At 54.5% G+C, this 56,416-nt stretch carries 54 protein-coding genes (2 of these 54 cut by a window edge); 9 read left to right on the top strand and 45 right to left on the bottom strand.

Going from position 1 to position 56,416, the window contains the following annotated elements; all coding sequences use genetic code 11:
- From YERSI8AC_RS12020 to YERSI8AC_RS12010, 3 genes are all read right to left on the bottom strand, one after another.
- A protein-coding gene (locus YERSI8AC_RS12020) for a DUF2069 domain-containing protein (RefSeq protein ID WP_027959438.1) crosses the window boundary here: on the bottom strand, positions 1-247 show its 5' portion. 158 nt of this gene lie to the left of the window's left edge; 247 of the gene's 405 nt are visible here — the first part of the coding sequence; the start codon lies at positions 245-247; the stop codon falls past the left edge of the window.
- On the bottom strand, positions 244-867 hold the full coding sequence (gene wrbA / locus YERSI8AC_RS12015; protein WP_039859893.1) for an NAD(P)H:quinone oxidoreductase: 624 nt from the start codon (positions 865-867) through the stop codon (positions 244-246). The genes YERSI8AC_RS12020 and wrbA overlap by 4 nt, the downstream gene beginning before the upstream one ends.
- A gap of 85 nt (positions 868-952) precedes the next feature.
- Positions 953-1,423 (bottom strand): gamma-glutamylcyclotransferase family protein, encoded by a 471-nt coding sequence (locus tag YERSI8AC_RS12010; protein WP_159177929.1) that lies wholly within the window; start codon positions 1,421-1,423, stop codon positions 953-955.
- Positions 1,424-1,640: 217 nt separating this feature from the next.
- On the opposite strand from YERSI8AC_RS12010, the gene smrA reads away from it, so the two are divergent.
- On the top strand, positions 1,641-2,231 hold the full coding sequence (gene smrA / locus YERSI8AC_RS12005; RefSeq protein WP_027959436.1) for a DNA endonuclease SmrA: 591 nt from the start codon (positions 1,641-1,643) through the stop codon (positions 2,229-2,231).
- Between the two features lie 81 nt (positions 2,232-2,312).
- Here smrA and YERSI8AC_RS12000 read toward each other — a convergent pair whose 3' ends face one another.
- The 4 genes from YERSI8AC_RS12000 to metH all read right to left on the bottom strand — a co-directional run bounded on the left by YERSI8AC_RS12000 (position 2,313) and on the right by metH (position 9,688).
- The gene (locus YERSI8AC_RS12000) at positions 2,313-2,861 is read right to left on the bottom strand and encodes a DUF934 domain-containing protein (protein ID WP_041158467.1); all 549 of its coding nucleotides are present in this window, start codon (positions 2,859-2,861) and stop codon (positions 2,313-2,315) included.
- Positions 2,854-4,506, bottom strand: a complete 1,653-nt coding sequence (locus YERSI8AC_RS11995) for a nitrite/sulfite reductase (protein WP_159176795.1) — start codon at positions 4,504-4,506, stop codon at positions 2,854-2,856. Before YERSI8AC_RS11995 ends, YERSI8AC_RS12000 begins: the two co-directional genes overlap by 8 nt.
- Positions 4,507-4,663: 157 nt before the next feature.
- Positions 4,664-5,989, bottom strand: coding sequence for an MATE family efflux transporter (locus YERSI8AC_RS11990; RefSeq protein WP_159176794.1), 1,326 nt, complete (start codon positions 5,987-5,989; stop codon positions 4,664-4,666).
- A gap of 3 nt (positions 5,990-5,992) precedes the next feature.
- The gene (gene metH, locus YERSI8AC_RS11985) at positions 5,993-9,688 is read right to left on the bottom strand and encodes a methionine synthase (RefSeq protein ID WP_159176793.1); all 3,696 of its coding nucleotides are present in this window, start codon (positions 9,686-9,688) and stop codon (positions 5,993-5,995) included.
- 292 nt (positions 9,689-9,980) lie between these two features.
- Between metH and nfuA the strand changes: the two genes are divergently transcribed.
- The gene (gene nfuA / locus YERSI8AC_RS11980) at positions 9,981-10,604 is read left to right on the top strand and encodes a Fe-S biogenesis protein NfuA (RefSeq protein ID WP_027959432.1); all 624 of its coding nucleotides are present in this window, start codon (positions 9,981-9,983) and stop codon (positions 10,602-10,604) included.
- 69 nt (positions 10,605-10,673) lie between these two features.
- Here the strand turns inward: nfuA and YERSI8AC_RS11975 are convergent, their stop codons facing one another.
- Positions 10,674-11,714, bottom strand: a complete 1,041-nt coding sequence (locus YERSI8AC_RS11975; protein ID WP_159176792.1) for a DNA-binding protein — start codon at positions 11,712-11,714, stop codon at positions 10,674-10,676.
- A 230-nt stretch (positions 11,715-11,944) separates the two neighbouring features.
- Here YERSI8AC_RS11975 and YERSI8AC_RS11970 point away from each other — a divergent pair, with 230 nt between their 5' ends.
- Complete coding sequence (locus YERSI8AC_RS11970) at positions 11,945-13,108, top strand: tyrosine-type recombinase/integrase (protein ID WP_422822538.1); 1,164 nt, start codon at positions 11,945-11,947, stop codon at positions 13,106-13,108.
- A gap of 61 nt (positions 13,109-13,169) precedes the next feature.
- Complete coding sequence (locus YERSI8AC_RS11965) at positions 13,170-13,586, top strand: SufE family protein (protein ID WP_039858498.1); 417 nt, start codon at positions 13,170-13,172, stop codon at positions 13,584-13,586.
- A gap of 8 nt (positions 13,587-13,594) precedes the next feature.
- Here YERSI8AC_RS11965 and yidD read toward each other — a convergent pair whose 3' ends face one another.
- The 10 genes from yidD to gorA all read right to left on the bottom strand — a co-directional run bounded on the left by yidD (position 13,595) and on the right by gorA (position 22,593).
- Positions 13,595-13,927 carry a membrane protein insertion efficiency factor YidD gene (gene yidD / locus YERSI8AC_RS11960; RefSeq protein ID WP_138801059.1) on the bottom strand — a complete coding sequence of 111 codons (333 nt, stop codon included), beginning with the start codon at positions 13,925-13,927 and terminating at the stop codon, positions 13,595-13,597.
- A gap of 17 nt (positions 13,928-13,944) precedes the next feature.
- A complete protein-coding gene (hisI, locus tag YERSI8AC_RS11955; protein ID WP_138801046.1) occupies positions 13,945-14,415 on the bottom strand; it encodes a phosphoribosyl-AMP cyclohydrolase in 471 nt (156 codons plus the stop codon).
- Between the two features lie 4 nt (positions 14,416-14,419).
- Entirely contained in the window at positions 14,420-14,866 is a 447-nt protein-coding gene (locus YERSI8AC_RS11950; RefSeq protein ID WP_027959426.1) for a transcriptional repressor, read from the bottom strand.
- A 44-nt stretch (positions 14,867-14,910) separates the two neighbouring features.
- On the bottom strand, positions 14,911-15,924 hold the full coding sequence (locus YERSI8AC_RS11945; protein WP_009286711.1) for an alpha-L-glutamate ligase-like protein: 1,014 nt from the start codon (positions 15,922-15,924) through the stop codon (positions 14,911-14,913).
- Complete coding sequence (locus tag YERSI8AC_RS11940; RefSeq protein WP_009286710.1) at positions 15,921-17,444, bottom strand: inactive transglutaminase family protein; 1,524 nt, start codon at positions 17,442-17,444, stop codon at positions 15,921-15,923. The genes YERSI8AC_RS11945 and YERSI8AC_RS11940 overlap by 4 nt, the downstream gene beginning before the upstream one ends.
- Positions 17,445-17,477: 33 nt before the next feature.
- Positions 17,478-18,314, bottom strand: a complete 837-nt coding sequence (locus YERSI8AC_RS11935; RefSeq protein WP_022523469.1) for an ATP-dependent zinc protease family protein — start codon at positions 18,312-18,314, stop codon at positions 17,478-17,480.
- Positions 18,315-18,551: 237 nt separating this feature from the next.
- Entirely contained in the window at positions 18,552-18,944 is a 393-nt protein-coding gene (locus YERSI8AC_RS11930) for an ectoine synthase (RefSeq protein WP_022523470.1), read from the bottom strand.
- Between the two features lie 104 nt (positions 18,945-19,048).
- The gene (gene ectB, locus YERSI8AC_RS11925; RefSeq protein ID WP_022523471.1) at positions 19,049-20,317 is read right to left on the bottom strand and encodes a diaminobutyrate--2-oxoglutarate transaminase; all 1,269 of its coding nucleotides are present in this window, start codon (positions 20,315-20,317) and stop codon (positions 19,049-19,051) included.
- A 106-nt stretch (positions 20,318-20,423) separates the two neighbouring features.
- Positions 20,424-21,002, bottom strand: coding sequence for a diaminobutyrate acetyltransferase (ectA, locus tag YERSI8AC_RS11920; protein WP_009286706.1), 579 nt, complete (start codon positions 21,000-21,002; stop codon positions 20,424-20,426).
- Between the two features lie 208 nt (positions 21,003-21,210).
- Complete coding sequence (gene gorA, locus YERSI8AC_RS11915; RefSeq protein WP_159176790.1) at positions 21,211-22,593, bottom strand: glutathione-disulfide reductase; 1,383 nt, start codon at positions 22,591-22,593, stop codon at positions 21,211-21,213.
- Positions 22,594-22,810: 217 nt separating this feature from the next.
- On the opposite strand from gorA, the gene can reads away from it, so the two are divergent.
- A complete protein-coding gene (gene can / locus YERSI8AC_RS11910) occupies positions 22,811-23,458 on the top strand; it encodes a carbonate dehydratase (protein WP_022523472.1) in 648 nt (215 codons plus the stop codon).
- Positions 23,459-23,485: 27 nt separating this feature from the next.
- Here can and YERSI8AC_RS11905 read toward each other — a convergent pair whose 3' ends face one another.
- From YERSI8AC_RS11905 to galU, 7 genes are all read right to left on the bottom strand, one after another.
- Positions 23,486-24,013, bottom strand: a complete 528-nt coding sequence (locus YERSI8AC_RS11905; protein ID WP_009286703.1) for a cytochrome c — start codon at positions 24,011-24,013, stop codon at positions 23,486-23,488.
- Between the two features lie 49 nt (positions 24,014-24,062).
- Complete coding sequence (msrA, locus tag YERSI8AC_RS11900) at positions 24,063-24,695, bottom strand: peptide-methionine (S)-S-oxide reductase MsrA (protein WP_141441103.1); 633 nt, start codon at positions 24,693-24,695, stop codon at positions 24,063-24,065.
- An 11-nt stretch (positions 24,696-24,706) separates the two neighbouring features.
- Positions 24,707-28,759 (bottom strand): autotransporter assembly complex protein TamB, encoded by a 4,053-nt coding sequence (gene tamB / locus YERSI8AC_RS11895; RefSeq protein WP_159176789.1) that lies wholly within the window; start codon positions 28,757-28,759, stop codon positions 24,707-24,709.
- Positions 28,760-28,768: 9 nt separating this feature from the next.
- On the bottom strand, positions 28,769-30,622 hold the full coding sequence (gene tamA, locus YERSI8AC_RS11890; protein WP_159176788.1) for an autotransporter assembly complex protein TamA: 1,854 nt from the start codon (positions 30,620-30,622) through the stop codon (positions 28,769-28,771).
- A gap of 104 nt (positions 30,623-30,726) precedes the next feature.
- Positions 30,727-31,548, bottom strand: a complete 822-nt coding sequence (locus tag YERSI8AC_RS11885; protein ID WP_159176787.1) for a hypothetical protein — start codon at positions 31,546-31,548, stop codon at positions 30,727-30,729.
- 9 nt (positions 31,549-31,557) lie between these two features.
- On the bottom strand, positions 31,558-32,850 hold the full coding sequence (locus YERSI8AC_RS11880) for a nucleotide sugar dehydrogenase (RefSeq protein WP_022523479.1): 1,293 nt from the start codon (positions 32,848-32,850) through the stop codon (positions 31,558-31,560).
- 3 nt (positions 32,851-32,853) lie between these two features.
- Entirely contained in the window at positions 32,854-33,744 is an 891-nt protein-coding gene (gene galU, locus YERSI8AC_RS11875) for a UTP--glucose-1-phosphate uridylyltransferase GalU (protein ID WP_022523480.1), read from the bottom strand.
- A 171-nt stretch (positions 33,745-33,915) separates the two neighbouring features.
- On the opposite strand from galU, the gene ubiG reads away from it, so the two are divergent.
- Both ubiG and YERSI8AC_RS11865 read left to right on the top strand, forming a co-directional pair.
- Complete coding sequence (gene ubiG / locus YERSI8AC_RS11870; protein ID WP_159176786.1) at positions 33,916-34,659, top strand: bifunctional 2-polyprenyl-6-hydroxyphenol methylase/3-demethylubiquinol 3-O-methyltransferase UbiG; 744 nt, start codon at positions 33,916-33,918, stop codon at positions 34,657-34,659.
- On the top strand, positions 34,660-35,328 hold the full coding sequence (locus YERSI8AC_RS11865; RefSeq protein ID WP_022523482.1) for an HAD-IA family hydrolase: 669 nt from the start codon (positions 34,660-34,662) through the stop codon (positions 35,326-35,328). It abuts the gene before it with no gap.
- A 64-nt stretch (positions 35,329-35,392) separates the two neighbouring features.
- Here the strand turns inward: YERSI8AC_RS11865 and YERSI8AC_RS11860 are convergent, their stop codons facing one another.
- The 13 genes from YERSI8AC_RS11860 to YERSI8AC_RS11800 form a co-directional block, all read right to left on the bottom strand.
- Entirely contained in the window at positions 35,393-36,154 is a 762-nt protein-coding gene (locus YERSI8AC_RS11860) for a YciK family oxidoreductase (protein ID WP_022523483.1), read from the bottom strand.
- Positions 36,155-36,178: 24 nt separating this feature from the next.
- Complete coding sequence (ybgF, locus tag YERSI8AC_RS11855; RefSeq protein ID WP_159176785.1) at positions 36,179-36,973, bottom strand: tol-pal system protein YbgF; 795 nt, start codon at positions 36,971-36,973, stop codon at positions 36,179-36,181.
- An 80-nt stretch (positions 36,974-37,053) separates the two neighbouring features.
- Positions 37,054-37,593: a peptidoglycan-associated lipoprotein Pal gene (pal, locus tag YERSI8AC_RS11850; RefSeq protein ID WP_009286695.1), complete on the bottom strand. Its 540-nt coding sequence runs from the start codon at positions 37,591-37,593 to the stop codon at positions 37,054-37,056.
- 40 nt (positions 37,594-37,633) lie between these two features.
- A complete protein-coding gene (gene tolB / locus YERSI8AC_RS11845) occupies positions 37,634-38,926 on the bottom strand; it encodes a Tol-Pal system beta propeller repeat protein TolB (RefSeq protein ID WP_022523486.1) in 1,293 nt (430 codons plus the stop codon).
- Positions 38,926-40,095, bottom strand: coding sequence for a cell envelope integrity protein TolA (gene tolA / locus YERSI8AC_RS11840; RefSeq protein ID WP_230805427.1), 1,170 nt, complete (start codon positions 40,093-40,095; stop codon positions 38,926-38,928). The genes tolB and tolA overlap by 1 nt, the downstream gene beginning before the upstream one ends.
- Positions 40,096-40,111: 16 nt before the next feature.
- Positions 40,112-40,549, bottom strand: a complete 438-nt coding sequence (tolR, locus tag YERSI8AC_RS11835) for a protein TolR (RefSeq protein WP_022523488.1) — start codon at positions 40,547-40,549, stop codon at positions 40,112-40,114.
- 11 nt (positions 40,550-40,560) lie between these two features.
- A complete protein-coding gene (gene tolQ / locus YERSI8AC_RS11830) occupies positions 40,561-41,241 on the bottom strand; it encodes a protein TolQ (protein WP_202606291.1) in 681 nt (226 codons plus the stop codon).
- Between the two features lie 73 nt (positions 41,242-41,314).
- A complete protein-coding gene (gene ybgC, locus YERSI8AC_RS11825) occupies positions 41,315-41,728 on the bottom strand; it encodes a tol-pal system-associated acyl-CoA thioesterase (protein WP_009286692.1) in 414 nt (137 codons plus the stop codon).
- A complete protein-coding gene (gene ruvB, locus YERSI8AC_RS11820) occupies positions 41,725-42,762 on the bottom strand; it encodes a Holliday junction branch migration DNA helicase RuvB (protein WP_022523489.1) in 1,038 nt (345 codons plus the stop codon). The genes ybgC and ruvB overlap by 4 nt, the downstream gene beginning before the upstream one ends.
- Positions 42,763-42,848: 86 nt before the next feature.
- Positions 42,849-43,457: a Holliday junction branch migration protein RuvA gene (gene ruvA / locus YERSI8AC_RS11815; RefSeq protein ID WP_159176784.1), complete on the bottom strand. Its 609-nt coding sequence runs from the start codon at positions 43,455-43,457 to the stop codon at positions 42,849-42,851.
- A 105-nt stretch (positions 43,458-43,562) separates the two neighbouring features.
- A complete protein-coding gene (gene ruvC / locus YERSI8AC_RS11810; protein WP_027959417.1) occupies positions 43,563-44,126 on the bottom strand; it encodes a crossover junction endodeoxyribonuclease RuvC in 564 nt (187 codons plus the stop codon).
- A 79-nt stretch (positions 44,127-44,205) separates the two neighbouring features.
- Positions 44,206-45,987: an aspartate--tRNA ligase gene (gene aspS, locus YERSI8AC_RS11805; RefSeq protein ID WP_159176783.1), complete on the bottom strand. Its 1,782-nt coding sequence runs from the start codon at positions 45,985-45,987 to the stop codon at positions 44,206-44,208.
- Positions 45,988-46,052: 65 nt separating this feature from the next.
- The gene (locus tag YERSI8AC_RS11800; protein ID WP_133732523.1) at positions 46,053-46,352 is read right to left on the bottom strand and encodes an FmdB family zinc ribbon protein; all 300 of its coding nucleotides are present in this window, start codon (positions 46,350-46,352) and stop codon (positions 46,053-46,055) included.
- Between the two features lie 296 nt (positions 46,353-46,648).
- Here YERSI8AC_RS11800 and YERSI8AC_RS11795 point away from each other — a divergent pair, with 296 nt between their 5' ends.
- Complete coding sequence (locus YERSI8AC_RS11795; RefSeq protein WP_159176782.1) at positions 46,649-47,590, top strand: D-2-hydroxyacid dehydrogenase; 942 nt, start codon at positions 46,649-46,651, stop codon at positions 47,588-47,590.
- A gap of 35 nt (positions 47,591-47,625) precedes the next feature.
- Here the strand turns inward: YERSI8AC_RS11795 and YERSI8AC_RS11790 are convergent, their stop codons facing one another.
- Entirely contained in the window at positions 47,626-47,901 is a 276-nt protein-coding gene (locus YERSI8AC_RS11790; protein ID WP_022523494.1) for an acylphosphatase, read from the bottom strand.
- 36 nt (positions 47,902-47,937) lie between these two features.
- Positions 47,938-48,837: a YihY/virulence factor BrkB family protein gene (locus YERSI8AC_RS11785; RefSeq protein ID WP_022523495.1), complete on the bottom strand. Its 900-nt coding sequence runs from the start codon at positions 48,835-48,837 to the stop codon at positions 47,938-47,940.
- 143 nt (positions 48,838-48,980) lie between these two features.
- Between YERSI8AC_RS11785 and YERSI8AC_RS11780 the strand changes: the two genes are divergently transcribed.
- Positions 48,981-50,075, top strand: coding sequence for a bifunctional nicotinamide-nucleotide adenylyltransferase/Nudix hydroxylase (locus YERSI8AC_RS11780; protein WP_022523496.1), 1,095 nt, complete (start codon positions 48,981-48,983; stop codon positions 50,073-50,075).
- 13 nt (positions 50,076-50,088) lie between these two features.
- On the opposite strand, the gene YERSI8AC_RS11775 is transcribed toward YERSI8AC_RS11780, so the two are convergent.
- From YERSI8AC_RS11775 to uvrB, 5 genes are all read right to left on the bottom strand, one after another.
- Positions 50,089-51,006, bottom strand: coding sequence for a LysR substrate-binding domain-containing protein (locus YERSI8AC_RS11775; protein WP_009286686.1), 918 nt, complete (start codon positions 51,004-51,006; stop codon positions 50,089-50,091).
- Between the two features lie 62 nt (positions 51,007-51,068).
- Positions 51,069-52,490, bottom strand: a complete 1,422-nt coding sequence (gene cls, locus YERSI8AC_RS11770) for a cardiolipin synthase (protein WP_022523497.1) — start codon at positions 52,488-52,490, stop codon at positions 51,069-51,071.
- A 92-nt stretch (positions 52,491-52,582) separates the two neighbouring features.
- Positions 52,583-54,088, bottom strand: a complete 1,506-nt coding sequence (locus tag YERSI8AC_RS11765) for a fumarate hydratase (RefSeq protein ID WP_159176781.1) — start codon at positions 54,086-54,088, stop codon at positions 52,583-52,585.
- A gap of 190 nt (positions 54,089-54,278) precedes the next feature.
- Positions 54,279-55,100, bottom strand: coding sequence for an endonuclease VIII (gene nei / locus YERSI8AC_RS11760; RefSeq protein ID WP_138801034.1), 822 nt, complete (start codon positions 55,098-55,100; stop codon positions 54,279-54,281).
- A gap of 4 nt (positions 55,101-55,104) precedes the next feature.
- A protein-coding gene (gene uvrB / locus YERSI8AC_RS11755) for an excinuclease ABC subunit UvrB (RefSeq protein WP_138801033.1) crosses the window boundary here: on the bottom strand, positions 55,105-56,416 show its 3' portion. It continues 713 nt past the right edge of the window; the window shows 1,312 of its 2,025 coding nt (coding positions 714-2,025); its start codon lies off the right edge, out of view; its stop codon occupies positions 55,105-55,107.

The raw sequence follows: 56,416 nt of genomic DNA, 5'->3' as shown, positions 1-56,416 counted from the left end.
GGCTAACAAAAGCGAGCCATGCGTGCCCGCGTGCGCGTTTACCAATGATAGAGGGTAAAAACAGCACCAGGGGAAGCACGAACGCGACCACGGGGCGCCAATTAAATTCGTCGCCTTGAAGTACAAGTCCACGGTAAACAACCAGTAGCAGCAGTATGGCAAAGCTGGCTAATACCACCTGTCGGCTTCGAAGGGTCAGTTTATCAAGCCCATGGCGTGCTTCTACATCCTCCAGCCACTGCCTCATAATGCCTCCTGACGCATGGCGTGCAGCGCTAGAGCGAGTCGTGCCAGTCGTTTGCCCTGAGCAACACACAGCGCGCGTTCGTGCTCATCGACAGAACGGTCACTACGCGTTCCTGCTAAGTGGCTTGCACCATAGGGCGTGCCACCTGTACGCGTTTCCAGCAAGGTGGTTTCACTGTAAGGAACCCCTGCGTAGACCATGCCATGATGCAGTAGTGGCACCAGCATAGTGAGCAGGGTGCTCTCTTGCCCACCGTGGAGGCTGGAGGTCGAAGTGAAGGCACTGGCGGGTTTGTCGATCAAGGCACCGTTCATCCACAAGCTGCTGGTGGAGTCGATAAAATACTTAAGCGGAGCGGCCATGTTGCCAAACCGAGTGGGGCTACCCAGTGCTAACGCGCTGCAGTTGCGCAGGTCGTCTAGCTCAACGTACACCGCGCCCTCTGCAGGAATTTCTGGCTCTACGGCTTCACAGGTCGTTGAAACCGGCGCCACTGTGCGTAAACGCGCTTGAATACCTGGCACGCTTTCTACACCAGCCGCAACCTGCTGCGCCATGGTGGCGGTCGCGCCAGAGCGCGAGTAGTACAGAACCAAAACGTACGGTGTCATTTCACTCATCACTATTCCTGAATGGGTTCATAAAAGCTGTCCTGGCAATGGGGTTTTGCATGAGGGTTTTGCAAAATAGGGCACAGCGTGGTGTCTATGGTATCAGAGCGAACGGGAAGTCCGCGTGCTGCACAAACGTATTTTGTTGCTCAGGTAAACGCAGGTAGACCCAGGCCCGGGTACCATCGTCGAGGGTTATTGTCCTGCGCTCGTAACGAACCCCCAGGCGTTCGTAGCGATCAAGGCGAGACAGCTCGTCGGCATCCACTCGTAACAGTAGGCCCTTAACGTTGCTCCCTGGATGAGGTGAAAGGTCGAGGCCGTTGCGTTGGTACCCCTCTAGCACCGCATCTTTAGGGGCGCCGAAACTTCCCATGACCACTAAGCGAACGGGGGCATAGCGTAGCGTGCCATAAACAAAAACCTGATGGGTGCGCTGTTCGATAGTAGGAAGATCGTCAGGTCGGTCATAAAACCACGGGCTCAGCATGGTTAACCAGAGCCACCCGGCTAGGCTAAGCAGCCCCACACCACTTAAAATCAAAAGGCGTTTTAGCCAAACCATTTTAATCACACCAGGGCGCCTCGCAATGTAGGATGAGAATATGAATGGGGCGATAAAAAAACGGACGTTTAGCTTGTCGCTACAGGCAGAGGATGACAAGTTCTATGTTATCGACTGTATGAATCTGCTTAAGCAAACTACCCAGGTTTGCTAGGCTATGTTGGTAAAGCCTGCATGTAAAATAGGTGCTCATTAGAACCTGCCGTAGGAGCCTGCAATGAATCAGCCGCTTCGTGATGATCTGGATTTTCGTGCTCTTGTAGGTGATGTGAAACCTTTGCCACCGAGAAATCGTGCTGACCCAGGCGCTAATCGCAAAAGCCCCTCAGAATCCCAGTTGGCTCGGCGGGAGTGGGCAGAGGAAGAGATGGGGGCACGCAACTTTCTGTCCGACGACTTTGTCGATCTGCTGCCCCCCTTTGATCCCATGGAGTATCGCCGCGAGGGCATTCAGCAGGGTGTAGTCGATAAATTAAAGCACGGGGGCTATAGCGTTCAGTCGCAGCTCCACTTGCTTCGGCGCCCATTAACAGAGTGTCGCCGTATGCTGTTTCCCTTTATTCAAGAAGCCTACGCCCACGATTTACGCTCCGTTATGATCGTGCATGGCCGCGGGCGAGAGATTGATAGCCCCGCCAACGTACTGCGTTCATACCTGGCCAAGTGGCTATGCCAGTTTGAGGAAGTGCAGGCGTACGTCTCCGCACAGCCTTCGGAAGGTGGGTTGGGCGCGACCTGGGTAATGCTACGTAAAAGCGATCGCGCCAAAGCCAATAACCGTGAGCGCCAGCAGAAACGGCGGGGGTGACGGTTTAATAATAGAGCCAGTCACAAATAAAGAGGGCAGCCGAAGCTGCCCTTTTGGGTTTATAACATTCACGCCCTGCGTCTACTTAGTATCGGCTAAACGGCGCTCAAACAGCGCCTGTCGCTCTTCAACATCGGGTTGGTAGCGAACGCTGATAAAACTTAGCGCGCGCAGGGCATCCTCGGGATGCTGGTCATCGCGCAGCGCCATGGCAGTAAAACCACAACGGCGCATATACTCCAGCTGATCGACCAGGACATCACCCACCGCGCGCACTTCGCCGCTATAGCCGTAGCGCTCGCGCAGCAGGCGGGCGATGCTGTAGCCACGGCCATCGGTGAAGGCAGGGAAGTCAATAGCGATGGCTACGGCATTACCAAGCTGTTTGCCTAATTCGGCCGTCAGCTCGGTATCGCTGGTGAGTAGTGGTGCCAGCTCAGCGTCTTCCTGATTGGCCTGCCACAACGCCAGCGGCACAAACGCTGGGCGCTGTTCGGGCAGGGTGTCTGCATCGTAGGAAACACACCAAGCGTTTTCCGCCGCAAGCTCGCCATTGAAAATCAAGTGATCGACATGAACCGGTGTCTGTTCAACCGCTTCAGCTTGCGTCTCAGCTGTTTTATTAGGCATAGACACGCTCCTTAAAGGGTTTTAGGCCAATACGGCGGTAAGTATCCAAGAAGCGTTCGTCCTCATGGCGCTGCGACACATAGACTTCCAATACTTTTTCAACCACATCCGGCACGTCTGAGCGGAAAAAGGATGGGCCTAAAATCTTACCAAGCGAGGCATCGTCGGTGGAGTTGCCGCCAATCGATATCTGATAGAACTCTTCGCCTTTTTTATCCACGCCCAGGATGCCGATATGACCCACATGGTGGTGGCCACAAGCATTCATGCAGCCGGAGATATTCAGATCCAGCGGGCCAAGGTCATACAAGAAGTCGAGGTCTTCAAAACGTTCCTGCAGCGCCTGGGCAATGGGAATGGAGACCGCATTAGCCAAGCTGCAGTAGTCGCCTCCAGGGCAGCAGATAATGTCGTTGAGCGTGCCCACGGTGGGGTTCGCCATACCCAACGCTTCAAGCTCTTCCCACAGCGCTTCCAGTTCATCGACCGGTACGTCAGAAAGCACCAGGTTCTGTTCGTGGGTAACACGCACTTCACCAAAGCTGTAGCGATCGGCTAAGTCTGCGACCGCTTCCATTTGGTCAGCTGTAACATCCCCAGGCGCGTGCTCGCGGCGCTTCAGCGATAGCGTCACAGCTTTATACCCAGGCACCTTATGATCGGTTACGTTGTTAGTGACAAATCGTGCAAAGCTGCGATTTTCTGCACGCAGGCGGTCAAATTCTTCGTTAGCGTTTGCTGCCACCGGGCGACGAGCAGGCTCGGGGAAGTGAACTTTAGCCGCATCAACCGCTGCTTGGTTAAGCGTCTGCGGGCCGTCTTTCAGGTGCGCCCACTCTTCATCCACCCGACGACGGAACTCTTCAATACCCAGCGCTTTGACCAGAATTTTAATCCGCGCCTTGAACTTGTTATCCCGGCGACCAAACTGGTTGTAAACCCGTACGCAGGCTTCCAGGTAGGTCAACAAATGCTGCCAGGGCAGATCTTCACGAACCACGTCCGCAATCATCGGGGTACGGCCCAGGCCGCCACCGGCCAACACTTTTATACGTAGCTCGCCGTCGGCGTTGTACCAAAAACGCAGGCCAATATCGTGAACCTGGATCGCGGCCCGGTCTTGGGCCGCACCGCTGACCGCGATTTTGAACTTGCGGGGCAGATAGGCGAATTCCGGGTGCAAGGTTGACCACTGGCGGATTAACTCACACCAGGGACGTGGATCTTCCACTTCATCGTTGGCGATGCCGGCAAACTGGTCGCTGGTGGTGTTACGAATGCAGTTACCACTGGTTTGAATGGCGTGCATCTGCACCTTGGCGAGATCGGCCAAAATATCCGGCACGTCTTCAAGGGCAGGCCAGTTCAACTGCAAATTTTGCCGCGTAGTAAAGTGGCCGTAGCCGCGGTCGTAACGGCGAGTGATCTCAGCCAGGGCACGCAGTTGGCTACCCGCCAGCATGCCGTAAGGAATCGCAATACGCAGCATAGGCGCATGGCGTTGAATATAGAGGCCGTTCTGCAACCGTAAAGGGCGAAACTCCTCTTCTCCCAAACGCCCAGCGCGGTAGCGTTCCATTTGGTCGCGGAACTGAGCGACACGCTCGTCAACCAGGGTTTGGTCGTGAATATCATAACGGTACATGTGGCACGATCCTGCTAAAAAGCGAAATGGTCACGTTGAGACGGACGTTAATGTAGCGTCACCTTAACGCGGGCGTCATATTCTTCAAAAGAATATATAATTATCTTTTTATCTCTAAAAGCTATTTAGAATATCTATTATGAGTCAGGCAGCCGGCTTATAAAGCAGGGGCCAGCCAGCGTCGTCGTTGCCATACCCATAAAAAGCCGGCTGAGTTTATCAACCGGTAGAGCAGTTGCATAAGCCAGATACCTAATAAGCCCTGGTCTAAACCAATCCCGACCCACCAGGCCAGGGGTAAAAAAAGTAGCCACTGCATCCCCAGAGTCAACATCATCACCGTGCGTTGAGCGCCCGCGCCCATTAAGGCCTGGGCGAGCACTAAAGCTGCGGCATCCAGCACAATCATCACACCGGTTATCTGCAATGGGAGTTTACCCAGCACTACTAGCTCGCCACTGCTGAAAAATATCCCAAGTACCTGTTCGGGTATCACTAACATCGGCAGCGCCAGCACAAGTAAAAGTAACCATGCGACCCGCAGCGCATCCAGACCCCAGCGGTGGGCTTCGTTCTGAGCATCTCGGCCTAATGCCTCACCCACCAAGCTCATCGCCGCAACGCCAATCCCCACCCCCGGCAAAATTAGCAGCAGTGAAAGATTAATCAACACATGGCCAACCGCGACACTGGCCGTGCCTAGCTGGCTAAGTAACCAAATGAGTACCGCATAACCCGCTGCAAATAAAAACTGCTGCAAAGAGTGAGGAGCGGCAAGTACCAAGGTCGTACGCAGGGTGGCTAAGCAAGGCATGCGTGTCAAAAAATGCTGGACAAATGGGCTTTTTATGCTCACCCAGCACCAAACAATCAAGCCAATAAACAGCGATAGTGTTGTGCCAGCACCCGCACCACTCGCCCCCATTTTGGGTAGCCCGGCGAATCCATAGATCAACCCCGCACTGGCCGTCACATTAATCAAGTGAACCGCCACGATGATACGCAAGTAGAGATGCGTTTGCTGGCGACCGTTCCAGTAGCCACGAAAGCAGAGCGTTAGCGCAATGGCCATTAGTGACACCACCCGCCAACGAAAATAGTCAACGGCGACGCTTTGCACATCATCGGCTTGGCTAATCAAACCAATCAGCAGCGGTGCTTGCCACCAAGCCCAGACGGACAGCGGCAGGCCAACCACAAGCCCAATCACCAGCCCCGAGTTAAGCGGATGGGCAATATCCGCATGGGCAGCCCCCTCGCGCTGAGCGGTTTGTGACTGCACGCTGGAGGAGAGGCCAAACACAAGAGCGCTGAGCATAAACATGGCGTAACCGCCCACGCCAACACCCGCAAGCGCTACCTCGCCTAAATGCCCCACCAGTACGGCATCTATCAAGTTAAGCATGCTCTGGGAGAGCATGCCCAACATGATCGGAAAAGCTAAGCGCATGACCTTGCCATGGCGGCCAGGAACAAACAGCATTAATTAGCTCGGGTCGTAGGAGAGTACTGGTGAGAGCCAGCGCTCCATCTCCTCAAGGGGCATCTGTTTGCGCTCGGCAATGGCCTCGACCTGATCCCGGGTAATCTTACCGGTGGAGAAGTACTTCGACTGGGGATGGGCAAAGTACCAGCCGGAAACCGCTGCCGCAGGCCACATGGCGAAGTTTTCGGTCAACGCCAAACCGGTATTTTCGGTGGCATCGAGCAGCCGGAATAGCGTGGCTTTTTCGGTATGATCCGGGCAGGCAGGGTAGCCGGGGGCAGGGCGGATGCCCTGATACTTCTCAGCGATCAGGGCATCGTTGTCCAGCGTTTCTTCCGGTACATAGCCCCAAAACTCTTTACGCACCCGTTCATGCATGCGCTCGGCAAAGGCCTCCGCAAGGCGATCCGTCAACGCCTGCACCATAATCGCATTGTAGTCATCGCCTGCCGCCTCATAAGCTTTGGAGAGCTCATCAACACCGTGCCCGGTGGTGACAGCAAAGCCGCCAATCCAATCGGCTTTGCCGCTCTCTTTGGGGGCAATAAAATCGGCCAGGCTGTAGCAGATACCGTCGCGGCCTTTGGTGGTCTGCTGACGGATATGGAAGAGACGTTCGACGACTTCGCTGCGTGACTCATCGGCGTACACCTCGATGACATCATCATCAACACTATTGGCGGGCCACAGGCCGATAACACCACGGGCCTGAACGCGCTTTTCATCGACCAGCTTGCGTAGCATCACTTTGGCGTCTTCAAACAGGTTGCTAGCGGCTTCCCCGACGACCTTATCGTCGAGAATCTTGGGATACTTGCCCGCTAGCTGCCAGCTCATAAAGAAGGGCGTCCAGTCGATGCGTTCGATCAGTTCTTTCAGGTCGTAATCATCGAAGGTTTTTAACCCCAACATATTGGGCTCGGCGGGGGTGTGGTTGTTCCAGTCGGTGCGAAAACGCCGCTTGCGCGCCTGAGTGTAGTCAAGATCCGCTGCTTTGGGGCGGCGCTTGGCGTTACGCTCGCGAACCTTTTCGTACTCTTCACGGATTTCGGCGACGTAAGGTGTTTTTAAAGCAGGCGTCAATAATTTGCCCGCTACGCCAACGGCCCGGGAGGCGTCGGTCACATAAATCACCGGATGCTCATACTGCGGTTCGATTTTGACCGCGGTATGCGCTTTAGAGGTGGTGGCACCACCAATCAGCAGCGGTAGATCCATACCGCGTCGCTGCATCTCTTTGGCAACGTGCACCATTTCATCCAGAGAGGGGGTAATCAAACCCGAAAGACCGATAATATCGGCGTTATGCTCCTTGGCTGCCTGAAGGATTTTGTCGGCAGGCACCATGACGCCAAGGTCAATCACCTCATAGTTATTACACTGCAAGACCACGCCGACGATATTTTTACCGATATCGTGGACATCGCCTTTGACCGTGGCCATGACGATCTTGCCTTTGGCTTTGGTCTCTTCGCTCTTTTCGGCTTCGATATAGGGAATCAAGTAGGCGACGGCCTGCTTCATCACCCGCGCAGACTTAACCACCTGGGGCAGGAACATTTTTCCGTCGCCAAACAAATCGCCGACCACGTTCATACCGTCCATCAGCGGGCCTTCGATCACCTCAATAGGGCGTTCGGCCTCGGCGCGGGCCTGTTCGGTGTCATCCTCGATATACACCGTAATACCTTTAACCAGCGCGTGTTCGATACGCTTATTGACTGGCCAGCTGCGCCACTCAAGATCCTCTTTCTTAGCCGCGCCGCTGCCGTCGCCTTTATACTTATCGGCGATATCCAGCAGTCGCTCGGTGCCATCGCTACGCCGGTTAAGCACCACGTCTTCAACCGCATCGCGCAGCTCGGCGGGGAGGTCGTCGTAAACAGCGAGCTGGCCTGCGTTGACGATGCCCATGGTGAGGCCCGCACGGATGGCGTGATAGAGGAACGCCGAGTGAATCGCTTCGCGCACCGGGTTGTTGCCACGGAACGAGAAAGAGACGTTAGACACCCCGCCAGAAATCATCGCGTGGGGCAGGTTTTCGCGAATCCACTGGGTCGCTTCGATAAAATCGACCGCGTAGTTATTGTGCTCCTCGATGCCGGTGGCGATGGCAAAGATATTTGGGTCAAAGATGATATCTTCGGCGGGAAAGCCGATTTCATCGACCAGTAGGCGATAGGCGCGCTGACAAATTTCGGTTTTGCGGGCAAAGGTGTCTGCCTGGCCTTCTTCGTCAAAGGCCATGACGACAATGGCAGCGCCAAAGCGGCGGCATTTGGTCGCCTGTTCGCGGAAGGCGGCTTCGCCCTCTTTAAGCGAGATGGAGTTCACCACCGCCTTGCCCTGGACGCACTTGAGGCCCGCTTCGATAATCTCCCACTTGGAGGAGTCGATCATAATCGGCACACGGGCGATATCTGGCTCGCCGGCGATCAAGTTAAGGAAGCGCTCCATGGCTTCCTTGGACTCGAGCATGCCCTCGTCCATATTGATATCGATGACCTGGGCGCCGTTTTCGACCTGCTCCAGGGCGACTTCCAAGGCGGTGGTGAAGTCCTCTTCCACAATCAAGCGCTTAAAGCGCGCAGAGCCGGTGACGTTGGTGCGCTCGCCGACGTTGACGAACAGCGAGTCAGCCTCAATGTTGAACGGCTCTAGGCCTGATAGACGGCAGGCGCGGCTGCGCTCAGGAATTACCCGCGGCGTCATATCGCGAACCGAATCAGCAATGGCGCGAATGTGCTCGGGCGTGGAGCCACAGCAGCCACCGATAATATTCACCAACCCGCTGGCAGCAAACTCGCTGACAATCTCCGACATCTCTTCCGGCGTTTGATCGTACTCACCAAACTCGTTGGGCAACCCCGCGTTGGGGTGAGCGGAGACAAAGGTGTCTGCCTTGGTAGAGAGCTCTTCCAGGTAGGGGCGTAACTCTTCGGCGCCCAGTGCACAGTTCAAGCCCACTGAGAGAGGCTGAGCGTGGCGCACCGAGTTCCAGAAGGCCTCTGTGGTTTGACCCGAAAGCGTACGGCCAGAGGCATCAGTGATGGTACCAGAGATCATCACTGGTAAACGCTCGCCGCGGGTATCGAACAGCTCTTCCAAGGCGTAGATGGCCGCTTTAGCATTGAGCGTATCGAAGATGGTTTCGATCATAATCAGATCGGCACCACCTGCAATTAGCGCTTCGGCGGCTTCGTAGTAGTTCTCACGCAGCTCATCAAAGGTGACGTTACGCTTGGCGGGATCATTCACATCCGGCGATAGTGAGGCGGTGCGCGAGGTGGGGCCTAATACGCCGGCCACGTAGCGGGGTACACCGGTTTCGGCGGCCACTGCATCACACACCTCACGGGCTAGGCGCGCTGATTCACGGTTGAGTTCAACCACCAGCGATTCCATGCCGTAATCAGACTGTGACAGCTGAGTGCTATTAAAGGTGTTGGTCTCAATAATGTCGGCACCGGCTTCCAGGTAGTCACGGTGAATCCGCGTGACCACTTCGGGGCAGGTTAGCGCGAGCAGATCATTATTGCCTTTGAGATCCGAGGGCCAGTCGCTAAACCGTTCGCCGCGAAAATCTTCCTCGCTCAACTGGGCATTCTGCAGCATGGTGCCCATGCCGCCATCCAGAATCAGGATACGTTGGGCAAGGCGTTGGGTGAGGGTCGCGATCAAAGCACTATCAGCCATGGCAGGGGGAGTTCTCCAGCGTCACAGTCGTCAAAGGGGATGTTGTTATCGTCGGAAAAGCAGCATCTGTCGTTATAAGGCGCATAATGATAACAAAAGGGATGGCAAAAGGCGCCCCTACGGAGGCTATACGCAAGATAAGGAAAGATAATTAATAGTCGCTCGTAAAAAGAGCTGTTTAAAATAGCCGACTAAAACAGTCGGGATTGTGTCAGCGCGCTGTTTTGCTTACCATAGACACAAATGACATGTGAAGTGGCGCCGCCACTACCACGGGAGGAAGACAGCCCTCATGACCACGACTAGCGAAAAAGAAACCAGTGTCGATACCCAAGGTATTGATATTACAAACAGTGCGCAAGAATACTTGGCAGAACTGCTGGAAAAGCAGAACGTTGAGGGTATTGCCGTACGCATTTTCATTACCCAGCCGGGCACACCCTACGCGGAAACCTGCCTGGCTTACTGTCGTCCCGGCGAAGAAGAACCCACCGACGTTCTGCTTGAGCTCGAGAAAATCAACGTCTTTCTCGATAAAAACAGCTTAGCGTTTTTGGAAGAGGCGGTAGTGGATTTCAACGCCGACCGCATGGGTGGCCAGCTAACCATCAAAGCGCCCAACGCCAAGATGCCCAAGGTAAATGCGGATAGCCCGCTGGAAGACCGTATCAATTATGTGCTTTACAGCGAGATCAATCCTGGGCTGGCGGCCCACGGTGGCGAAATCAAGCTGGTGGAACTCACCGAACAGCAGTACGCGGTGTTGGCCTTTGGCGGCGGCTGCCAGGGTTGTGCAGCGGTTGATTTAACCCTGAAAGATGGCGTTGAGAAAACCCTGATGGAGCGCATTCCAGAGCTTGCCGGTATTCGCGACGTTACCGATCACAGCGATACCACCAACGCTTACTACCGCTGAATAAGCGATAGTAAGGCTCAAAAAGCCCAGCTTGAATCGCTGGGCTTTTTTACTACGTCTCCAGGTTGATTACTGGCCTGGCTCACTGCCCTGTTTTGAAAGTGCATCGGGTAGCGCCGTTAGCTGTGTTTGCAGCGCTTCCATGCGGCTCCAAAGCTTCTCTTGCCACGCTTGCTGTAGCGCAGCTTCGCGCTCGGCATGCTGCTGGGCTTGGCGATCTAATGCTGCCTTCGCCTCATCTAGCTGCTCGGTTAACACTTGTTGCTGCTTCTCCAGCGATGTAATTTGCTGCGTCTGCTCACCAAGCTGTTGTTCGCGCTGGCTAGCCTCCAGCTGCAGAGTGTGCAGGGCCTGCTGCTTTGCCTTTAGCTCCTGACTCAATGCCTCAATACGCTGCTCAGACTGCTGCAGACGTTTTTGGAAAGTCTTCTCTTCCTGGGCACGCGTCTGCTGAGCGCTATCCAGCATCGCCATCAGCCTTCCTTCGGCCGCCTCATGGCGCTGCTCCTCTTGTGCTAAACGCTGCTCCCACGCTACCTGCTGCTCGCTGAGGGCATTGCTATGCGCATCGCGCTGTGCATCTGACTGGTTCTCTAGCTGCTGCTGTACCTGCTTCAGTTGAGTTACTTCTTCTTGCGCTGTTTCAGCTTTTTGATGCCAGTGATGTTCGTTGGTTTGGCTAGCAGCCAATTCCCGGTTTAACGCCTCCATGCGCTGCTCCATATGACGCAAGTGCTCGGCGAGGGCGCTTTCGCGTTGCTCGGCGTTAGCGGCCTGCTGTTTTGCATCTTCTGCGAGCTGCTGTGCATCTGCAACCTGGCGATTGGCATCTTCGCGATAGTGAAGCAGCGTTTGATTCGCTACCTCCTGGGCCTCGCGCCATAGCTCGCTGGCCATGGTCACCACGACTTCCGGCACACCCTTGGGCGGCGGCACGTCGCGATTTTGCTCCCGCTCACTGCGCCACAAGCGGAAGTGATCACTAATCGTCGTGAAGCTGCCGGTGCCCAGCACATCGCGAATACGCTGCACGCTGGGCGTGTCGCCCCGGGCCAACAGGGCATCAATGGCTTGTTGAACATCGCTGTACTGAATGCCGTTGCGGGCCATGAAATGATCCTTCCTTGAGAGCTTCTGTAACCACCATTGTCGGGACTTGTCGTATAAAAGGCAATAATTACGTATTATGTAATACGTAATTTTATTTATGATAATGCACATAAATTCAAGATTACCCGTATTATCTTGAATTTATAGGACTACAGGAGCACACTTAAGGCCAGATAATGTAAATATCGGCTAAAAAGAAAAGAGTGGCGACGGACATGGCAAACGAGGTTATGACACCCACTGGTCAACTTCAGGTATTGAAAGAGCCGCCGAATGGCGGACGTATTAGCGCTCAAAACGATGCCCAGGCAGTGACCGCATGGCTTGAAGAGTACGTGGATAGCCCACAAACCTGGAAAGCGTACCGTCGCGAAGCGGAGCGACTGCTGCTCTGGCTCGCCAGCCAAGGGCACACGCTGGCCGATATCAATCGCGAAAAACTGCGCCGCTTTGAAGCCTTTCTCGCCGACCCACAACCAAGCGAGCAGTGGGTAGGGCCCTCCAAACCCCGCACGCACACGTCATGGCGGCCATTTCGTGGCGGTTTATCGCCCGCCAGCCGACGCCAAAGCCTGGTGATACTGCAAGGCATGTTTGCCTGGTTGGTGGAAGCAGGCTGGGTTCACCACAATCCGTTTCGCTTGATGCGCGATAAATCGCGGCGCCTGAATAATCAAACGCCGCGTGTTGAGCGCTATTTGGAAAGTGATTTGTGGGCGTGGCTGTGGGAGTGGCTGAATAGCCCGTTAGAGGCTGGGGAGGGCAGTCGTGCCCGTTTTGAACATTCACGACGGCGCTTTATCTTTGGCTTTGCCTATTTGCTGGCACCGCGCATTAGCGAGATGGCCGATGCGCGAATGGGGGATTTCCAGCGCAGCGAAGGGCGCTGGTGGTGGCATGTGGTGGGCAAGGGAAACAAGATGGCGCGCATTCCGTTGCCTGACGATATGCTTGATTGTTTGCGCCAGTGGCGCCATACGCTGGGATTGCCTGAATACCCTGAGCAGTTTGAAGCTGAAGCACCGGTGCTTCGCGCTCTGGATGGACAGCGTGGCCTGGGCCATAACCAGCTTTATCGGCTTATTCGCGCAACGTTTCAGCAGGCGGCACAAGCACTTGAAGATATCGACGGAGCACCGGAACATGTGACCGCGCTTAACCTGGCAACGCCGCACTGGTTACGGCACACATCGATCACCCATCAGGCTCAATCGGGCATTAGTCTGCGCCATCTGGCCGAAAGCGCTCGACACGCGCGCCTAGACACCACCTCACGCTATCTCCATAGCGAAGACAACGAGTGGCATCTTGAACAGCAGCGACATCGATTGACTGTTTCCGACACAACCTCCCTCAAGACACCTTCGAGCCGTTATAATGGCCACAATGAGTAACCCTATGACGCAAAATGTCAGTCGCCAATATTCAGCCAATTCCAATAGAGAAGGAAATAGCATGAGCACTTCCGGCGCCGAACAGGCCCAGCAAGAGCTAATCGAAGATTTCGAGATATTCGATAACTGGATGGATCGCTACCAGTACATTATCGATATGGGTAAGCAACTGCCTGACTTCCCAGAAGAGTGGAAGCTAGAAGAGTTTAAGATACAGGGCTGCCAGTCAAACGTGTGGATGCGCCATGAGGAGGAGGGCGATAAGCTGGTGTTCAAAGCGACCTCCGATGCCGCCATCGTATCCGGCCTGATTGCCGTATTGCTGCGCATTTACAGCGAACGCACCGCCGCTGAGATTCGTGCTACCGAGCCACACTTTTTGGCGGATCTGGGATTGGATAAGCACCTTTCACCTACGCGCAGCAACGGCCTGCACGCTATGCTGGAGAAGATCTACGCGGTAGCGCAGCAGAAGTAGGAAACAAGCTAGCGAGGGTGATGGTCACAGCAAGAGGGCGACGATCCCTTTTCGTCATCCTCGCGGCAAAGCTGTTCGCTGCGGCCACCGGGCACCGGATCCATACCGCCAGGATTGCCCGGGTGGCACTTAACGATCCGCTTAACGGCCATCCAGCCGCCCTTGATGGGCCCATGCACCTGAATCGCTTCAATCGTGTAGGACGAACAGCTCGGCCAGAAGCGGCAGCGCGGGCCTAAAAGGGGGCTGAGCGTATATTGATAGACTCTAACGCAGCCAATCATCACCTTCATCAATACCCAACGCGGGCCTGAGCGCAGGGCTGATATTAACCGAGTCATAGCTTGCATAGGCAGAACTAGGTTTTTTTGCCGTACAGGTCGTCAGGATCAATCAGCGGATTGCTGGTAATTGAGGCCTGCTCTCCATCCACGGCAATATAGAAACAGCTGCGCCGCCCGGTGTGGCAAGCAGGGCCTGTTTGTTCAACTTGCAACAACAGCGTATCACCATCGCAATCCAACGCAGCAGAAACAAGCTGCTGCTGCTGGCCCGATGACTCACCCTTGCGCCACAGTTTTCCCCGCGAGCGCGAATAGTAGCAAACACGCTGGGTGGTTAACGTCTCTTCCAGCGCCTCACGGTTCATCCAGGCCATCATCAACACTTCGTTAGTATCGTGCTGCTGAGCAATGGCAGGGATCAAACCATCAGCATTAAAACGCACCGCGGCTAGCAAAGTGGCCACAGCGGGAAGACTATCTTCTGGGGCAGCACGCTCGAGTTGCTTAAACAGAGCATCCGACGCGACGTGATCAAAACGGGACATAAATTTACTCGCTAACTGTTCGGCAGTCCTGACAAAGCCCTTGAAGCTCAATGGTTTGGCGCTCAACGTTAAAGCCCTGGCGTTTTGCCAGCGCCGCCAGTTGATCGCTTATCTCGTCCAAGTGCAGCTCTTCGACATAGCCGCAGTGACGGCAAATCAGTAGTTGAAAACCATGCGCATGCTCTGGGCAAGCGCAGGCCACGTAGGAGTTCTGTGACTCAATGCGATGCACCAAGCCTTGATCAATCAAGAACTCAAGCGCCCGATAAACCGTCGGGGGGCGGGCAGCCGCATGCTCAGTAGAGAGCTTATCGAGCAGGTCATAGGCTTTTAGCCCGCCGCCATTTTCGGCGATCATCTCCAGCACGCGTCGGCGAATAGGGGTGAAGCGGACGCCGCGGATATGGCACTGAGACTCCGCCTGCTGTAGTAGTGTACTCGCTTGGGTCATGGGCAACTCGTTGAACGTTGTTAGCCTAGGCTCTCGTTAGTAGTCTACGCGCCGGTGGAAGCGGTGTCAGAGCTTTCTACCGATTCGCTGTCTACCAGCTCACTTTGTCGCGCAAAATGGTGCTGGGCAAAAGCTACCCGTTGTTTAGCGGGCACGCCATCGGGTTGACGTTCAATCAGATCGAGGCGACGGCGCAAACCTTCACCATTGGTCATTTGAATAGCCAAGCCAGGCCTGGCGTTGAGCTCAAGCAGCATCGGCCCGTATTTACGATCCAGCACCATATCAGTACCCAGGTAACCTAGACCGGTCATTTCATAACAACCCGCCGCTAAGTTAAGCAGCGTTTCCCACTGGGGAACGACCAAACTTGCCAGATCGTGCCCCGTGTCCGGATGACTAAAGCAAGGGCGGTCAAACTGAACGGCGCGCAGGGCAGCCCCGGTAGCGATGTTCAAGCCAACGCCTACCGCCCCTTGGTGCAGGTTTGCTTTGCCGTCGGATGCTGCGGTGGAAAGGCGCATCATGGCCATCACCGGGTAGCCCTTGAAGACGATAACCCGGATATCAGGAACACCTTCATAGGTGTAATCCATCAGGCTTTCATCGAAATTAATCAGTGTTTCAATCACCGCCACATCAGGCGAGCCGCCCAATGAGTAGAGCCCTGACAGAATATTCGACACATGTCGCTCAACGTCGGTAAGAGAGAGCGTGGTACCACTAGGCTTGATAAAGGCGTTATCTTCGACCTTTTCAATCACCAGGATGCCCTTACCGCCGCTTCCCTTAGCAGGCTTGATGACGAAGCCCGCGTGCCCCGTGAGCATGGCGCCAATATGCTTAACGCCAAATTGGGTTGTTACGGTGCCAATCAGCTCGGGCGTGGTAATCCCATACTGCTGAGCCAGTAGTTTGGTTTTAAGCTTGTCATCGACAAGGGGATAGAGACGGCGGCTATTATATCGGCCAATGTAGCGAATATTACGCCGATTCATGCCGATAATACCTTTATCCCGCAGGCGCGTGGGCCACGTCCAATTCTTCAGCCAACTCATGAGGGCTTCTCATCGTCAGTGATCGGCTTGAAGCGACGCAGCTCCAATAAACGGTAGCCGGTGTAATTGCCCAGCAGCAAGATCAACGCCATCAATATCAACTGAACGCCCAGGAAGTTGAAGGTGATATGACGTACCCAGGGATTATTCATCGCCAGGTAGGCAAGGATAGCCGTGATCAAACTGCCGCCGCCTTGGATTAGCACCTGCTTAGGGCCTTCCTCTTCCCAAAGTATCGACATCCGCTCGATGGTCCAGGCCAGGATGATCATCGGGAAGAAGGTGATCGTTAAGCCAGCACTGAGCCCCATGCGGTAGGCCAATACGGTGAAGATCGAGATAATCGCAATCACCGTTATGATCACCGCCGAGACCCTGGCCACCAGTAATAAATTCAAGTAGGAGAGATAGTTACGAATAATCAGACCGACGGCAACGATAAGCAGGAAGCCAATCAAACCCGTAGGAAGGGTGGTTTGAATGAAGGCGAGGGCGATCAGCACCGGCATAAAGGTACCGGACGTTTTGATGCCCACCAGCACACGCAAAAACACCACCATTAACGCACCAATGGGAATCAGCAAGATAGTTTGGAATAGCGCTTGCTCCTCCAGTGGCAGGCTGTGAATGGAGAAATTCAGTAGCGTATCTTCAGAGTAGTGGTTGCGCACCGCCGCCGAAGCAGGCTGGTCATGGGTCATCATTGAGAAAGAAACCCGTGAGTTGGTGCCGCCCTGAACTTCTAATACCGCTCGACCACCGGTTTCCCATAGCAGCAGGTTGTCAGGCTTACCTTGCTCACCCGTCAGTGGATGGAAAATTGACCATTCTTCACCTGACTCGTTAAACACCTGAATCCAACTGCTAAGCGTTTGGCGACGACGACCATCTTCCAGAAGCAGGCCGCTCACTTCACGCGCTAATACGCCTGCCTGGTTTAGCAACCGCACCACCAAAGCCGCCGGATTCTCTTGCGTCAGCAGCAGACGGGCATTTTCAGATTGACGCTCGCCGTTAATATCACGTATTAACTCACGGGCGAAGGTGGCGTTATTGGCACTGCGCGCCCAGGCTTGTTCGATAAGCTGATTAGCCGCAGTGTCATAGGGGCTTTCCCAAGGCGTTGTGACGGGGATTTCAGGGGGTGTCTGCACCGGCGAGCGAGCATCTTGAGATACCAGCATCTGAACCGAGTAGTATAATGTTTGGCTACCCACTGCTTCACGAATAGTCCAGCGGGCGGTGCGGCCTAAATCATCCGCCTGATAAGCAAGCCCATACCCTGATGATGCGGTGTTTTCAGTCAGTACACGGTAGCCTGCCTGATGGGAAGGCAACGCCAAGTCGACCTGGACGGGGCCGTCCTGAGCATTAAAGGTAATGCCCGCCTCAATCTCCCACACCTGGCGCTGTTCACCAGGCAACCATGGAATTTCAAACTGCACATGGCGGTGCACGCTGGTCGCTACGCCCGCGACTAGCAAAAGGCCGACAATAATATAGAACATTAACCGTGACATGGAGATTCCTTTCCTCGTGAAGCGTCAGAGCGGTTACTCTTCGCTATCGTCTTCGTCAACTGCTTCATCTTCAGCAGCTTGGTCCGCTGGTTCGCCACCAGGAAATTCGGGGCGCTCATGCAAGTAAGTATCGGCTACATCAATTACCGCAATATCCATCAAAAAACGCCGTCCTAGCAGCACTGGATAATCAAGATGAGAGCGGTCATTGAGGGTAAATTCGACATTTTCACGAATCGGCCCTAGAGTCATTAACAGAGAAATGACGGGGCGTGACTCTTCGCCAGAGGCTTGAACAATGCGCACTCGGCGCACGATAGGCGCTTCAACCCACTCATCGCGCTGCGACTCAACCGCCACGTCGTCGTCGTTCAGCGCCAACTTGAAGCGCACCCAATCTTCACCGTCACGCTCGAAGCGAGTGATCTCGGCAGCAGAAAGGGACGAGGTGTTGGCTCCTGAATCGACTCGCGCTTTGAGGTAGGTGCCAAGGCTTGGTAAGCCAACCCATTCGCTGCGGCCCAGTAACGTTTTAGTGGTCAAGCTCTCATCAATCTCACACTCTTCACGTATGATGACCGGCTCTTCACCGCGAGCTTCCAATTGCTGTACGTCTTGGCGGAGGTAACGCAATAAACTGCCCACTTCACGCATATCAGCGGTCAATGCCTGCTGGTGATCAAGCTGGCGTTGCTGCAAATTAATGCGGGTGTCACATTGTTGCGTTAGCTGGCTCTCTAACTCCAGGATACGAGAATTGAATGAGGCTTCGCTTAAAGGGGGCGGTTGATTCGTTTCCGGCTGGGTTGCTGCACAGCCTGCGATCGAAAGCGACAAGCCAGCGATAAGCCACAAAACACCTGGGCGCATAACGAGAGATATCCTTGGACAATAGGTTGGGGAATGATAAGGAGATGGGGGTCTAGTGTCCAACGCCATCATCGCTTTTGGAGCACCTATTTTATCTAATTTAACATAATATATATTAAACGAACCAGTGAGGCCGCTATGGGTAAAATTGCGCTCGTCAATTTCAAAAAAGGCAGCCCGCATATTTAGCAGGCTGCCTTCTGATCTATCACGTAGTCTATCTCACGCTAGCACGATTTACTCTGGGGCTGCGTACGAGCCATCTTCCTGGTGAACTTCATTACCTGTGATCGGTGGAGTAAAGACGCAGGCAACCGTCATGCCCTTCTCTTTGCCACGCAGCAAGTGTTCATCATGCTGGTCGAGTAGATAAATGTCGCCTGCTTTGATCGGCCAGATTTTACCGTCAGCCAGGGTTTCAACTTCGCCTTCACCTTCGTAGCAAAACACTGCTTCGTAGTGATTTTTGTAATGGATATGTGTCTCGGTGCCTGGAAAAATGCGGGTAATATGGAACGAAAAACCTGCATTATCGTTGGCCAGAACAAGGCGCGTGCTGTCCCAGTTACCATTTTCAGCGGTCACTAGGCGATCTGTTTTACGCGCTTCATCAAGATTACGAACGATCATAGGAGTACTCCGTTGCAAAACGACTGGCGACTACCAGCCGCTATATCCCTAACTAAAAAACTGTGAGCTACTGCTTCAGCGTAACGCTTAATACTACCGCCAGGTTATTCGCTAGCAACAGCTTTAACGCACATTTCGAGAATATCCAAACCTTCCAGCAGGTCATCATCGCTAATGGTTAGCGGGCATAGGCACTTAACCACTTCACCATCCTGGCCACTGGTTTCAATTACCAGACCATGCTCAAAGGCTTTACTGGTAATTTTATCGGCAATATCACCCGACACAACGTCAATACCGCGCATCAAGCCACGACCACGTTCAGTGGCAGGCATGCCGTGCTCCGTTAACAGCGCTGCTAACTTCTGGAAGCGCTCTTCTACAATACGCCCTTTGCGCTGAACATCACGCTCAAAGGTGTCATTAGTCCAGTATTTTTTCAACGCAGCGGTGGCGGTCACCATCGCCAGGCTGAAACCACGGAAAGTGCCGTTATATTGACCCGGTTTCCATTTATCCAGCTCTGGGCGCATCAACACATGGGCAAATGGCAGGCCAAAACCGGAGAGCGATTTCGAGTTGGTAATAATGTCGGGCGTAATACCCGCGTGTTCGAAGCTAAAGAACTTACCCGTACGGCCACAACCTGCCTGAATATCATCGATAATCAGCAGAATGTCGTGGGCACGGCAGATCCCTTCGAGACGCTTCAACCACTCCAAGCCTGCAACGTTAATACCGCCCTCGCCTTGCACGGTTTCAATGATGACACCCGCTGGAATATCCAAACCGCCAGATTTGTCGCTGAGCAGCTTTTCAAAATAATCCAGGGTATCGGTATGCTCACCCATGTAGCCATCGTAAGGCAGGAAGCTAGCACCCTGGGTGGGTATGCCACCCGTGGCTTCACGGAATTTACGATTACCCGTGGTCGCCAAAGCCCCCATGGTGACGCCGTGGAAACCATTGGTGAAGGTGACAATGTTGTGACGGCCTTTAGCCACACGAGCCAAGCGGATAGCGGCCTCTACGGCATTGGTACCGGTTGGGCCAGGCAGATGCACTTTATAATCCAGCCCGCGTGGCTTGAAAATAACTTCTTCCAGCGTTTCAAGATAATCACGCTTGGCATTGGTCCACATATCCAAACCGTGAACAACACCGTCAGTCGACAGGTAATCAATCATCGCCTGTTTCATATGCGGATTATTGTGGCCGTAGTTCAGCGTGCCCGCGCCGGCGAGGAAATCAATGTACTCACGGCCATTCTCATCGGTTAGGCGCGCATTTTGCGCTTTGGTAAATACCACCGGAAACGAACGAGAATAAGTACGTACATTGGATTCCATGCGTTCAAGCGTCTGGGTCTGCATTAGCGACCTCCTTGGTTGATCATTTTAACTTTAGGCATTACTTGCCCGAAGCAACATGAGCGGGAAAAACGGTAAGTCCGATACGTGTATCTAGCAAAACGACGTATTAGATGCGATCTGTTTGGAACGGGCCGATACGAACCAGGTTTTCCGGGTCATGCTCTCCTCCGAGCTGTTCGGTAGAGAAGTATTCGCGGCTATTGAGCGGCGCATGCCAGCGTGCCGCCAAGCGACGGAATAAGCCCCAAGAGGCTAGATTGTCAGGGGTGATGGTGGTTTCAAGGTGATGCACATCATCAAGCTCAGGGCGGGACATAATAGCCTCGACCAAGCGTCGCGCTAGCCCTGTACCACGTGCTTTTTCACCGACAGCCACTTGCCATAAAAAGTAGGTGTCTGGAGCATTATCCTTAACATAGCCAGAAACAAAACCAACGATTTCGCCCTCTTCATTGGTAGCCACTGCGCAGGTATCACGAAACTGAGTCGCCAGTAGCAAGTAGGCGTAGGCTGAATTCACATCCAGCGGAGGGCAAGCTTTGACCAGCTCGTAAACTCCCCAGCCATCATCCGCATTGGGTTTGCGAATAAACAGCGGCATCTCCGCATGACCCACAACAGCATCAGCCACCGTTGGCCTAGCAAGGTCAGCAGAGGGGGTAAAAGGTTGTGTCGGCGTACTCATAGTTATGCTTCGCTGTAGCGAATTTGATGTTCATTATAACAGCTGATTATGAGCAATTCAAAAATCATATTATTCTACACCTCGCTTTCCATAATTTTTTGTTATGATCGAGTAGCATAACCACCGCTCGCCGCTATCTCTTTTAGAATAGTGCAAGTAGCCTACAAAAAAAGGCGCGCCCATGAGCACGCCTTCACTTTTAATATGCTTATCTGCGTGTCAGCGTACGCAGCGTGACGAACTCCTCGGCCCCCGTTGGGTGGATGCCTACGGTGCGGTCAAAGTCCAGCTTGGTAAGGCCAGCTCTTACCGCGATAGCAATTCCCTGAATAATTTCACCCGCGTCATCTCCGACCATATGGGCTCCTACGACTACATCGGTAGCATCGTCCACGACCAGCTTCATTAAGGTGCGCTCTTGGCTACCTGATAGGGTGTGCTTCATGGCGCGAAAATCGGTGCTATACACACGAATATGGGTGAATTTTTCCCGCGCGGCCTCCTCGGAAAGACCCACGGTACCGATGTTGGGATGGCAAAAAACGGCGGTAGGGATCGTAGTGTAGTCCAACGGCTTGGGAACCGTATCGGCAAAGTGGGCGTCGACAAGCTGCATCGCCTCAGCCAGTGCTACCGGTGTTAATTCCGGCCCAGCCGTCAGGTCGCCCAAGGCTAAAATTGAAGGCAGCGCTGTTTCAAACCGCTCGTTTACGGGGATTTTACCCGCCTCATCCAGGCATAGGCCCAACGCTTCCAGCCCTAGCTCACGGATATTCGCCTTGCGCCCTGTGGCTGCGAGCACCACATCGACTTCAAGCACGTTGCCGTTGGTAAGGTGAACATTGTAGCCGTCTTGGCTGCGCTCAATACGCTCGATGTTAGTGTTGAAATGGAGGTTGACTCCCTTTCTTTCCATTTCCGCGCAGGTGAACTCGCGAACCTGTTGATCAAAGCCTTTTAAAAACAGCTCGCCACGGTAGATGAGGTGCGTCTCGCTGCCCAGACCATTAAAGATACTCGAAAATTCCACCGCAATATAGCCACCGCCAAGCACTAAAAAGCGCTCAGGAAAAGTATCTAGATCAAAAATCTGATTGGAATCCAGTGCGTGTTCACTGCCAGGAAAATCGGGTACCCAGGGCCATCCACCAGTAGCCAGAACGATTTTTTGTGCAGTCACCGATATATCGCCATGCTCGCCGCTTAAGGTCACCGTGTGTGCATCGGCCAAGCGTGCTCGTGCATTGAAGAGCGTTACTCCAGCGCCTTCCAGCATGCGCTGATAAATGCCATTCAGACGTTTGATTTCACTGATTTTGTTGTCGCGCAGTGTGGCCCAATCGAAGCTGGCGGGGCCAGGCAGCTGCCAGCCAAAACCTGCCGCATCATCAAAACTGTCATGGAAATGGGCAGCGTAGGAGTAAAGCTTCTTGGGCACACAGCCAACGTTGACACAGGTTCCGCCCAGGTAGCGATCTTCGGCAATGGCCACTTTGGCGCCGGTAGCCGCGGCCATACGTGCGGTGCGTACACCACCAGAGCCTGCGCCAATAACCAGAAGGTCATATTCGTATTCAGAAACGTCTGCCATGATTTGCTCCTGGGGAGTTAGAATTCGTATGAATCAATATCGGGTTGCCCATTGGTCAAGTGCAGTGGTTGACCTGACTACCCGGGAAGGTTAAAACCTTCTGCTGCTATTTTGTACTGGCCTAGGTTATACAAGGCCTAATTCCACCCTGAGTAGGGCTTTGATAACCCGCTTATCTACCAGCGACTTAACGCCCTTTAACTTTTCTGGAGACGCTATGTCTGACCCTATTGCGACGCTACTCGACAATAATCGCGCCTGGGCTGAGCGTATGTGCGAAGAAGACCCCGACTACTTTAAGCGCCTTTCGAACCAGCAGAACCCCGATTATTTATGGATTGGCTGCTCCGACAGCCGAGTACCGGCGAATCAAATTATTGCACTCCCGCCTGGGGAAGTTTTCGTACACCGCAACGTCGCCAACTTGCTACACCACACCGATATGAACGCCCTCTCGGTGGTTCAGTTCGCGGTAGATGTTCTTAAAGTCAGCCATATCATGATTGTCGGTCACTATGGCTGCGGGGGCATTAAGGCCGCCATGATGGGAGGCGAATGTGGCGTGGTGGATTACTGGCTGCACTCAGTGCGCGAACAGTACAACCATCACAGGAATTCGCTTGACCACCTCCCACTGGAAGATCAAATCGATCGCATGTGCGAGCTCAACGTGAAAGCCCAGGTAAACAGTTTGTGCCGCACCAAAATTTTGCAGCGCGCTTGGCAGCGAGGTCAGCAGATTTCGGTGCATGGCTGGGTCTACGGATTAAGCGATGGCCGCGTTAAAGATCTTAACTGCACCGTAAGTGGTTTAGAACAAGTGGAAACACTTTACCGTATTGACCGCATCCAGCAAGGCGATTAAGCACTCCCCCAATGCCTACCGCTACGCTTAGTCGTAGCGGTAGGCACGATGGCAACTCTTACAGCTCGCGCCCACTTCTGAAAGCGCTCGGGCAGTGTTTCGAGTATCCTCTTGCTCGGCTACATCAATTAAATTAGCGATTTTATCCTCCAGATCGCTAAAACCGGCGGCGAACTCACCCCACTCTTCCCATATGGATGCCCGCGCTTCAGAACCACTGCCGTGGGTGCCCTCAATAAACGCAGGTAGCAAACGATCAGCGCTGGCACGCTCTTGCAGCTCAAGTAACCGCGGCATTGCAGCCTCAAGATCTTGATTATTGATTAGATCAAAGCGCAGCTGACGCACCAGACTTTCAATATCTTTAAGCTCTTCTCGGCGCCAAACCACGGCTTCGCGCTCACTTGCGAATGGCGTGTCGCTGACGGCTTGGGGCATGGCCAGGGCGCTCGTTTCCTCGCCTGCCCAAGCCAGCGGCGTGCAGAGCATTAATGCTAAAGCGCTGGCTGCCGTGCCGCGGGGGGAAGCCCACTTCAGGTAATGGCGTTGCTGCATAATGGCTTCCTGTCGATGATTCGGTAGTCAAAGGTTTAGTGCGCACGTTTTAACCTATCGGGCAGGTGACACCCGTACCTTTTAAGCCGCAGTAGCCATGAGGGTTTTTATCCAGGTACTGCTGATGGTAAGCCTCTGCGTAATAAAATGTTTCTAGCGGCTTAATCTCAGTAGTGATTGCCCCTCTGCCCGCTTTGTCGAGCGCCTGTTGGTACGCTGCCGCACTCTGCTCGGCTACCGTTTGCTGCGCTTGGCTGGTGGTAAAAATGGCGGAGCGATACTGCGAGCCAATATCGTTCCCCTGGCGATTGCCCTGGGTCGGGTCGTGCCCTTCCCAGAAAACCTGCAACAACGTTTCCAGCTCGACTTGCTGTGGGTCATAAACCACCCGTACCACTTCGGTGTGGCCAGTACGCCCCGTGCATGTCTCGTCGTAGGTGGGGTTAGGTGTCTCACCACCGGCATACCCCGCCGCAGTGACATAGACTCCTGGCAACTGCCAAAACAGGCGTTCAACGCCCCAGAAACACCCCATGCCTAGCACGATCTCCTCGTGGCCTTCGGGAAACGGAGGATGTATCGAGTGCCCATTAATGGTATGCACCTGACTGGTTTCTATGGGCGTATCACGTCCAGGCAGTACACGGCCTGAACCTGAGCTAGCGTTTGAAAATAGTGACATATCACCCTCACTTATTGCTGCTGAATGATTTCAGGATTACCGGAACGGGTAAAGGTGTAGATTAAGTCCACCGCTTGGTTGGTACCCGAGACGGCCTGTACATAAAGGTTACGCCACAGCGTGTAGCGTAGTGTTAGTTCGGCAATTGGCGAGAAAATTCCCACACCGTAACTAATTCTAAGATCATCGGTGAGTTGGCCACTGACAGCGACTTGGCTATCATCGCCAGCCCCAGTGGTGTCCAGAGTTAAGTCATCAATGCCGAAGGCTTCACCAATGGAACCAACCGCCCCACCGGTGCGCCCTAACGACATGCCTATCAGCGCGGTAGTCAGTGCGCTATCCACACCGCCCCCAGAAGCATCAGGTGCGCGACCCCGTAACAGGTAAGAGAGCGCACGGGATTCATCCATCGCCGGTTCAGAAAAGATCAGTACGTTCGGAGATTCGGCACTACCTGTTACCCGCAAGCCCGCAATAACGTCATCTTCGGTAATGTCAGGGTTGCGAATGGCCTCGAAGTCGAGCGTAGGTAGACCGGGTGGCCCACTAAACAGCAGTTCACCGCGGCGGATAACCAGGTCTTGGCCGAAAGCCTGGAAACGACCATCGACCAAATTAACGTCGCCGAATAACTGTAACGCGCCGCTGCTTTGGCGAATTTCCAGCGCACCTCCCAAGCCAGATTCCAAGCCGTAGGCTGAAATTTGCATATCGCTACCCAACGTTAAGGTCACCAGTACGTCAATGGCCATACCGGTGGCGGCAAGCTCGTCCGCGGCACTTGGATCATCCTCATTGGCAGCCGCTCGCTGAGCCTCAATTTCGGCCTGGCGATCATCGCGCTCGGTAATAATCACTTCATCGCCACTTGGGGTGACTGCTGATGAGGGCATATCGCCAATTTCAAGCCGTGCCCAGGGTAAATTCACATCCCCCCTCACTTGCAGCCTTTCCGGCGTGACCCGGATACGGATATCAGGCGCTACTTCAAGACGTCCAAACTGGGGCAAAACGACCAGGATAGGCTCCTGCTCAGCATTCAGATCGACGCCAATCCGCCAATCATCACCGCTTGGCCAATATGCATCACCGGTGATTTCCAAACGCCCGCGCTCAGCGGCCAAGTAGCCGTCAATATCCCCCTGTTCACCGTCGAAAGAGACCACCAGTTCGCCACCCTGAATATCGACAGGAATATCCGGACCACTTACCCCTATGCCGCGCAGTCCAAGCTGGCCTTGCAAGTCAGGCGCGGCGGTGGTGCCGGTAATTTGGACGCTGCCCGTTAAATCGCCCTCCAGTCGCTCCATTCCTACCAACATAGGTCGATAGGGTTGCAGCGAAACATCTTCTGCACGCAGCTCGCCAGTTAACGCGCCGGCCCCCAAGGGATCATTAACCGCTAGGTCCAAGTTGATATCGCCTGCTTCGGCAAGCGAAAGTGACACATTGGCATTCGCCTGGGCTTGGTTGGCCTCGATCTGAGCGTCTAAACTGACTTCTGGCAGTTGCACCGGCTGGCCATAATCATTAACGGCGGTAATGGCGAGTTCGCTAAGAATTTGTAGATCTGCCTGCCACTGGGCACCCCCTTGACGCCAGTTGGCAACAAGATCCGCGGTTGTATCCCCCTCTAACTGCCACTCTTCAGGCAAAAAGGGCTCCAGCATTTCCATTGGCACTTCACGTACCGAAAGCACGGCGTTGCCCTGTTGCGCAGAGGCAGTGATCTCCTCTTCAGAACAGACTAGCCCACCTTGCTCCCGGCGCAGGCAGAACGGCGAAAGGCGCGCCTGACCATTGGCCAGGTCATAGCGCAGGTCTACAGGCGCTTCAAGACGAATATCCCCCGCCTCTGAATCAACTTCCAGTGGCGTTACGCGGGCTTGGTAAAGTTGGCCTTGCTGGTCAAAGCGGCCTTCCAGGGCAATCAGCGCACGGCTTAAAGCGCTGTTGTCTGTGCCCTGGGCAGTCAGTTCAAGCTGATGCTCAGAGAGGCGCCCGGCCAAATTGGCCTCTATGTTTGCAAGGGCCTGCCCCCCAGCATTGACGTTTTGTAGTGCGAGCTGTACGTCGAGGGAGGGATCCTCAATGCCCTGTACATCAGCATCTAGGACAAGCCGTTCAATACGATTCTGACCAAAACGCACGCCATCACCCTGTAAATTGGCGAGTAATTGTGGCTGATTAAAACTACCGCTGGCTTCTAGCGTACCGACGATAGTGCCCGCCAAGTCTGGCGATAGTGTTTGCAACTGGCGTAGTGCAATGTCCGCGTTTAACGACATGGCTTGTTCGCTAATTTGCCCCTCTGCTGTTAAGCGATTCTCTCCCTGGGTAAACAGCAACTCGTCAATCTCCAGCTCCAGGTTGCTGTTAGCATCAAAGGCCGCTTGCAGGGTTAGCGGGTAGTCGCGCAGTTCACCGTCAATCGCTAAGTTGGGCACGCTAACCGCCCACTGATCCTCTTGCTGACGCAGCGTAAGCTCGATATCGCCGTTTAAATTACCCTCAAGCTGATCCACGAAGTGGGCAGGGTTAAACTGATCCAGACGAATAGTGGTGTTGACCTGTAGCGGTGCAACCCAACTGATGTTCCCTTCGCTGCGCAGGGAGCTTTCGTCGACTGCGAGGATAAGCGGTTGCCAGCTAAACTGCTCGAGATTGCCCTCTCCGGTGACGTTAATTTGAATGCGCGGCAGGCTCGGGCCCTCAACCGCCAGAGCCAATTGAGCACTATAATCGCTCAGGCTGCCGGTTACCTGTAGATCCAGGTCATCGACTATATAGGCTTGGACTGTCTCTTCTTCAGTGCTGTCATCGACGCTTTCATTGCTACTCTCATCTGCGCTGACAGGCAGCGGCCACTGAACTTGGTCACTTTGTAGCTGCAGTTGAAACGGCAGCGTCGGGGCGAGTGCGTCGACTTGCCCCCTCAAGGACGCATTGACCGCGCCAGAGGCATCCAACTGCGCTTCAAGCGCATCCAGTGGGCCAGACAGCGTTAAGGTTAAAGCTTCGCCACTTAGCTCAGGGTATATCTCAGGTAAAAACAGTTTGACGCCCAAGCGAGCTTCGAGTGGGTAGTTGCCGGTTAGAGTGGCGTTCGCGGTTAATTCAGCCTCAGCATCCGGGGTAACAACGGAAAGTTCGGTTACTTCGACGTTATCACCTTCGGTTAACAACCCAAGCCGCAGTCGCTCGACGCGGTATTCGGTAGCCCCTTCCAATCGAAAATCGTTGAGCGTGAATTCAGGTAACTGGATATCAACCGGTAGCGTAATCTCTGGTAGTTCAAGGGGCTCGCGTTCTTCAAGCTGCTGCTCTGGTGATTCCACCGACGCCACGGCTTCTTGGGGTGGTTGGTTGAGCAAGATAGCGGCATCGATGGCTTCAGCATAAAGCGGCGTTTCAATGCCCTGGGTTAGCAGAACACCCGGGGAAGGTGGCAAATAGACACGTGGCTGCTCCAAATGGGTTGGCGAGAGGCGTACTGTGTTTCCTTCAGCGGTGGCTGCCGAGCTTAACGAGCGCCACGCTACTTCGCTACCATCGGCAAGCCTGAGGTTAACATCGTCCAGCAACAAAGAACGTAGTTCGATGGGGAAAGGAAAACGAATAGCCAGCGGGCTCTCTTCCTCTTCGGGAGGTGGCGCTTGCTCACTGGATGGGCCTAGCTGGATGTCGGCGCCCACCACACGCAGTGTGTCGATGCATAGGCGCCCTGACAGAACACAGTCATCTGCCCACTGGAGTTCGAACTCATCCACGGTTATACGGGTTTCGCCTAGCTGTAGCTGGAAATCTTCGAGCTGGAAATGGTCGAGCAAGCCGCCTTCATGATGCGTGTAGGAGAAAAAATCACGCTGCTCCCCCTGCGAGAGCAGCACCCCAGTGCCCCAGGGGGATAACGCCACCCCGACAATCAGCGCCACAATACCGAACAGCCAAATAGGCAACACGATTACAAGACGCACAAGGCTCCAGAACAGTAGCCAGGCACGATACTTTGGAGACAACATACGGCGTTTATCAGACGCAGCTGGTTCAACCTGAGACAAGTCTCTCTCCTAGAATTCCGGTCCGATAGAAAAGTGCAAACGCCAATCGTCTTCGTGGTCAAAAGGGTGGGCGATGTCAAAACGAATTGGCCCCACCGGCGAGACCCAACGTACCCCGACCCCGGCGCCCGTTTTCAAATCATTAGGCCCCCAGTTATCAAACGCATCGCCGTTATCTATAAACGTGGCCCCCCACCAATCCCCCGTCACGCGACGCTGATACTCCAGGGTCGAGGTGAGCATTTGCTGCCCACCTCGCAGTCGGCTCTCGTCGTTGCGGGGAGATAAGCTCTCATAGGAGTAACCACGCACACTGCGGTCGCCACCCGCGAAAAAGCGCAGCGATGGCGGTATTTTGGCAAAATCATCGGTTTCAATGGCGCCTAAGCTAATACGTGCCAAGAAGCGGTTATCGTTGCCAATCATGCGGATCCACTCCATATCCCCCGTGATACGAGCGAATGTCGCATCCGAACCCCAAACGGTATCCGAATACTCTAACGAGAGCTGCTGGCGATCACCCCATAACGGAAAGCGCTGAGGGCGTGTCCGCGTACGCGACCACTGAATACCTGGATAAAACAGCCATACTTGATCCGCTTCGCCGCCCTGTTCAAAGTCTTCATAAGTAGTGCGGAAATAGATCGTTTGCACCCAATCGTTATCAAACTCCCAACGCCGGGCTAGCTCGACAGTGCCTTCTAACGACTTGGTGTCGCTGTCATCGACATTACGAACCCCGTACTGAAGCCGATAGCTGTCGCGAAGCGGGTCTTCCAGTGGCACATTATATACCCCGGTAAAACGCTGCTCTGGGGCAGATAAATAGAGGTCGTGATCAAGGCTATGACCAAAGCGGTTAATCCATGGTTGATCCCAACCAAAGCGCAGCCGTGGCCCTACATCGGTGGCGTAACCAATACCCACTTCAAACTGATGGCGATCAGCAGGTTCAACACTGACATCGATAGGCAATTGGGTATCACTGGGCTTATTAAGACTTAGCGCGCTGGCCAAAGCAGCACTGGTGACTCTCGGGCGCTCCGGCTGAGAGGCGGTGGCTTCACTCCACCAGGGGGCACCACCGCCAGGAGGAGAAATAACCAACTCTTGGGCGGTCTCAAGGCGCGGACGCACCGAGACCGAGCTAAACCAGCCGGTTTCCGCAAGCGACCGATTATAGTCTGCCAGGGTCTGCGCCAAATAGGGGTCGCCCGTCTCGAAGGGCTGCATGCGACGCAATCGATCAAGCTCAATATGGCTTCCGGTAATGGAGGATTCACCAAATTGGTAGCGTGGGCCACTGTCAAAATCCATATACAGGCGCGCACTTTGCAGATACGGACGCACTTCCATGCGTCGATCGGTAAACCCCCAGTCAAAGTAACCGCGCTCAATAGCCAGCCCAGAAAACTGGCTGCTTAATCGATCCCAGGGGGCGTGCCGCAACACATCCCCTTCTTCCAAGGGAAAGTCCTCTACGGCCTGTTGGAAAGGTGGGTCTTCACTCGCATCGCCTTCCACATTGATTGACAGAATTTCAATTTCAACCTGAGGGCCGGGCTCGATTTCCAGCCACGCACGTTTATCAGTGGCGCGCTCAAGGGTTATCTCGGGTTCGTAATAGCCGTAAACACGCATTGCTTCCTCGGTGCGTCGGCGGATCTCACCCTCTAAACGCACCTCGGTATATTGTGCCGCATCGATATTCTGTAAGTAGGCTTGGATGTTGCCTTCGACCTCATCGGAAACACCCGTGACAGTCGCTTCTAATGCCCATGCGCTAGGTGATACGCATAACAGCGGTAGCACAACAGTAACGGTGCGCTTTGTGGCTGATGTCCATCGCCGTTGTCTTCCCATACATTTTTATCCCAACCTAAATCAGCGGCTTCATCGCCTAAGCATTTCAACGCATTAGCATGTTAAAGATTAAGCAATCACACTCATACTTCCGTCGCGCCTTATTAACGCAACATCTCTAGCTGGGCACTGAAAGCTAGCTGCGCCTGGCGTACTTGGCGTACATCGCTTTCCAGCGAATTCAGCCGTTGAGACCACTCCTGCTCCAATGCTTCCAGGGCTGCTTGATCTGCGGGTGCTTCTATCTCTGCAACGGATGTTTCCAGCTCATCAAAGCGTGCCTCGAACGCTGCTCTTTGTGCTGATAGCTGCTCTTCCCAAGCGCTACTGACACTGTTGAGCTGACTATCCAGGCCATTGATGCGCCGTTCGGTCAATTGCTCCAGGTGGGAGACTTCCTCAACAAGATTTTGACGACCCGAGGAACCCGTTTGTTCCAAGGCGTCAAGAGATTCCCTCACCGCCATTAATTGACTGTCGCGCAGTTCGGCTTGCTCTCTAAGTTGAGACAACTGCTGCAACAGTGTATTGATGGAATCACTAGAGACAGTATCCTCGCTAGAAGTGAGAAAACCGTACAACTCTTCCCGAGTAGCGGCCAACGACACTGACAGCTGCTCCTGCTCTTGGAAAAGCGTCGACATCTGAGCTTGTACAAAGGTTATCGTATCTTGTACATCCGTGTCATCCGAATCCAACCGAGCGTGCACATTGGAGACTTCCCCACTTACCCGGTGCAGCTCACTCAGCAGTCGTTCACGTTCATACCAAAGTCCAGCCGCCGCCGCGCCCATAAGCGCAATGATCAGTAGCAAACATAGCCATAGTGGCCATAGCGTGGGCCCCTTTCGGTGACGCAAGTGTTGCGCCGTCAAGCTTTGATCCACATCGGGCACAATACGAGAGGATGCGGTAGCGTCTGGCATGACATTTCCTCAAAGAGTCTTCGGGTCGGCACGGCGGCCAATACCTCGGTACATTAATCCACAGCTGGCAACGAACTCAGGGTCGTAAATATTGCGTCCGTCTAGTACGAGCTTAGCGTTTAAAAGCGAGCCGAGTCGGTGCCAGTCCGGGTTCCAATACGTTTTCCATTCAGTCACCAGCATCAGTACATCGGCCCCCTCACAGGCTTGGTAAGGGTCATGCGTATAGGTGCGCAGGTCGTCACGTTCGCCCACCAAGGCATGAAGAGCTGGCACTGCTGCTGGGTCGTGGAGCTGAACTTTAATTCCTTGCGCCCAAAGCGCCTCTAGCAGCGTTAATACCGGGGCGTGGTCAATACGCGCTGTGCCGGGCTTAAACGCCGCACCCCATATCGCCACGGTTTTACCCGCCAGTTCACCTGCAAAGTGAGCCCACAGTTTGCGAAACAGGGTCTCTTTCTTCTGCTCGTTAATATCCATTACCTGCTCAAGCAGTGCTGAATAGCGACCACTTTGCAGTTGCACATCGGCCAAGCGCATCAAATCCCGGGAGAAATTCGGCCCGCCAAACCCACATCCGGGGTAGAGATACTCAAACCCGATCCGTGAGTCAGCGCCCATTCCCTGGCGGACATGTTCAACATCCACCCCCAGGGTATCAGCCAAGCCAGCAATTTCATTCATATAACTGATACGGGTAGCCAGCATGCCGTTAATTGCCAGCTTGGTGAGCTCTGCAGCGCGGCGCGGCATACACTGAAATACTTCGCTGCGGCGATTAAAGGCGCGTAATAGTTCCCTGGTTACCTGCTCACCAGTGGCATCATCGCAACCTAGCAGCCGCCTAGTGGGGCGGGTAAACGACTCCCACGCCCGCCCCTCTTCCAACGTATCTGGGAGTGCCACGCTGGTGTGCTGCATGCCCATCAGTGCATGCAGGCGCTCGGTCTCGCCGACCGGAAACGTTGAATTATTGATAAGCACTATGCCCTGCTGATCGACCAATAGCGGGTCTTCAACCAACGCACTGGCTGAACTACGCTGCGCAGGAGATAACGCCAGCCAGATCACTTCAGGCGTGCGCGCCTCTTTAAGCTGCTCAATGACCTCCAGTGTCCCATCCGCCAAACCCTGCTCCAGATGAGCCATCAGCTGAGGTTCGCTGCGCAGCCAGTCCACTCGGGAAAGTGCTGACCAGGGGGCGTCAGCGTGCGGCAACCACTGCACCTGATGCCCGACCCAGGCCAACGCAGCGGCGGCCGTCGCTGCGCTCAATTCGCTACCGTAAAGCAACACCCGCATGGGTTACTCTCCTTGTTGGTAACGTGATAACAGGGCTTGGAAACCCTCACCAAACTCGGGGTGACGACGCGCGTAGGCAAGTGTGGCTTCAAGATAACCCAGCGGCTGGCCACAATCGTAGGTCGTGCCCTGCATACGGTATGCCTGCACCCCCGACTGTTCGCGCAGGGTCTCCAGCGCATCAGTGAGCTGAATTTCGCCACCGGCACCGGGCTTGGTGGCTTCTAAAATGGAGAAAATATGGCCTGGCAGCGCGTAGCGACCAATCACGGCTAGGTTTGAAGGCGCTGCATCGCGCTTTGGCTTTTCCACCATTCCCACAAGATCTGCCGATTGGTTAGGTGCAGGCACATCGCCAGCGGGTGCCACGATGCCATACTTCTCAACTTGCTCCCAAGCCACCTCTTCCACCATTAGCTGCGCCGTTTGCTGTTGATCATAAGCTGCCAACATGCCGGCCAAGTCGGTCGTTTGGTTGGCGCTGTTGTCGACCAGCACATCGGGAAGCAGCACTGCAAAAGGTTCGTCGTCGCCGATGATCGGGCGAGCGCATAGCACCGCATGGCCTAACCCCAGCGGTACACCCTGACGAATACTGATAATGCTGACATCATCAGGCACCAAATTGCGCAACATCGCCAAAAGCTCGTGTTTACCTTTCGCTTCCAGGCTGGCTTCTAGCTCGGCGTGGGTGTCAAAGTGGTTTTCAATAGCGCTTTTATTACTACTGGTGACCAGCACAATCTCACGAATACCCGCGGCAATGGCTTCTTCGACCACATATTGAATAACCGGCCTATCGACAATCGTAATCATCTCCTTGGGAATAGCCTTCGAAGCCGGTAAGCAGCGGGTGCCAAACCCAGCAACAGGAAGTACGGCCTTGCGAATCATAAAGAGGTCCTTTTCATGCGTTCCGACACAGGAGTGGTTAGAATGTCCATAATACTGAAGGCGCGGATGGATGCCACCTCGCCAATGGACGATAACCAGTGCAAATGGATAATAACCAGTAACTAAGCGTCAACTCTTCGCTTAATGCGTAACGACAATGGGAGTCACAACATGCAAGCGACACCACAGGATAGCACTGCTGGTCACTATCAAGACAATGTCGATGCAGCAGAAGTCGCCAAATTTGAAGCGCTTGCTAGCCGCTGGTGGGATCCGCAGGGTGAATTTAAACCACTCCACGAGATTAACCCTTTGCGGCTCGATTTTATTGATGCGCGTGCGGGCTTGGTAGGAAAAAAAGTGCTGGATGTGGGCTGTGGCGGCGGCATTTTGAGCGAATCAATGGCCAACCGCGGGGCTAAAGTAACCGGTATTGATCTCGGTGAAGCACCTTTAGCGGTGGCTAGGCTGCACGCGGAAGATCGCGGTGTCGAGATCGATTATCAGCACATCAGTGTGGAAGCCATGGCGGCTCAAAAGCCCGATTTTTACGATGCAGTGACCTGCATGGAGATGCTTGAGCACGTACCCGACCCCGCCTCCGTCATTCGTGCCTGCAGCGCCCTGGTTCGCCCTGGCGGCTATGTGTTTTTCTCTACGCTGAATCGCACCGCCAAGTCCTATGCGTTTGCCATTCTAGGCGCCGAGTACGTGCTTAGACTGCTCCCCCGGGGTACGCATAACTACGCGAAATTTATTCGCCCTTCAGAAATGGCCGCCTGGTCTCGCGACTGTGGCTTAGAAGTGCGTGAGCAGACGGGGCTTACCTACAATCCGCTAACCCGGCACTATCGTTTGGTAAGCCATGATGTTTCGGTCAACTACATGATGTACTGCCGTAAGGTGAGCGATTAAATGCCGATGCAAGCGCCCCAAGCGATTCTCTTCGATCTAGACGGCACCCTGGTCGATACCGCTCCAGATTTAGCCCACGCAACCAATGCGCTACGTATTCACCACGACTTAGAGCCACTTCCATTTGAAGTGATCCGCCGCCAGGTCTCTAACGGCGGTAGTGCGCTGGTGACGCTGGCGCTAGGGTTAGAAGCGACAGCGGATGGACATACTCAAGCACGCCAGTTCTTGCTGGATGCCTACGAGCAGGCGGTCGCGGTGCACAGCCAGGTCTTCTCGCCGCTCGATGTATGGCTGAAAGAGTGGCATGGCAACCAACGACCCTGGGGGATTGTGACCAATAAACCGCGTCGCTATACGCTACCGTTATTGGACGCATTGGCGCTTCAGCCGGGCGCCCTACTATGTGCAGATGACCTGAGTGTAAAAAAGCCAGCCCCTGAGCCGCTCTGGGAAGCTGCCCGGCGGCTAGGCGTTGAGCCGGGTCAGTGCTGGTATATCGGCGACCATGCACGGGATATCGAGGCCGCCGTCGCTGCGGGGATGACGGCCGTGGCCGTTGGCTACGGCTATATCAGCGCAGAGGATGACTATCAACAGTGGCCTGCTGACTTATGGTTTGGAGAGTGTCACGCGCTGGTCGACGCCCTTAACGGTTTCAGACGCTAGCGACAATTTCAAGCGTAAGTACCGGCGGGCATCGACGTGCTGATAAGGGGTTTAAAAGTAAGCGCTATACCCGTGGCGGCTGGGCATCGAGCTTTTGTCCGTTGGTGCCTGCACTGTCTGGCCCCATAAGCCATAAGTAGGTAGGCATGATGTCTTCCGGGGTGCGTAGTGTGAAGGGATCCTCACCGGGGAACGCGGTACGCCGCATTTGAGTCCGTGTGGCACCCGGATTGAGTGAATTAACGCGTACCGTGGACTGGTTATCCAATTCGTCGGCCAACACCTCGACAAACCCTTCGGTGGCAAACTTAGAGACCGAGTACGCTCCCCAATAGGCGCGGCCTTTACGGCCAACGCTGGAGGAGGTGAATATCACCGATGCATCGTCAGACGCCTGCAGTAGCGGCAATAGTGCCTGGGTCATCCAGATGGGCCCATTGATATTCACCTGCATCACCTGCTGCCAGAGCTCAGGGTTATACTGCTCGAAAGGCGTGATGCGACCCAACAACCCAGCGTTATGCAACACCCCGTCCAAACGGCCAAACTCTTTATCCAGCGTTTCCGCCATATCATGAAAATCTTTTAGCGTAGCGCCTTCAAAGTTGAGCGGAAAAATCGCTGGCTGGGGGCCACCGGCCGCTTCGATTTCATCGTAAACGCGCTCTAACTTGGCAATAGTGCGCCCCAATAGAATCACGGTGGCTCCGTGTTGGGCATAGCTCAACGCTGCCGCACGGCCAATCCCGTCCCCTGCGCCGGTTACCAACACGATGCGATTTTCCAATAGGTTGGGCGCTGGTTGATAGTCGATCTTGCAGCTCATGCTGATTCCTTGAAGCAAAAGATATTAACTTGCTGATTGGCGTAAAAAGTCATTGGCAAGGCCCGCGGCACTGCTTTGCGGGTAGTCATCGCGCACTTGCTCGAGTAGCTCACGGCTGCGCTCTGCTTCGCCTTTACGTGCTTTCACTAAGCCTAGCTTATAGATCGCATCCGGCACTTTACTGCTGCCGCTGTACTCCTCGATCACACGGCTAAATGCCTGGTCGGCGGCATCCAGCTCGCCTTCTGCAGCATATAGCTCGCCCAGCCAGTAGTGACCATTAGCCGTTAGACTAGTATCAGAATGGTCGCTAACAAAAGCCTCAAAGGCCGCAATCGCCTCATCAAAACGGCGCGCTTGAACATGCGCAAAAGCCGCTTGGTAATCGGCCTGGGCGTCCTCACTGACATTGCGGCTCGAAGGCGCGTTAACAACTTCTTCAGCGGCCTCAGGCTCGACTGCTGGTGTTGACTGCTCAATCTGAGTTGGACCGCTGCTCATCAGGCGGTCTTCAATATCGAGATACTGCTGCTGGGATTGACGGCGCAGCTGTTCCAACTGGTGGCGTAACTCTTCAATTTGACCACGCAGCTGCTGGATCTCCTGCTGGTGCTCCTGCACCTGGTTAAACAATACCAGGTTACCGCTGGACGCTTCCTGGCGCTGCGTTTGCTGGTAAAAGCTGCTGTTGGAAGAGTTGGAAAGATCTTGAACGAGCGGCTGTTGAGCGGTGGCCGTTAGGGGCAATACGGACAGCGGGAGCACTATGGCTCCCGCACCGCACAGCCTCTCAACGTAACGCTTGAGACTGTGATTCATGATGACTCCGTAGACGTAAACGGCGTGCGATAAGCCGCACGCCGAATTCATCAGTGGTTAAGCATTCAATCGTTAAATGCTCAGTAGTTAAATACAACACGGCGGTTCTGAGCGTAAGCGCTCTCGTCTTGGCCATTGACAGCCGGACGCTCTTCACCATAGCTAACCACGCTCATTTGTGAAGGAGAGACGCCCTGAATATTCAAGAAGCGTTCTACCGCATTCGCACGACGCTCCCCTAGCGCCATGTTGTATTCACGGGTACCGCGTTCATCAGTATGCCCGTGGAGTACCACTTGAGCGTTCGGGTTAGCACGCAGATAGCGCGCATGAGCCATTACCACGGATTCGTACTCGCTCTTAATTGTATCGCGGTCGTAATCGAAATAGATGGTGCGTACTTCTGGGATGCGTGAATCAGCCTGCTGACCAGCGCCTGAACCAGAGGTGGAACCATACTGACTACCCGTGCCTGTACCCGAGGTGCTAGACCCAGTCGTGCTGCCATCCTGGCTACCGTACGAGTCACCGTCTTGGGTTCCGCCGGTGCTGGAACAGCCAGCGATTACCACGATAGATAGCGCTGCTGCTAATGAGCGAGCCAACGGTTTAAGTTGCATAATCAGACTCCTTGCCTGAAAACTGAAATTTTGATGTTAATCAATTTAAGAAGGGTGACCAAGCTGGATCACGAACATCGCCTTGTGCTGACGGCAGCCTGAATGAAGAGCGACCATCGGCAGAAACAGCACTTAGTACCCCACTGTTACCCTGCTGGGTAGCGAAGATTACCATGGTCCCGTTCGGCGCAACACTAGGAGATTCATCTCTTGTTGATTCACTCAATACCACTAAGCGGTCACCGCTTAGGTCTTGCCTTGCTACTTGATAACCACGGCTAGAGCGATGGATCAAGAATATTTGCTCGCCATCCGGCGAGAAGCGGCCACGCGCATTATAATTACCGGTAAATGTCAGGCGCTGGGACTCTCCGCCACCCAGTGTATATTGATAGAGCTGGGGGCCGCCGCTACGATCAGAGGTAAACAACAGGCTGCGTCCATCCGGCGCCCAAGCGGGCTCCGTATCAATACTGTTGTTATTGGTAATGCGCTCTACTGAACGGTTGGCAACATCCATAATGTAAATTTCAGGCTGGCCATCTTTAGACAGTGACATGGCGATACGCCGCCCATCCGGTGACCATGCTGGCGCGCCGTTAATGCCATCGAAGGAGGTCGCCTGCACGCGCTGGCCCGTCGCCACATCCTGGATATAGATCGCCGGACGCTCAGTCTCAAAGGAGACATAGGCGAGCTTGGTGCCATCGGGCGACCACGCCGGTGACATGATCGGTTCATCAGAGGTCAACACCTGCTCACTACGGCGACCATCGGCGTCTGCAACGTACAGACCAAACTGCATATCGTCACCGATACCTTGGGCCGTGACATAAGCAATTTTGGTGGAGAACGCGCCGCGGATATCAGTAATCTCTTCAAAAATTTGATCGCTGATATAGTGTGCAGCACCGCGCAGGTCATTTCCCCTCACTGTCACGGTTTCACCGATCATTCGACGCTGACCACTGATATCCATCAGTTCAAACTGTAGTTCAAAGCCACCGTCAGTTTGTTCTGCCTGGCCGACGACCAGATAGCGCACGTCCAGCGAACGCCAGGTACCGAACTGCACATCGTCAGATTGGCTAGGCTGCTCAAACATAGCGCTGCGCGCCAAGGGGGCAAAATAGCCACTGCGTTCAAGGTCATCTTGAACAATCTGTGCTACATCTTCGGGAAGGCCGTCTGAACCGGCGAATGGCACGACACCAATCGGCAGCGCTTGATCGCTGCCCCGCGTGATCTCAATGGTTAAGTTAGCACTTGCCACACTGCTAAAAGTGAACAGCAAGCACAATAACCAAAATTTCTTTAACACTTGAGTTTGCATCAACGGACTCCCCCTGGGGAAAAGTTCAAAGTGATATTGCGTCGGATTTCACGCTGTTGATCTTCTGATAATTGTAGTAGCTCAGAAAACGGTGCCGCTTGCTCAACCGCCTGAATAATGGATTGATCAAAGGCACTATCGCCACTCGATGATGTTACGTTTACTAATAATACCTCCCCCGAAGGCCCCAGACGCACATTGACAGAAGCCCGCATACTATCACTTGATCCACCAGGAATTATCCAGGCTTGTTCAATAGCTCGTTTCATTATGTTGCTGAAATTATTTGCAGCCTGCTCAGCCTGCTGGGCATTGGCAGCTGCTTCGGCCTCACCGTCCAGTTGGCGCTGCATAGCCGCCTCGGCAGCTTCTGCGGCTTGGCGTTGGCGCTCAGCTTCTGCTTCACGACGCTGCTGCTCTTCGGCTTCACGCTGACGCTGTGCTTCGGCCTCTCGCTCTCGCTGAGCCTCCTCTTGCTCACGCAATCGCTGTTCTTCAGCTTCGCGTTGGCGTTCAGCCTCCTCCGCTTCACGGCGCTGCTGCTCTTCAGCTTCGCGCTGACGCTCGGCTTCTTCCGCTTCACGGCGCTGCTGTTCTTCGGCTTCGCGCTGGCGTTCTGCTTCTGCCTCTTCGCGTTGCTGCTGCTCGGCGGCTTCCTGCTGGCGTTGTGCCTCTTCCACTTCACGCTGGCGCTTTGCGGCAGCTTCCGCTTCGGCTTCACGTTCAGCCGCTTCAGCAGCCTGCCGTTCGGCCTGCTCAGCCGCTTCTTCAGCTCTACGTTGGGCCTCAGCTTCCGCAGCCGCACGTGCTTCTTCTAGCGCCTGCGCCTCGGCTTCCGCCGCCTGTTGGGCGGCTTCTTCTGCGGCTTGCTGCTCGGCTGCGGCCTGCTGTTCACTAGCTGAAGGCTCTTCCGGTGCATCAGGCTCGGTGGGGGCTTCAGCAGGCGCATTCATCGCCGCCTGCTCTTCCGTTGCTTGCTGCGCCTGGTCAGTAAAGGTTTCGGTGCTTACCAGCGTTGCCTGTACGATCGAGGAGCTGTCAGGTTCTGCGTCTCGATTAGGCAGGCTGATCAAGCTAAACGCTACAATCGCTACGTGCACACCTATCGCCAGAACAGTCGGCCACTTATAGCCGACGTCTTGAGGATCGCGCGGGGATTTCAGTGCCATGTGCTGCGCCTTGCCCTTACCCATCTTTTGACGGCTCAGATAGCAGCCCCACATTAGCCACGCCAGCGCCTTGCAGAGTGCTCATCAAGACGACAATCTGACCGTAGGCCACATTACGGTCGCCGCGTACCATTACCGGTGTGCCTGGGCGACGCTCTATAATCGTTGTCACTCGTGAGGACATCTCATCCAGCGACACCGACGTGGAGTCTTCCCCAAGCGTGATGAAGTACCCACCGTCGCTATCAACCGAGATAATGATCGGATCATTATCCTCCTGGATATCAATGGGCTGAGAGGTGACTTGCGGCAACTCAACTTGTACGCCCTGGGTCAACATGGGCGCGGTGATCATAAAGACCACCAGCAGTACCAGCATGATGTCAATGAAAGGGACGACGTTAATCTCCGCCATTGGCTTGCTTTTGCCGCTACGATTGAATGGTCCTTGCATGGCTCTCTCCCTTAGCTGGCGCTCGGTTTGCCGTCACGACCTTGCAAATTGCGGTGCAGGATAGCGTGAAACTCTTCGGCAAAGTCTTCATATTTGCCCAGCAGGCGAGAAGACGAGTTGGATAGGCGGTTATAGAAAATCACCGCTGGAATCGCCGCAAATAGACCCATGGCTGTGGCAATGAGCGCTTCAGCAATCCAGGGAGCCACCGTAGCAAGGGTCGCTTGCTGAGTCAGTGATAGTGCCTGAAACGACCCCATGATGCCCCATACAGTGCCGAACAAGCCGATATAGGGGCTAGCTGAGGCTACCGTGGCAAGAAACACTAAATGCTGGGTTAAGCGATCCTCTTCCCGAGACCACGCTACGCGCATGCTACGCTGAACGCCTTCCAGCACGGTATCCGGGTCACGGGTTTTAGGCATCAAACGGTTAAATTCACGAAAACCAGCTTGAAAAATATGCTCGGCGCCGTGGCGCGGGTCATCGGCAGGAATCTCACGATAGAGTTCGTTTAAGTCGACACCTGACCAAAAAGACTCCTCAAATTGGTTGTACTCTTTCTTGGCGCGGCCCAGCGCAATACTGCGCTGAAAAATCACTACCCAAGAGAGGATCGACCCCACCAGTAGCAGCAGCATTACCAGTTGCACTACAGTACTGGCATTCATTATCAAATGGGGAATGGACATGGTGTTATCGTTCACAGGTGCCCTCATCAATCTATTAGGGTCGGGATTGCCGACGCAGTGAGTGACCTCTTGGTTAAGAGGCCTGGGTCAAAACTTTAAGCGATGCTGGCCATGCTTTTGGCCGTAAACGTTCGGTGCTCAAGCAGGCTATCTCGACTGTGGCAGAGCATAGGAGTTCCTCATTACGCCAAACCTGCTGTTCAAATGTCATCCGACAGCGCCCAACGTTGGTAACGTGAGCACTAATTTCCAACGCGTCATCCAAGTAAGCCGGTTTCGCGTAGTGACAGGCCAAGCGGTATACCACTAGCTGTGTACCTTCGTCTAGCAGCGTTTGCTGATTCAGGCCCAACTGGCGGAGCCATTCACTACGCGCACGCTCCATAAACTTCAAGTAGTTAACGTAGTAGACAATGCCGCCTGCGTCAGTATCTTCCATATAAACGCGCAGCGGCAGTCGATAACCTTCTCTTGTGCAGCTACTCACGGACGGCGCTCTCCCTCCATATCGGTTGCCTGTTCGTGGGGCACGCGCTCAAAGTGCAGCCACGCCTGGCGGGTGGCCACCCGGCCGCGGGGAGTGCGCATCATCAAGCCCTGCTGAATAAGATAGGGCTCAATAACGTCTTCGATCGTGTCACGTTCTTCACTGATCGCCGCGGCGAGTGAGTCAATACCCACCGGCCCACCGTCAAATTTATCGATCATGGCCAGCAGTAGCCGCCGATCCATATGATCCAAGCCGTGGTGATCCACATTAAGCATATTGAGAGCCGCATCAGCCATGGCGACATCGACGACGCCGTTACCTTTCATTTCGGCGTAATCTCGCACCCGGCGTAGCAGTCGGTTGGCAATTCGCGGCGTGCCCCTTGAACGCCTGGCCACTTCAATGGCGCCATCATGGCTGGTTTCAACTCCTAACAAGCGCGCTGAACGCGAGACAATTTCTGTTAGCTCTTCCAGGTTATAAAACTCAAGCCGCTGCACGATACCAAATCGGTCACGCAGCGGGGAGGTCAATAATCCTGCCCGGGTCGTGGCGCCCACCAGGGTGAAGCGGGGAAGATCCAGTTTAATCGAACGTGCCGCAGGCCCTTCGCCAATCATAATATCGAGCTGAAAATCTTCCATGGCCGGGTAGAGCACTTCTTCGACCACCGGTGACAGGCGATGAATTTCATCGATAAAAAGTACATCGCCAGGCTCTAAATTAGTCAGCATGGCGGCTAGATCGCCTGCCCGCTCGAGTACCGGCCCGGAAGTCGACTTCATACCGACGCCCATCTCGGTGGCAATAATATGCGCAAGGGTCGTTTTACCTAACCCTGGGGGGCCAAATACCAGAGTGTGATCCAGGCTCTCTTCACGCAGCCGCGCGGCGCCGATAAAGATTTCCAGTTGTTCACGCACACGCGGCTGGCCAATATAGTCATCCAGCCGCTTGGGGCGAATCGCGTAATCAATGCGCCCCTCCCCCTGTTCAGGCTCAGCGGCGATCAGCCGATCGTGTTCTAACATAGGTGCTCTTCTTTATGGCGATTCAAAAGGTCTATTCACAAAGGTCTATCCACTACCCACAATTTCGTACTCACACCGCTGCCTGCTTAGCCACCCATGCGCTGGGTGAGCGCGGCTTTAATCAGCGCTTCGGTAGACTGATTGGGGTCGATATCGGCGAGCATTTTCGACGCCTCAGTCAGTTTATACCCCAAGCTAACTAACGCGGCTTCCGCATCAGCAAGACTATCGCGGGTAGAAGCACGGCCATTGGTGGCTTCAAGGGGCAGTAGCGCGTCGCTGCCATCTTCCCACTCGGGAAAACGGTCGCGCATTTCAATAATCAGCCGCTCTGCGGTTTTCTTACCCACTCCTGGCAGGGTTGTCAGCGCTTTGCTGTCGTCATCACGGACGCAGCGCATAAAGGCGTCTTCGTCCATACCCGACAGGATGGCGAGTGCAAGCTTGGGCCCTACGCCATTGACCTTGATCAAGGCGCGGAACAGAGCACGTTCATGCTCACGGCCGAAGCCATAGAGTAAGTGGGCATCATCACGAATGGTTAAATGGGTGAATAATGAGACGCTCTCTTTAATCGCAGGAAGTGCGACCAGCGTATTCATTGAGGTTTCCAGTTCGTAACCTACGCCATGAACGTCGATCACAATCCAGGGAGGTTGCTTTGCCACTAGCTGACCACTCAGACGTCCAATCATAAATACGCTCGCACCGGAATGAAAAAAATAGAGTGAAAAACAGGTGATTACTATAAAGCGACTCTGTACAGGTGACCAGTAGTTCAGCCAGCGGTACAGCGGGAATTAAAGCCGCCAGCGTCCAGTTGAGCGACGGCGGCCCCGAGATGGCGCAGCGGGCAAGCCATGGCTGCTAAACACAGAGCCGTTATAAGCATGGGTTAACGCAATGGCTAACGCGTCGGCGGCATCGGCCTGGGGAGTAGCGGAGAGCTGCAGAATGGCGGTCACCATATGCTGCACCTGCTCTTTGTCCGCGCCGCCCTGGCCGGTCACCGCCTGCTTGATCTGCCGCGCGGCGTACTCGGCAAGGCTCAAGCCATGATTGGCCATACACACCATTGCCGCCCCCCGAGCCTGGCCAAGCTTCAGCGCTGAATCAGGATTTTTGGCCATAAATACCCGCTCAATGGCCACCTGGGAGGGTCGATGCAGGCCGACGACTTCGCTAAGACCGGCGTAAATTTGCGCCAAGCGCTGCTCCAAGGCCCCTTCTGCCGTGCGGATACAGCCACTCGCTACGTAGCAGGGTTTAACGCCAATAATGTCGATCACCCCGTAACCGGTTACCCGGGAGCCAGGGTCTATGCCCAAAATGCGAATGGGTACGACGGGCTTTTGCTCTTCCATGGCGTCGATACTCGTGTGACTAGAACATACAAAAACACCGACGCCGTGGCGTCGGTGTTGAGCAGCCATCCAAACCGATTTATTCGGCGGCGGGTTCCGCTTTGACTTTCTGACGTAGGCGGATGTTCAAATCTTTCAACTGCTCGGGGCTGACTTCGCCCGGTGCATTGGTCATCAAACAGGCAGCGCTTTGGGTTTTCGGGAAGGCGATGACTTCACGAATAGTTTTGGCACCGACCATCAGCATGACCAAGCGATCCAAGCCAAAGGCTAAGCCACCATGAGGCGGTGCACCATACTGAAGTGCATCCAGCAGGAAGCCAAATTTCTCTTGGGCTTCTTCTTCACCGATGCCTAGAATCTCAAACACCGTGCTCTGCATGGTCTGATCGTGGATACGAATAGAGCCGCCGCCCAATTCGGTACCGTTGAGCACCATATCGTAAGCGCGTGAAAGCGCATTGGCGGGGTCTGCCTTGAGCTCTTCCGGTGTGCAGGAAGGCGCGGTAAAGGGGTGGTGCAGCGGGCTCAGGCGACCACTGTCGTCGGCTTCAAACATTGGGAAGTCGACTACCCACAGTGGCGCCCACTCTTGAGTATAGAGTTCCAGATCAGCACCGAGCTTGACGCGCAGCGCGCCAATGGCTTCGTTAACGATACGGGCTTTATCGGCACCGAAGAAGATGATGTCACCATCTTCTGCGCCCACGCGGTCGAGCAGCTCTTCAACGATGTTTTCCATAAACTTGACGATCGGAGACTGCAGACCTTCAAGCCCTTTGGCGCGCTCGTTGACCTTGATCCACGCCAAGCCTTTGGCGCCGTAGATGCCGACAAACTTGGTATATTCGTCGATCTCTTTGCGCGATAGCTTGGCGCCGCCGGGTACTTTCAGCGCCGCTACGCGGCCATCATCCGCGCTGGCGGGGCCAGAGAAGACTTTGAAATCGACTTGCTGCATCAGGTCGTCGACATCGGTCAGTTCCAGCGGGATACGCAGATCCGGCTTATCGGAACCGAAGCGATCCATCGCTTCCTGCCAGGTCATGCGCGGGAACTCAGGGAGTTCGGCTTTTAGCACGTCCTGGAAAAGCTGACGAATCATGGCTTCGGTAATGCCCATGATGTCGTTCTCTTCCACAAACGACGCCTCGATATCAATCTGGGTGAACTCAGGCTGACGGTCGGCGCGCAGGTCTTCATCGCGGAAGCACTTGGCAATTTGGTAGTAGCGGTCAAAGCCCGCCACCATCAACAGCTGCTTAAACAGTTGCGGCGACTGAGGCAGTGCAAAGAAACTACCCGCGTGGGTACGGCTAGGCACCAGGTAATCACGAGCACCCTCTGGCGTAGCGCGGGTGAGTACCGGCGTTTCGATATCCAGGAAGCCTTGGTTTTCGAGGTACGCGCGCACGTTATGAGAAATACGCGAGCGCAGACGCAGCTTCTCGATCATATCCGGGCGACGCAGATCGATATAGCGATGCTTTAAGCGCACTTCTTCGCCGACCTTGCCATGCTCATCCAGCTGGAATGGCGGGGTAACGGCGGTGTTGAGCACTTCAACGTCTTTTGCCAACACTTCAATCATACCCGTCGGCATGTTGGCGTTTTGGGTGCCTTCTGGGCGCAGCCGAACGCGACCAGTGATACGCAGGACAAATTCACTGCGGGCACGGTCGGCATTAGCGAATGCCTCGGCGGTATCAGGGTCGACCACGAACTGTGCGATGCCGTCGCGATCGCGCATATCGAGGAAAATTACCCCACCGTGGTCACGGCGGCGATGAATCCATCCGCATACCGTAACCGTTTGATCCACCAAAGTTTCGTTTAGCTGGCCGCAATAATGGCTGCGCATGTCAAATCCTGTTCTGTTACGTGGCAATGAGTGTGTCGCGGGCGTCCCGACCCTGACTGCCGCGGCTATGCCGCGGCGCCCTTGTCTTTGGGAGTGTCGCTCTTAGCGGTAGCGCTGGAATCGCTTGATTTACCGGCATCTGCAGAGGCAGTTTTGCCATCAGCGGCCAGGTTCTTTTTGCTACCCGTTTTGAAATCAGTTTCGTACCAACCGCCGCCGGCCAAACGGAATCCCGCTGCCGAGACAAGCCGTTCCAAGCCATCACTTTGGCATGCAGGGCAATCCTTGAGAGGATCGGCGCTAATCTTCTGCAATTTTTCCATGCGATGGCCGCAGGCCTTGCACTCATATTCATAGATGGGCATCTTAATGACTCCTAATAAGCTCAACCCTGACAAGCTTAGTTCTGACAGGCCTGATTCTAAAGACCCAGCTCTAAAGGCTCAGTTCTAAAGACCCAGCTCTGACAAATCCAGTTCTATCTAAAAGACTCGTTCTGAAAAGAAAGAACAATGGCGAACACAAACGCTGCCAGGCTGCAATATGTGGCCAGTCGGGGTAAATTCCAAGGCTGCGGTTGATAAAGCGCCGCCATTATACCCTTTTGTGCCCCCTGACGAGCAAGGTTATACAGCCCCCTGCGGTTAATGGAGAGAAGAAAATGCCCCATGCGGTGATACTGGATGCGCAAAGTCTCGGCCCCGAGATCAATTTGGCCGCCATTAAAGAGACGGTTTCAAACCTTGAGGTGTTTGAGCAGAGTACCACGCAACAAGCGCGGGAACGCCTTGCTAACGCCGATGTAGCGATCGTGAACAAGGTAGTGCTGGACGCCGAAACGCTGCAGCAACTGCCAAAACTGCGGCTAATATGCGTATTGGCGACAGGTCTCAATAATATCGATCTTGAAAGCGCAAAAGAACACAACATTGAAGTTAAAAACGTCGCGGCTTACGGCACTGCCAGCGTTTCCCAACACACTTTGATGCTCATGCTCGCGTTAGCCAATCGTCTTCCCCAATATCAGCGCGATGTCGCCGCAGGCGAGTGGCAGCGTAGCGCCTTCTTCTGTTTGCAGGATTACCCAACGCTCCAACTGGCAGGTAAACAGCTAGTGATGGTCGGACAAGGCGAGTTAGGTACCGAAGTAGCACGCTTGGCGGAAGCCTTTGGCATGCAAGTCACCTTCGCCGCCCGCCCCGGCAACGAAGCTAATGATAAGCGCCCTGCCCTGGACGACCTGCTTCCCGATGCCGATGTTATCAGCCTGCACTGCCCGTTGAGCGAGGCCACCAAGCACTTGATCAATCGGGAGCGCTTAACGCGCGCCAAGAACTCACTGCTACTGGTCAACTGCGCCCGCGGCGGGGTTATCGATGAAGTGGCAGCGTTAGAGGCGCTGCGTAGCGGCAAGCTGGGTGGATTAGGCGTTGATGTACTGCCCGCTGAACCACCCAGAGATGGGCACCCACTACTGGATGCACTCAGCGAGCCGCTAAACTTAATTGTCACGCCTCACAACGCCTGGATTACACCAGAAGCGCGCCAGAATATTGTTAGCCTGACAGCTAACAATATCCTTGAATGGAAAGGTGCCCAATAGAGACCTGCCGTCTCATTAGAGGCTCCCAATAGGCTTTACTGGGTGGCAAAGTGGCTCGGGGCGCGGCAGTTATCCAGCACCTCGAGCTCTACATGGGTAACTTGTGCACCTTCTGAGCCCTGCCATAGCCATTCGCTTAGCAGCTTGACTGCGTCGGAGTGACCACACATCAACACTTCAACCCGGCCATCGGGCAAGTTTTTGGCATAGCCGGTGATACCGTGCTGAAGGGCTTTCTCTTGGGTAGCCCGGCGATACCAGACCCCCTGCACCTTACCGGTCACAAGGGCACGTACACAGCAATCACTCATACTTACCTCCTTACCTTGGCGCTTCTGAACGGAGTGTTAAACATACTCACGTTTGACAATCACTGCACTGTTACGCGGAATCAGCGGGCGGCCACGGCGTAGTAGCAATGAGCGGGTGAACGCCGCCCCAAACAGCAATATTAGTGAACTGTAGTAGACCCATAGCAAAATCATGACTACCGACCCGGCGGCGCCATAGGTAGATGCTGTAGCCGTATACGCCAGGTAAATCGCGATTACACTGCGCCCAATAGTAAACAGTACGGCAGTGACGACTGCGCCAATCAACACATCTTGCCAGCGCAACACAACGTCGGGAAGTACTTTAAAAATGGTGGCAAATAGTAAGGTGACCACAGCCAGCGAGACCAGCGACTCAACTGACGTTGTCAGTAAGCTGGCATAAGGCACCAGATTATCGGCGGCCTGGAGCATACCGCGCAAAACGACGCCTAATACCAGCGATACCATCAGTATAAATCCGATGGAGAGCACCACCGTTAACGATAGCAACCGGCTTTTAATAAAACGTAAAGCGCTATTAGAAGTGGGCTTTGCCGTTACGCCCCAAATGGTATTGAGCGAAAATTGCATCTGGGCGAAAACGGTTGTTGCACCGATCACCAGGGCTCCTACGCCCAATAGCGTTGGCAGGATACCCGACTCCTCAATCCTGGATTGAGCGACGGCGTCTTGAATAGCGACAGCTGCGTCAACCCCTAAGGTACCTTGCAGTTGCGCTACAATTTGTCCCTGAGCCGCCTCTTCTCCCATCACGACACCGATAACTGTGACAGCGATAATAATGGTAGGCGCCAATGAGAAAAGTGTATAGAACGCTAGCGAACCTGCGTAGCTAAAGGCATTACGCTCCAACCATAGTGACGTGGCGTCTTGGACTACTTTCCACCAAAAGATAGCGGCGCGTTTAATCATATTCACTCCCTGTGCTCTGGGTAACGGGGCTTTTTATAAGCGTTATCAACATCCTATTTTTCTAGCATACCTAACCACAGCGTTTAGCGCAGTTTTCTGGTAGGTTGCATCTCTGAGTTCACCAAACGAAAAAGGAAGCTTGGATGGCCACTGATACTTCGCGCTCTGCGACTGCCTGCGATTTCGACTGTTTGGTGTTTATTGGCCGTTTTCAGCCGCCACATCTGGGGCATCTCGCGGTCATTCGTGAAGCGCTCAAACGCGCACGGCAGGTCATTGTGTTGGTAGGCTCTTCTTGGCAGGCTCGCTCACTGCGTAACCCCTGGCGATTCGACGAACGACAAGCCATGCTTCGCGCGGGATTTGACGACGCCGATAATCAACGCTTGGAGATCACCCCGCTACTCGACGCCCTCTATAACGACGATGTTTGGGTGCGCGATGTGCAGCGCAAAGTGCGCGATTTAGCTGCACCTGCCAATGCTCGCCTACCACGTATTGGCTTGATCGGAGCCAGCCGCGGCCAGTCAAGCTACTACCTTTCACTGTTTCCTCAGTGGGAGTCTGTCAGCGTGCCGTCGGTGGAGGGGATTTCAGCCAGCCAAATACGTGAGCGACTGTTTCGCTCGCCGAGCTCAACGAATGACTACCTGAGTACCGGCGCTTACCACGATTTACCGCCAGGGGTGGTGGAGAGCGTCAAACACTTTTGCAATGAGGGCGCCTATCAGCGCCTGATCGAAGAGCAGCAGTTGTTGGATCAGTACCGTCAGGCCTGGGCTCACGCGCCCTACCCGCCTATTTTTGTCACGGTCAACGCAGTGGTCGTGCAGTCAGGCCATGTGCTGCTGGTACGACGCACGGCGGCACCGGGCAAAGGCCTTTATGCCCTGCCGGGAGGGTTTATTAACCCCCATGAACGGCTGCTGGATGCTTGCTTGCGTGAACTTCGCGAACGCATTCGCTTAAAGGTTCCTGAGCCTGTACTCAAAGGCTCGCTGCGTGGGCAACGCCTGTTTGATGAACCCCACCGCAGCTGGCGCGGGCGCACCTTGGCGGAAGCTTTCTATTTTGCGCTACGCCCCGATCAGCAGCTGCCACGCCTAAAGCCCGTTAAAGGCGGTGATCATGCGCGCTGGGTAGCACTTGCAGATCTCGAGCCCGACAGCCTGTTTGAAGATCACTTCTTCATCATTCAGAACTTTTTAGGGCTACCCGCAGATTTTGGCAGTAGCTAAACGTCAACAGGCCCTAGGCTTGTAGGAAATCCCGCGGCAGCTTCATCATCTGCCGCCATAAACGCTCTACGCCGGGCTTATGCACCATCGAGCAGCGATATAAGCGGATTTCCAGGGGGATATCCCAGCTAGGGTCGCCTGCCCTCACCAAACGGCCACTTTTCAGCTCTTCACGAATACAAAAGTCGGGGATCCATGCTACGCCAACGCCCTGTAATACCATTCCCTTCAGGCCTTCAGCCATGGCCGTTTCATATACCGTACGCAGCTTCATACGCAGCGGGTCATTTTTCAGCAGCATGCGCACACTGCGCCCTAAAAAGGCCCCTTGAGTGTACGAAAGATAGGGAATGGAAGTGTCGTGCTGGAGTGAAAATTTTGCTTTCCCATGCTCGTCGGGTAACGAAACGGGCAGCATATTGACCTTACCAATTGAGAAAGAGGGGAATACTTCAGCGTCCAGTTGCATCGTCGCAAAAGGGTCATAGTAGGCGAGCATCAGATCACAGTTGCCCTCTCGCAGCACATGTATTGCCTCGCCCACATTCATGGCCACCAAGCGGGTCGGCAACTCGCCCAAACCCTGCTGCAGGCGAGAGATCCAAGGCGGATAAAAACTCAACGCCAGGGAGTGCGCCGCGACAATATCCAGCGCCTCATTGGCGATAGAGAGACCGCGCAAATGGCTAAGCGATTCGTTTAACTGTTCGACCAGATTGCGCGCAGTAACCAAAAACAGCTGCCCTTCGGGCGTTAACCCGACGGGGGTAGTTGAACGATCTACCAAGGTGACATCAACGGCCTGCTCCAACGCGCGAATACGGCGACTAAAGGCCGGCTGGGTCACGTGTCGCTGGCGTGCTGACGCAGAGAAGCTGCGCGTATTGGCTAGCGCTACAAAATCTTCCAGCCATTTTGTTTCAAGATTCACCCCATGACTCCTTGTCTCACCCTGCGTTTGAGCATCTCGATTTTCCTTTTAGGCTGACGTATCTATTGAACCGGGGCCATTAAATAGGCCGCCCGCGAAACGACTTTCATCCATACCGGGCGCTGGTTAATTTCATCGATGGTGACACGCCGACAGTGAGCAAAGTCTTTTTCCAGCATCGCCTCGACGCTGGTAGCAAAATCGCGGCTAGGAATAAACGCGGTAATCTCAAAATTTAACCGAAACGAGCGATTATCCAAATTGACTGTCCCTACCGTGGCTGCTTCGTCGTCTACCAGCATGACTTTTTGATGTAAAAAACCAGGAAGATAACGGTATATTTTAACACCCGCCCTTAACATATCGGGTAGAAATGAGAACGCAGAGAGGAAAACCAACAAGTGGTCGGGGCGCTCTGGAATCATCACCCGAACGTCGACGCCGCGCATCGCTGCCAGCCGCAGCGCATCCTGAACTCCCTGGTCAGGGACGAAATAGGGGCTAGTCACCCACAGCCGCTGCTTGGCGCTATGAATGACCTGCTGGACGAGAAGGCTGGCGGTGTCCTGACGGTCAGCGGGCCCAGAAGGCACGATCACCACATGGTGGTCGGTCACTGAGGAACACGTATCGGCCATCCAGTTCAGGCTAATCACTTCATCCGTCGCCCAGTGCCAATCCTCCCAAAATGCCTCCTGCAAGCCCAGTACGCTGGGTCCTGCAAGCTTGAGATGGGTATCACGCCAAGGCCCGTGCCGTGGGTTCTCGCCGAGATATTCGACCCCAATATTAAAGCCCCCTATCCAGCCCTCCTTGCCGTCTATTACCGTTATTTTGCGATGGTTGCGAAAGTTAAGCTGAAAACGGTGCTTAAAGCCTCGCGATGAGCGAAAGGCACTCACGGCCACCCCATCGCTGATTAAATCATTGAGGTAGCTATCGGCTAACTTGCGGCTACCCACTTCATCATAAAGAAAATAGACCCGCACGCCGCGCCGGGCAGCACACTGTAAATGGTGCTTCAAACGTTGCCCGAGAGCGTCGTCGCGAACAATGAAGAACTGCACCAAAACATATTTTTCCGCCCGGTCAATACCATCGAACAGGCTTTCAAACGTTGCTGGCCCGTCAATGAGCAGTGTCGCTTGATTGCCATGGGTTAACGGCATCATGGCAAGCTGCTCGACCGCCTGAATATCGGCGTTGGTAGAGGGCGCAACGTAGGGTTGAACGTTAGCCCGGTAGTGCACTAGAACCCGGCGTAGCACGGTGTCCCGCTGGCCGCGGGCAGACACATAGCCATAAAACCTTGGACGCCCGAAAAACCAGTACGCTGGAAGCGCGACATAAGGGAACGTCAGCAGCGAGATGATCCATGCCACGGCCCCCTGAGAGGTGCGACTAGACATCAGCGCCATAATGGCTGAAACGATGCCAAGCAGGTGTATCAGTAAGATGCTGGTCCCTAGCAACCAGGAGGTCATAGTCACGTCCTTATAAAGCCCTCACATAGAACAAGGCCTCGCCGTCAGCGAGGCCCTTATGCGTCTAAAGCCTAATCAACCTTACCACTCCATTACGCCGATTGGGCAATAATCTCTTTCCACTTCGCAGGCCCGGTTTGATGTACCGATGTGCCTAGGCTATCAACGGCTACGGTCACCGGCATATCTTCAACCTCAAACTCGTAGATTGCTTCCATGCCTAAGTCTTCGAAGCCCACTACCCGCGATTTTTTAATCGCTTGAGCGACCAGATAAGCCGACCCACCGACCGCCATTAAGTACACGGCTTCATTGTCACGGATAGCATCAATAGCGGCTTGGCCACGCTCTGCTTTGCCGACCATGCCTAACAGGCCAGTCTCTTCCAGCATAGTGCGGGTAAATTTATCCATCCGCGTGGCGGTCGTTGGGCCAGCGGGGCCAACGACTTCGTCACCAATGGGATCAACCGGGCCCACGTAGTAGATAAAGCGACCTTTCATATCCACGGGCAGCGGCTCGCCTTTGGCCAGCATATCGACCATGCGCTTATGAGCAGCATCGCGCCCCGTGAGCAGCTTACCGTTCAACAGCAGCGTATCACCAGGCTGCCAGGTTTTAACCTCCTCAGGCGTCACCGTGTCAAGATTGACACGTTTGACGTTTTCACCCGCCTCGCGAGTAATTTCCGGCCAATCCTCAAGCTTCGGCGCTTCAAGTACCGCGGGGCCAGAACCGTCCAGGGTAAAGTGGGCATGACGGGTCGCCGCACAATTGGGAATAATCGCGACGGGCTTGTTGGCCGCATGGGTTGGATAGTCTTTGACTTTAATATCCAGCACGGTGGTTAAGCCGCCTAACCCCTGGGCACCGATACCGCTCTTGTTGACTTTATCAAACAGCTCTAAACGCAGCTCTTCGGCACGATTGCTGGGGCCACGGGCCTGTAGATCCTGAATATCGATAGGATCGAGTAGCGCCTCTTTGGCAATCATCATGGCCTTTTCGGCGGTGCCGCCGATACCAATCCCCAGCATGCCGGGTGGGCACCAGCCAGCGCCCATCTTTGGCAGTTGCTCCATCACCCAATCAACCACGCTGTCAGAGGGATTCAGCATGGCAAACTTGGATTTTGCTTCGCTACCGCCGCCCTTCGCAGCCACGTGAATATCGACACTATCACCGGGCACAATCGAGTGGTGAATAATCGCCGGGGTGTTGTCTTTGGTGTTGGCTCGCTTGCCGTCAGGATCTGCAAGCACCGAGGCGCGCAGGATATTATCTGGCAGCAGGTAAGCACGACGAACACCTTCATTGATCATGTCGTCCAAGCTCATGTCCGCTTCCCAGGTAACGTTCATACCCACGTGAACGAATACGGTGACGATACCGGTATCCTGACAGATTGGGCGATGCCCGGTGGCGCACATGCGTGAGTTAATCAAAATCTGTGCGATGGCGTCTTTGGCGGCAGGGTTCTCTTCGCGCTCGTAGGCGGCTGCCATGGCATCGATGAAATCTTTGGGATGGTAGTAAGAGATGTACTGCAGAGCATCGGCAACGCTTTGAATAACGTCGTCCTGGCGAATCACGGTCATGGACTAATAGCTCCTAGGTTATCGTCTAGTCAGCGGCTTCCCCTCCGCGCCCGCGGAGGTGCCGTCTTAGCGTGCTACCAGTATACCGTATTGGCACTTACGCAGCAGCAATCCCTGGCACCTATCTGACTACTATGGTTAGGGCTTTAGTTGATGGTATTTCTTAAGCAAGATAACGGTATAACCCTACTCACGCCGACTGACAATATGGGCATAAATAGAGCCTTCGCGACCCAACCATTGTACGCTCAATCACCGTTCCACAGCGGTGGCATTCAAGCCCTGCCCGCTCGAAAACCGCAAAACGCCACTGCCTGCGCGGCTCACCCGCTGCTTTGGCCTGAGCAATCCAGGCCTCACGATTAGTAACACCTGCGGCTTGGTAGGCTTGCCGGGTAACATCAATGATGCAGTCAGCCAGAGTTTGCTGCTGTTCTGGGGTTAAATCCACCGGTCGAGCGCTTGGCGGAAGCTGGGAGAAAAAAAGGATTTCAGAGCGCAAATAGTTGCCCAGCCCGGCGACCAACCCCTGATCAAGCAGCAGTGCCCCCAGGCTGCGTTTATGAAACTGCTTTAAATTCAGCCGCTGCTGCACATCGGAGGGAGCCACGTCTTGACTCAACAAATCAGGGCCCAGGCGGGCTAAGAAAGGATGCTCGGTGAGAGTTTCTGCGTGCCAGAGGGAAATATCGGAGGCGCTATAGAGGCTGGCGCAGTGCCCTTCTGCGCTCAATCGAACCCGCAGCGCTCGCTTGGTATTAGGCGGCTTATCCTCGCTATGCAGCTTCCAAACACCATAAAGTTGGTTGTGGGAATAAAGCACGCGCTGATCGGCAAACCGGACCAGCATTGCTTTACCCCAGGTATCTACTCGGGCAACCCGAACACCAATAAATGAGGCTGCCTGCTCGGCAAGTTCTGGAAAAGCGAACCAGGCATCGTCGATCACCCGTCCACCTATCTGCTGCTCAATACGATCCGCCGCGCGGCGAATTTCTGGGCCTTCTGGCATACCGCTAGCCCAGCGCCAGCTGTTTGTCTTTCATTTGATGGAGCTGGTCGCGAAGCCGGGCCGCCTCTTCGAACTCCAGATTTTGTGCTGCCTCAAACATGGCGTCTTCGAGCTTACTGATAGCGCCCAGCAGATCTTGCTTGCTCATCGTGGTGACATCATACTCGGCGGCGCTTTCCGCCACCTTGCGCTCATTGCCACGGCGGCGACTGCTCTTTTTGCCTGGTGCCTGGGCGGCTTCAAGGATATCGGCCACTGAGCGGGTAACCGTTGTTGGCGTAATACCGTGTTCTTCATTATGAGCAGTCTGCTTGGCGCGACGACGCTCGGTTTCATCAATCGCCTTGCGCATCGAGTCAGTAATCCGATCACCGTAAAGAATCGCCTTGCCGTGGGCGTTACGGGCAGCACGGCCAATAGTCTGTATCAGCGAGCGCTCGGCACGCAGAAAGCCCTCTTTATCGGCGTCGAGAATTGCCACCAACGATACTTCGGGAATATCCAGGCCTTCACGTAGCAGGTTGATGCCCACTAACACATCAAACTTGCCCAGGCGTAAGTCACGAATAATCTCAACCCGCTCGACGGTGTCGATATCCGAATGTAAATAGCGCACTCGAATGCCGTGCTCGTCAAAATACTCGGTCAGGTCTTCCGCCATACGCTTGGTTAGCGTGGTCACCAGCACCCGCTCACCTACTGCAGTGCGCAGTCCAATTTCCGATAGCAGATCGTCTACTTGGGTACTGGCCGGACGCACTTCAATTTCAGGATCCAGCAGCCCGGTGGGACGCACCACCTGCTCAACGGTCTGGCTAGCGTGTTCGCCCTCATAGCGGCCTGGAGTGGCGGAAACAAAGATGGTTTGTGGTGAAATGGCCTCCCACTCTTCAAACTTCATGGGCCGGTTATCCAACGCCGAAGGCAACCGGAAACCATACTCGACTAGGGTCTCTTTACGCGAACGGTCGCCTTTGTACATACCACCTACCTGGGGCACGCTGACGTGGGACTCGTCGATAAATAGCAGTGCGTCATCGGGCAGGTAATCAAAGAAAGTAGGCGGTGGCTCGCCGGGGGCACGCCCAGAGAGGTAGCGGGAGTAGTTTTCGATACCGTTGCAGTAACCCAGCTCCAGCATCATCTCAATATCGTAAAGTGTGCGCTGCTCAAGACGCTGTGCTTCTACCAGCCGTTCATGCTTACGCATCCACTCCAGTCGCTCTTTGAGCTCCTCTTTAATGGCATCAATGGCGCCCAGAATCGTTTCCCGGGGGGTGACGTAGTGCGATTTTGGATAGATAGTCATCCTTGGC

This window comes from Halomonas sp. 113, from assembly GCF_904067645.1.
GTDB classification, from domain to species: Bacteria; Pseudomonadota; Gammaproteobacteria; order Pseudomonadales; family Halomonadaceae; genus Vreelandella; species Vreelandella titanicae.
Note: the sequence above shows the minus strand (reverse complement) of the source record. Positions and strands in the feature narration are given on the sequence as shown.

Bases quoted from the DNA above. Each gene is read 5' to 3' on its own strand.
- wrbA (WP_039859893.1), bottom strand. From the start codon at position 867: ATGAGTGAAATGACACCGTACGTTTTGGTTCTGTACTACTCGCGCTCT.
- YERSI8AC_RS12010 (WP_159177929.1), bottom strand. From the start codon at position 1,423: ATGGTTTGGCTAAAACGCCTTTTGATTTTAAGTGGTGTGGGGCTGCTT.
- smrA (WP_027959436.1), top strand. From the start codon at position 1,641: ATGAATCAGCCGCTTCGTGATGATCTGGATTTTCGTGCTCTTGTAGGT.
- YERSI8AC_RS12000 (WP_041158467.1), bottom strand. From the start codon at position 2,861: ATGCCTAATAAAACAGCTGAGACGCAAGCTGAAGCGGTTGAACAGACA.
- YERSI8AC_RS11995 (WP_159176795.1), bottom strand. From the start codon at position 4,506: ATGTACCGTTATGATATTCACGACCAAACCCTGGTTGACGAGCGTGTC.
- YERSI8AC_RS11990 (WP_159176794.1), bottom strand. From the start codon at position 5,989: ATGCTGTTTGTTCCTGGCCGCCATGGCAAGGTCATGCGCTTAGCTTTT.
- metH (WP_159176793.1), bottom strand. From the start codon at position 9,688: ATGGCTGATAGTGCTTTGATCGCGACCCTCACCCAACGCCTTGCCCAA.
- nfuA (WP_027959432.1), top strand. From the start codon at position 9,981: ATGACCACGACTAGCGAAAAAGAAACCAGTGTCGATACCCAAGGTATT.
- YERSI8AC_RS11975 (WP_159176792.1), bottom strand. From the start codon at position 11,714: ATGGCCCGCAACGGCATTCAGTACAGCGATGTTCAACAAGCCATTGAT.
- YERSI8AC_RS11970 (WP_422822538.1), top strand. From the start codon at position 11,945: ATGACACCCACTGGTCAACTTCAGGTATTGAAAGAGCCGCCGAATGGC.
- YERSI8AC_RS11965 (WP_039858498.1), top strand. From the start codon at position 13,170: ATGAGCACTTCCGGCGCCGAACAGGCCCAGCAAGAGCTAATCGAAGAT.
- yidD (WP_138801059.1), bottom strand. From the start codon at position 13,927: ATGACTCGGTTAATATCAGCCCTGCGCTCAGGCCCGCGTTGGGTATTG.
- hisI (WP_138801046.1), bottom strand. From the start codon at position 14,415: ATGTCCCGTTTTGATCACGTCGCGTCGGATGCTCTGTTTAAGCAACTC.
- YERSI8AC_RS11950 (WP_027959426.1), bottom strand. From the start codon at position 14,866: ATGACCCAAGCGAGTACACTACTACAGCAGGCGGAGTCTCAGTGCCAT.
- YERSI8AC_RS11945 (WP_009286711.1), bottom strand. From the start codon at position 15,924: ATGAGTTGGCTGAAGAATTGGACGTGGCCCACGCGCCTGCGGGATAAA.
- YERSI8AC_RS11940 (WP_009286710.1), bottom strand. From the start codon at position 17,444: ATGTCACGGTTAATGTTCTATATTATTGTCGGCCTTTTGCTAGTCGCG.
- YERSI8AC_RS11935 (WP_022523469.1), bottom strand. From the start codon at position 18,314: ATGCGCCCAGGTGTTTTGTGGCTTATCGCTGGCTTGTCGCTTTCGATC.
- YERSI8AC_RS11930 (WP_022523470.1), bottom strand. From the start codon at position 18,944: ATGATCGTTCGTAATCTTGATGAAGCGCGTAAAACAGATCGCCTAGTG.
- ectB (WP_022523471.1), bottom strand. From the start codon at position 20,317: ATGCAGACCCAGACGCTTGAACGCATGGAATCCAATGTACGTACTTAT.
- ectA (WP_009286706.1), bottom strand. From the start codon at position 21,002: ATGAGTACGCCGACACAACCTTTTACCCCCTCTGCTGACCTTGCTAGG.
- gorA (WP_159176790.1), bottom strand. From the start codon at position 22,593: ATGGCAGACGTTTCTGAATACGAATATGACCTTCTGGTTATTGGCGCA.
- can (WP_022523472.1), top strand. From the start codon at position 22,811: ATGTCTGACCCTATTGCGACGCTACTCGACAATAATCGCGCCTGGGCT.
- YERSI8AC_RS11905 (WP_009286703.1), bottom strand. From the start codon at position 24,013: ATGCAGCAACGCCATTACCTGAAGTGGGCTTCCCCCCGCGGCACGGCA.
- msrA (WP_141441103.1), bottom strand. From the start codon at position 24,695: ATGTCACTATTTTCAAACGCTAGCTCAGGTTCAGGCCGTGTACTGCCT.
- tamA (WP_159176788.1), bottom strand. From the start codon at position 30,622: ATGGGAAGACAACGGCGATGGACATCAGCCACAAAGCGCACCGTTACT.
- YERSI8AC_RS11885 (WP_159176787.1), bottom strand. From the start codon at position 31,548: ATGCCAGACGCTACCGCATCCTCTCGTATTGTGCCCGATGTGGATCAA.
- YERSI8AC_RS11880 (WP_022523479.1), bottom strand. From the start codon at position 32,850: ATGCGGGTGTTGCTTTACGGTAGCGAATTGAGCGCAGCGACGGCCGCC.
- galU (WP_022523480.1), bottom strand. From the start codon at position 33,744: ATGATTCGCAAGGCCGTACTTCCTGTTGCTGGGTTTGGCACCCGCTGC.
- ubiG (WP_159176786.1), top strand. From the start codon at position 33,916: ATGCAAGCGACACCACAGGATAGCACTGCTGGTCACTATCAAGACAAT.
- YERSI8AC_RS11865 (WP_022523482.1), top strand. From the start codon at position 34,660: ATGCCGATGCAAGCGCCCCAAGCGATTCTCTTCGATCTAGACGGCACC.
- YERSI8AC_RS11860 (WP_022523483.1), bottom strand. From the start codon at position 36,154: ATGAGCTGCAAGATCGACTATCAACCAGCGCCCAACCTATTGGAAAAT.
- ybgF (WP_159176785.1), bottom strand. From the start codon at position 36,973: ATGAATCACAGTCTCAAGCGTTACGTTGAGAGGCTGTGCGGTGCGGGA.
- pal (WP_009286695.1), bottom strand. From the start codon at position 37,593: ATGCAACTTAAACCGTTGGCTCGCTCATTAGCAGCAGCGCTATCTATC.
- tolB (WP_022523486.1), bottom strand. From the start codon at position 38,926: ATGCAAACTCAAGTGTTAAAGAAATTTTGGTTATTGTGCTTGCTGTTC.
- tolA (WP_230805427.1), bottom strand. From the start codon at position 40,095: ATGGCACTGAAATCCCCGCGCGATCCTCAAGACGTCGGCTATAAGTGG.
- tolR (WP_022523488.1), bottom strand. From the start codon at position 40,549: ATGCAAGGACCATTCAATCGTAGCGGCAAAAGCAAGCCAATGGCGGAG.
- tolQ (WP_202606291.1), bottom strand. From the start codon at position 41,241: ATGTCCATTCCCCATTTGATAATGAATGCCAGTACTGTAGTGCAACTG.
- ruvB (WP_022523489.1), bottom strand. From the start codon at position 42,762: ATGTTAGAACACGATCGGCTGATCGCCGCTGAGCCTGAACAGGGGGAG.
- ruvA (WP_159176784.1), bottom strand. From the start codon at position 43,457: ATGATTGGACGTCTGAGTGGTCAGCTAGTGGCAAAGCAACCTCCCTGG.
- ruvC (WP_027959417.1), bottom strand. From the start codon at position 44,126: ATGGAAGAGCAAAAGCCCGTCGTACCCATTCGCATTTTGGGCATAGAC.
- aspS (WP_159176783.1), bottom strand. From the start codon at position 45,987: ATGCGCAGCCATTATTGCGGCCAGCTAAACGAAACTTTGGTGGATCAA.
- YERSI8AC_RS11800 (WP_133732523.1), bottom strand. From the start codon at position 46,352: ATGCCCATCTATGAATATGAGTGCAAGGCCTGCGGCCATCGCATGGAA.
- YERSI8AC_RS11795 (WP_159176782.1), top strand. From the start codon at position 46,649: ATGCCCCATGCGGTGATACTGGATGCGCAAAGTCTCGGCCCCGAGATC.
- YERSI8AC_RS11790 (WP_022523494.1), bottom strand. From the start codon at position 47,901: ATGAGTGATTGCTGTGTACGTGCCCTTGTGACCGGTAAGGTGCAGGGG.
- YERSI8AC_RS11785 (WP_022523495.1), bottom strand. From the start codon at position 48,837: ATGATTAAACGCGCCGCTATCTTTTGGTGGAAAGTAGTCCAAGACGCC.
- YERSI8AC_RS11780 (WP_022523496.1), top strand. From the start codon at position 48,981: ATGGCCACTGATACTTCGCGCTCTGCGACTGCCTGCGATTTCGACTGT.
- cls (WP_022523497.1), bottom strand. From the start codon at position 52,490: ATGACCTCCTGGTTGCTAGGGACCAGCATCTTACTGATACACCTGCTT.
- YERSI8AC_RS11765 (WP_159176781.1), bottom strand. From the start codon at position 54,088: ATGACCGTGATTCGCCAGGACGACGTTATTCAAAGCGTTGCCGATGCT.
- nei (WP_138801034.1), bottom strand. From the start codon at position 55,100: ATGCCAGAAGGCCCAGAAATTCGCCGCGCGGCGGATCGTATTGAGCAG.